This window comes from Candidatus Merdisoma sp. JLR.KK006, assembly GCF_036941035.1.
Classification (GTDB): domain Bacteria; phylum Bacillota; class Clostridia; order Lachnospirales; family Lachnospiraceae; genus Laedolimicola.
The window spans coordinates 1-57,671 of record NZ_JAYMNS010000003.1 but is presented as its reverse complement, the minus strand read 5'-3'; the positions used below and the strand labels follow the sequence as shown (position 1 = coordinate 57,671).

The following is a 57,671-nucleotide window of genomic DNA, read 5'->3' as shown; positions in this document are numbered from 1 at the left end:
AATCCTTGGACGGATTCACACCTATGAAGAATTTCTGGAGAGCTTTTCTCAGGCACGTAAGAAAGGATTTCACAATCTGAATGTGGATCTAATGTCTGCGCTTCCGGGCCAAACCAGAGAAAGCTGGCAGGAAACCCTGCATCAGGTCATTGCCCTTCATCCGGAGCATATATCGGCCTACAGTCTGATAATTGAAGAAAATACGCCTTTCTATGACCGCTACAGGCCGGGAGGGCGAGAGGAACATTTGCTGCCGGATGAGGATACGGAGCGGCAGATGTATTATGATACCAGGGATATTCTAAGAGCAGCCGGATATGAACGCTATGAGATATCCAACTATGCCAAAGCAGGTTTCGCCTGCCGCCATAATCTGGGTTATTGGGAGCGCAAGGATTATCTGGGGCTGGGCCTTGGAGCTTCCTCTTTGATAAAAGGAGTGCGCTGTCAAAATCAAAAGAAGCTTTCAGCATATTTGGCAGGGGATTATACTTATGAAGAGGTACAGAAGCTTACCAGACAGGAAGAGCAGGAAGAAACCATGTTTCTGGGGCTTCGAAAAGCAGAAGGAGTACCGCTGACAGAAGAACTTTTGGAGGTGTATGAAGGAACATTTCAAAGGCTGGAACAGCAAGGGCTTCTCTACCGGGAAGGCGGACGGGCACGTTTAACAGATCTGGGGATTGATGTGAGCAATTATGCCCTGGCAGAATTTTTACAGGATGAAAGGTAAAGTCGCAAAGGCACACGAGAGGAACTTTCATGAGTGCCCTTTCGAATGAAAGTTTCTCTCATTACAGGCGTGCCGAAGTGACTTTACCCTTTAGTACCGTTGCATAGCAACTTAAGATAGGGAGGATAAAGTATGATAAAGGAAGCAATTTTTGATATTGACGATACATTATACAACTATGAGAAGGGGCATGAAGAAGGAATGCGCCGGCTTTGTCTCTATGCGAAAGAGCATTTACAGGTGGAACCGGAGGAATTTCGTGAAGCCTATAAAAGAACACATCATGAGATTACGGAAAAGCTTGGCAGGGACAATGCGGCCATTCACAGCCGGAGTATTCGGATTCAGAACCTTCTGGAAAAATGGGGAAAGCCCCTCTTTCCCCATGTAAAGGCTATGTATCATGCTTATTGGGATACCCTTCTTAAGGAGAGCGGTCCGGAGCCGGGAGCCGTTGCCTGTATGCAGGAACTAAAGGATATGGGAATCACCATTGGAATCGGGACGGACATGACGGCCATGATGCAGTATGAGAAGCTGGAAGCCTTTGGCTTCGCTCCTTATGTCTCCCATATAGTGACCAGTCAGGAGGCTGGCGTGGAAAAGCCCCATCCGGATTTTATGGCTCTGTGCATTCAAAAGTCAGGAGTGCTTCCGGAGGAATGCGTTTTTGTGGGAGATAATTTTAAGAAGGATGCCTGCGGGGCGTCGGCGTATGGTATGCATGGGGTATGGTACAATTTCCGGGGAAAAGAGCTTCCAAAAGGGGCGGAGGAATTTGCGGGTAAATATAAAGAAATCCGGCATTTCGACGAGCTTGTGCCCTATATCCAGGCATTAAATAAAGGAGAGTAGTATCCCTTTATGCGTAAAAATCCATGTGCGAATTTAAGAAAGGAATGAATAGAACATGAAGGAACTGCAGTTTTTGGAGGAGCAGGGTGTGTCTCCCAAACTGATTCAAGAGGTGGAAAGCTTCAGGAAGGCACATACGGTTTCGGATGAGGTAAAAAATCGAATTGTAAAGCCCCCCATTCCCTTTTACGGGAAAGAGATTCTGGAGATGGCTATTGCCGCCTTGCTTCAGGGAGAAAATGTGTTATTAAGCGGCTCCAAAGCTACCGGGAAAAATATTCTGGCAGAAAATCTTGCCTGGATCTTTTGCCGCCCCTCCTATAATATTTCCTTTAATGTGAATACGGACAGCAGTACGCTCATCGGAACGGACACCTTTATAGACAATGAGGTTCGCCTGCGCAAAGGGCCGGTTTACCAGTGTGCCGTAAACGGAGGCTTCGGAATCTTTGATGAGATCAATATGGCAAAAAATGACGCCGTTTCCGTTCTTCATGCCACGCTGGATTACCGCCGCATCATAGATGTTCCCGGCTATGACAAGATTGAGCTGCACCCGGCTGCTCGGTTTATCGGAACTATGAATTATGGCTATGCAGGGACAAAGGAGTTAAATGAGGCATTGGTTTCCCGGTTTCTGGTGATTGATATGCCGCCCCTTACGGAGACTGTGCTGATGCGGATCTTAAAGGAGAACTTTCCCGATGCCAGGGAGGAGGGGCTTAAGCACTTTGCGGGTTTGTTTTTGGATCTGCAGCTAAAGGCCCAGAACAGCGAGATTTCTACAAAGCCCATGGATCTTCGGGGAATGATAGGGGCGCTTAAAACTGTACGGGCAGGGCTTACGCCCCGAACAGCCATTACGATGGGAATTACCAATAAGAGCTTTGATATCTTTGAAAAAGAGATTATCGGGGATATTGTAATGACCCGGATTCCGGAGGAGTGGACCAGGGATGAGGTGTTTTGAGACTTTGAGAAAGAAGTCCTGAGATAAGAAGTATGGAGTAATGAGGTTTTTGTACAGGCAGTTTGTATAAGCTTAGGAGTATTTCATGGAAGAAGTATTTGAAATCAACCAATTTGAAATCGAAAACAGGCTTCGAAATCTCTGCTGGACAGTCAGCGGAGATTACAGCCTGAATCTGAAGCTGGATACTATTTCTTATTCCAAGTCCATTTATGTGTCCCTCTATGATGCTATAAAGCAGGGAGCCTTTTCAAAATATTTTGACCGGGATGCTTTTGGCCTTTATCTTGTGAAAAAGCTCTATTATGGGGCGGAGGAACAGCCTTTGACCAGTCTGGCCCAGCTTTGTGTGGACAGTGCTGTTTACAAAAAAATCAGCAGGGAACGAATAGGAGTGCTGGAGATTCGGAAAAAGGCTTTCGAGGATTTGATGGAGTATGACTTTACCAGGCTTGCGGCCTCTTTTATCGGCCAGATTCGCCTGGCTGTTATGCAGGAGGCGGTCTTGGGACCCAGAACGATGCAGAGCCGTATCCGCAAAGCGGCGGATATGCTTAAGAGACTTTGGAACACTGAGGATACCATGGCAGTGATCCAAACGGTGGATGAGCTTTATAACTGGCTGGCAGATCCTCATTTTGAGGAACGACACGGCTCCCTGGACAGGGTGCTTTCCGTAACTATGGAAGAACTTAGGGAGTTTCAATGGAAGGATTATCTGGAGGAAGAGGCTTATACGGAGGACTTCGATCAATATCTGTCCCGGGTGACCAATGCGGCTTCACGGATGCAGGAGCAAGAGGCAGAAGCGGAGGAAAAGAAACGGATACGGGCTAAGCGGATTCTGGTGGATCAGGAAGCCCTGGATAAAATGTATTCCTATATAGAGCTCAACTACGGACGGTCCTATCTCACGAAGTCAGAGCAGGAACGAGTAAACCGAAGCTTATGCCGGGGGGCCCATGGAGATTGCAGTCTGTATTTTACGGATGGTATCCTTTCCAATATGGTAAAGAAAAATTATCAGTCGGAGTATGCCAGACGGGCCAGGTCAGAAAATCTAAAGACCTATGGCCATTACATGCGTGTATCCCGGAGAAATGTGGAGCAGCTTTCCGATACCCTTCGCCGGGCGCTTACGGCCCGCAGCGAGCGAGAGACCATGCGCTCCGAGTTTGGAGTGATTGTGCCGGCAAAGCTTTGGAAGGTGGGGCGCAGTCGTGACAGGAAGCTTTTTGAGCGGGAGCTTCGAAAGGACAGCTCTGACTTTGCGGTGCATGTGCTGATTGATGCAAGCGGCTCACAGAGAAGGAGACAGAGCCTGGTAGCTCTGCAGGGGTATATTATCAGCGAGGCGCTGAGTGTGGTGGATATCCCGCACCAGGTAATGGGCTTTTGCACCTTTTGGGATTATACGGTTATGCAGCGTTATCGGGATTATGATGATCCACGTGAGGCGAATCAGAGGATTTTTGAGTTCTACGCATCCTCCAATAATCGGGACGGACTGGCGGTTCGGGCGGCGGCAGACAGCCTGATTAAGCGTCCGGAGGAGCATAAAGTACTTATCGTTCTCAGCGATGGCCGACCCAATGATATTATTGTAAACCGCCCTAACAGCAGAAATCCCCTGCCTTATTCCGGAGATTATGCAGTTCGGGATACGGCGGCAGAGGTTCGGAAGGTTCGTGCTATGGGAATCTCCGTACTTGGAGTATTTGCCGGGGAAGAGCAGGACCTGCAGGCGGAGCGGCGAATATTTGGACGGGATTTTGCCTATATTCGGGATATTATGAATTTTTCCGGTGTGGTGGGGCGCTACTTGCGCCGGCAACTGGATGATGTGGATTGATTTTGCGGAACTTAAAACAGCAGAAACTTGTCGGCGCACAGAAGAATTTACAGACACAAGTTTTTAGTGGCTGGAAATTATTCTAGACAATGGTGAGGTGAAAAGTTTCTGCGGAACTTAAAACAGCAGAAACTTGTCGGCGCACAGAAGAATTTACAGACACAAGTTTTTAGTGGCTGGAAATTATTCTAGACAATGGTGAGGTGAAAAGTTTCTGCGGAACTTAAAATAGGAGATATGAAAATGAAAGAATATGAAGTCGTACATGAGATTTTTAATCAATGTTCCGGCAACCAGATGAGGGATGTATTTATTGAGGAGGTAGAGATTGCGGATCTGGAAACTTACGTGACCAGTCGTCATCAGGACAAAGACTTTACCTTTGAACGGGAGGATCTGGAAGACGGAACTGTGATCTACCATGTGAATACATCAGGAATCCTTCAGCGGTATACCTTTACGGAGCTGTAAAAGGGCCAGTAATTGAAAAAAATCGGAAAAACCTGTAATTGGCATAAAAATTGTGATTAATAATCATAAATATATGCTGAATTTTCAGAAAAAAATCTTGCTGTAATACTTTTGCAGGTGTAAAATATAAGCATGAAACCTTTAAAAAAAGCTGCGGTTGAATGGGCTTATCAAATTTTTAATCAGCGGAAATGTAAGATGATTCAAATGAATCCTACCAAAAACCGCAGCCGAATGTTTCCGGAATTTTACCAGGGAGGTAATGGGTATGAAGGCTTATGAGATGATGATCGAGAACTTGAACAAATGTCCGGGCAATCAGATGCGTGATACGGAGATTCGGGAGATTGAGACCGACGATCTGGATGCTTATGTACAAAACTTACATAAGGACAAGAAGGTAAATATTGAAAAAGAAGTTATGAATGACGGATCCGTTGTATTCCATCTGGATCTGTCAGGAACCTTGATTCGCTATACCTTTACGGAGATTTAGACAGTGAGCGGAAAGTCTGCTGTAAAAGGAAATTTTACTTGAGGCTTTGCATATAACTGAAAGGTATGGAAAAGTCAAGAATTCAGGAGTTAAAAGATGGGTTGGGAAGAACGCTTTTTGCTGTTTCTGCAAGAGAGTATCCGAAATCCGGTATTAGACAGGGTAATGCAATTTATTACATCCTTGGGCGATGCGGGCTTTTTGGCAATCTTAGTCTGCATTGTCCTTTTGTGCATCAAAAAATACCGAAGAGCCGGGGCTGCTGCGTCCCTGTCGCTGATACTGGACTTTGTTGCGGTAAACCTTGTATTAAAAAATCTGGTGGCCCGAACCAGGCCTTATGATATGTTGGAGAATCTGCTTTTGATTACCAAACGGCCCTCGGATTGGTCCTTCCCTTCCGGTCATGCAGGAGCCTGCTTTGCGGTGGCAAGTGTCTTATTCTTCTGTCTGCCAAGGCGGTTTGGGATTCCGGCCCTGGTGTTAGCCGCACTGATTTCCTTTTCACGACTGTATGTGGGGGCGCATTACCCTACGGATGTGCTGGGGGGAATGGTGATCGGGTGCATTACCGGATGGATAGCATACAGGCTCTTGTGGAAAAAACCCAAAGATAAAACGGAGTAGTTTCGGAAGAACGGAGGAGAACGATGTTGGAGATTTTACAGATCATTTTAACTTACTTTATTCCAATTATTTTAGTACTCGTTTTGATTATCATTTTGGCCATGGGCTATGTAAAGGCTCCGCCGGATCGGGCATTTATTATTTCCGGTCTAAAAAAGGAACCGAAGATTCTCATTGGCCGGGCCGGTATTCGGGTTCCGTTTCTGGAACGCCTGGATAAACTCTACCTGGGCCAGATGACAGTGGATATTAAGACTGAGCAGTCAGTACCAACTACAGATTTTATTAACGTAAATGTAGACGCAGTGGCAAAGGTACGTATTGACCCTACCACAGAGGGCATCCGCCTGGCGGCTAAGAACTTTCTGAACAAGAACTCCGAGCAGATTACCAGGGACCTGCAGGATTCCCTTCAGGGTAATATGAGAGAGATTATCGGAACCCTGACCTTAAAATCCATCAACACGGACCGGGATTCTTTTTCCGATCAGGTAATGGAGAAGGCTTCCAAGGATATGAAGAAGCTGGGAATCGAGGTAGTGTCCTGTAACATTCAGAATGTAACGGATGAAAATGGTCTCATTAAGGATCTGGGCGCTGACAACACGGCAAAGATCAAAAAGGACGCATCCATTGCAAGGGCGCAGGCAGAACGTGACGTAGCCATTGCCCAGGCAGAGGCCAATAAAGCATCCAACGATGCAAGGGTTTTGGCAGAGACAGAGATTGCGGAGAAGAACAATGAGCTGGCCATTAAAAAAGCCGAGCTGCAGCAGGTTTCCGATACCAAACAGGCTATGGCGGACGCAGCCTACAAGATTCAGGAGCAGGAACAGGAAAAGGTGATTCAGACAGCTACCGTAAATGCCCAGATTGCAAAGGCAGAGCGTGAGGCGGAGCTTAGAAAGCAGGAAGTTCTTGTAAAGCAGCAGGCTTTGGAGGCTGAGATTAATAAAAAGGCAGATGCGGATCGCTACGCCGTAGAGCAGGCGGCGGCAGCGGCCCTGGCAAAGCGCCAGAGAGACGCAGAGGCTAAGAAGTATGAGGCGGAACAGGAGGCTACCGCCCGGAAATATCAGGCAGAGCAGGATGCCGAGGCGAAAAAGGCCCAGGCGGAAGCCAAGAAATACGAAGCAGAGCAGGATGCGCAGGCAAAGAAAGCTCAGGCAGAGGCTAACAAGTTCTCCATGGAGCAGGAGGCAGCCGGTATCCAGGCCAGAGGATCGGCGGAGGCGGAAGCCATCCGTGCCAAAGGTATGGCAGAAGCCGAGGCTATGGAGAAGAAAGCGGAGGCTTATCAGAAATACAACAAGGCAGCTATGGCGGAGATGCTTATCGGCGTGCTCCCGGATATTGCCGGAAAGATTGCAGAGCCGCTGGCTCAGATTGACAAGATCACCATTATCGGAAGCGGAGAAGACAAGGGTGTTGGCGATGTGGCCGGAAATGTGCCGGCTGTTATGGCGAAGCTTTTTGAGACCATGAAGGAGACCGTGGGTATTGATCTCTCCGAGATCATCAAGGCTGATACCTATGACGCCAAGGTCACAAGAAATATCAACGTCTCCGGACTGCCTGACGGACGGGAGGAAAAGTCAGACATCCCGCCGCAATAAGGAACGGAATAAGTATGAAAAAGAAAAGATACCTATGGCTTATAGCAGGTATCATACTTCTGCTTGTACTGACAGTAATGATAAAGAAAGGCGTAGAAAGGAAACAGAAAGAGGAATGTGCCATCACTGCAATGTATGTACCCTTTGGAAAGGGTTCTCATGTATTCATAGAGATTGAGGATCGGCATAATGTTTTTAGTGTATATGTTCGGGATGGGGATTGCAAGGTATATGATATCAATGGCAAAAAAATCGAATTTCATCAGCTTGTAAAAGGAAATGTGGTGAAAATATACGGAGACGGAATGATGGGCGCAGCGGCCATATTAACCAGGGGCAGCTATACCTGGAATTATGTAGACGCAGACGGCATAAATAAGACAGCTAAGGCAGAGGGCCTCCACGTTCTTAAGTGGGGAGATGAGCTGAGGAATATACGGCTGACGGTACCAACCGATTTGACACCGGATATTTATGATAAGCCTCAACAGGTAGAAGTGATTCGTTATAGCCGTTCCTTACTTGGCACAGAGGATATTCCGAAGGGTGAAAAGGTAACGGTTGTCCAAAAGGATGAAAACTTTGTGATTGAGAATGCCTCAGGTGATTATGTATACAGCGTTACCGGCATATGGGAAAATGGCAGGGTGGAGTTTGGATTTATGACTTCATCGAAATAAGTATAAAAAGAAGAAAGCACCGCTTTTGAAGCAGATCCCTTTCGTTAGACTTAGTTTTGTCTGACAAAAGGGCTGTACCTGCAAAAGGCTTGGCGCTTTCTTTTTTATATGGTCATTGGCAGAGATTTTTATCTGAGTAAAGCCGTTAATTTCTCCCCATCCCCATCAATCACGATGGTATTCCCCGTAGCGGCTTCTCCGCCCAGAATAAGCTTCGCTGCCAGAGTTTCCACATGCTTCTGCATATACCGCTTTAAAGGCCGTGCACCATATACGGGATCGTAGCCGTGTTCCGTAATAAAGGCTTTGGCATTTTCCGTAAGGGTGAGGGACAACTCCCGGTCAGCCAGGCGATGGTTCAGCTCTGCCAGCAGGAGATTGATAATGGACGAAATATCACTCTTACTTAAGGGCTTAAAGAGAATGGTTTCATCCAGCCGGTTTAGGAACTCCGGACGGAAATGATTCCTTAAGTCATTCATTACCAGATTCTGGGCTTCCTTCCGGATATTTCCCTGGTCATCAATGCCATCCAGAAGATAGGAGGAACCGATATTGGAGGTCATAATCAGGATGGTATTCTTAAAGTCTACCGTGCGTCCCTGGGAATCGGTAATCCGTCCGTCGTCAAGTACCTGCAGAAGGACATTAAATACATCCGGATGGGCTTTCTCAATCTCATCAAATAGCACCACGGAATAAGGCTTCCGGCGAACGGCCTCCGTAAGCTGACCGCCCTCCTCGTATCCTACATATCCCGGAGGCGCTCCAATGAGGCGGGAGACGGAATATTTCTCCATATACTCGCTCATGTCGATGCGGACCATGTTTTGCTCATCATCAAAGAGGCTGGCGGCCAGAGCCTTGGCAAGCTCCGTCTTTCCAACGCCTGTAGGTCCCAGAAACAGGAAAGAGCCAATGGGCTTGCTGGGATCTTTGATCCCCGCCTTTGAACGGATAATGGCTTCGGATACCAGAGTTACCCCCTCATCCTGGCCAATGACACGTTTATGAAGCTCCTCGTCCAGATGGAGGGTTTTGTTTCGCTCGCTTTCTGTCAGCTTTGCCACAGGAATTCCCGTCCATCGGGAGATGATGCGGGCAATCTCGTCCTCAGTGACAGCCTCATGAACCAAAGATAAATCGGTTTTATTGATAGCTTCCTCATCCTGCTCCAGCTGCTTTTGAAGCTGGGGAAGCTTGCCGTATTGCAGCTCGGCGGCTTTATTCAGATCGTAATTCTGCTGAGCTGTCTGAATCTGTTTATTGATATCTTCAATTTCCTCTCGAAGCTTGGAAAGGCGTTCCACAGAGGTTTTCTCGTTGTCCCATTGGGCTTTCTTTCCGTTGAATTCATCCCGAAGCTCTGCAAGCTCTCGCTGAAGATTCTCCAAACGCTCCTGGCTTAATCGGTCAGTCTCCTTTTTTAAAGCCGCTTCCTCGATCTCTAATTGCATAATTTTCCGGCTTAGCTCATCCAGCTCGGCAGGCATGGAATCCAATTCGGTCTTGATCAATGCACAGGCTTCGTCCACCAGATCAATGGCCTTGTCCGGGAGGAAACGATCGGAGATATAGCGGTTGGACAGGGTGGCTGCGGATACCAGGGCCGCATCGGTAATCTTAACTCCGTGAAAGACCTCATAGCGCTCCTTTAATCCTCTTAAGATAGAAATGGTATCCTCCACCGTAGGTTCGTCCACCATAACCGGCTGGAACCGCCGTTCCAGAGCTGCATCCTTTTCAATATACTGGCGGTATTCGTCCAGGGTTGTGGCTCCGATACAGTGGAGCTCTCCTCTGGCAAGCATGGGCTTTAGCATATTGCCTGCATCCATGGCACCGTCGGTTTTTCCGGCCCCTACAATCAAATGAAGCTCGTCAATAAAGAGAATAATCTGTCCGTCGCTTTTACGGACCTCGTCAAGAACGGCTTTCAGACGTTCCTCAAATTCTCCCCGGTATTTGGCTCCGGCCACCAGAGCGCCCATATCCAGAGCAAAAAGCTTCTTATCCTTTAATCCCTCCGGTACATCTCCCCGAACAATCCGCTGGGCAAGTCCCTCAATGGCGGCAGTCTTACCCACGCCGGGTTCTCCGATAAGAACCGGATTGTTTTTCGTCTTTCTGGACAAAATACGGATAATATTACGGATCTCCGCATCCCGGCCAATGACCGGATCAAGCTTCTGCTCCCTGGCACGCTCCACCAAATCGGAGCCATATTTATTTAAAGTGTCATAGGTGGCCTCCGGGTTGTCACTGGTGACACGCTGATTGCCACGGACAGTAGACAGAGCCTGCAAAAAGCGGTCTCTGGTAATCCCGTATTCTTTGAAAATCTCTTTTATGGAAGGACTGGGATTGCCAAGCAGGGCAAGAAACAGATGCTCCACGGAAACATATTCGTCTCCCATCTGTTTTGCCTCGTCCTCGGCGCTTATGAGTACCTTATTTAAATGCTGCCCCACATAGGGCTGACCGCCGGACACCTTTACACGCTTGTTTAAAGCCTGTTCTACCCGATTTACAAAATACTCCGTCTGAATCTCCATCTTGGAAATCAGCTTTAAGATGAGACTGTCCTCCTGACGGAGCAGGCTCATAAGCAGGTGCTCCTGCTCTAATTCCTGATTGCCGTATTCATAGGCAGTCTTTTCCAGGTCATTCACAGCCTGTATGGATTTTTGTGTGAATTTGTTAATGTTCATAATCTGCCTCCTATTTAAAATCACTGCGTGATGGCACTAAAGGGTAAAGTCGCTTCGGTGCACCCATAATGAGAGGAACTTTCATTCGAAAGGGCACTCATGAAAGTTCCTCTCGTGCACCTTTGCGACTTTACCAGTACCGCTGCAATTAAAAAGCCCCATATCCCATGCTTATGCATGTGATACAGGGCCTTGTTCACTTGTTTACACCTAGTATATATCACTCCGCCGGGAAAAATGCAATAGTTTTTTTCTAAAAAAATTCTAAAGATCCTGGTGCAAAGGGGATTATTTCTAAAAAAATCATAAACCGACTTGACAAAAAGAAAGCATAGTGATATTTTTATGTTAGCACTCAAAAGGGCCGAGTGCTAATAGCAAGAAAAACAACCATAAAAGAGGTGAGGAAGTGGAACTGGATGAGAGAAAACTGAAAATCCTGCAGGCAATCATCCGCAATTATATGGAAACAGGAGAGCCCGTAGGCTCCAGAACCATTTCCAAGTATTCGGATTTGAACTTAAGCTCCGCAACCATCCGTAATGAAATGTCGGACTTAGAGGAGATGGGCTACATCCTGCAGCCTCATACTTCAGCCGGAAGGATTCCGTCGGACAAAGGCTATCGTCTCTATGTAGATCGCATGATGGAAGAAAAGGATCAGGAGGTCAATGAGCTGAAAGAGCTGATGATTGAACGGACCGATAAGATGGAACGGGTGCTTAAGCAGGTGGTGAAAGTTCTGGCGGCCAATACTAATTATGCAACCATGGTATCGGCACCTACTTATCATCAGAAGAAGCTGAAGTTCATCCAGCTTTCCAAGGTAAGCTCCACACAGATTCTTACTGTCATTATGATGGACGGGAATCTGGTGCGGAACAAGGTGATTCCCGTAACGGAGGAGCTTGACCAGGAGACGGTGCTCAAGCTGAATATCCTGTTAAACAGTGTTCTGAACGGGCTGGCCATTGAGGAAATTAATCTGGCCATGATTAAGAGCTTAAAGGAGCAGGCAGGAGCTCACAGTGAGCTGGTAGCTGATGTGATTGATGCGGTGGCTGAGGTGATTCATTCGGAAGAAGAGGTAGAGATTTATACCTCCGGAACCACCAACATTTTCCGTTATCCGGAGTTGTCCGAGAATGGAAAGGCCAGTGAGATTTTAAGCACCTTTGAGGAAAAGCAGGAGCTGACCGATCTGGTAAACCGGACCTTGGAGGGCGGTACGGGCCAGGGCATACAGGTGTATATCGGGCAGGAGCTTCCGGTGCAGGCCATGAAGGACTGCAGTGTGGTGACAGCCACCTACGAACTGGGAGACGGACTGCGGGGCACCATTGGTATCATAGGGCCGAAGCGAATGGACTATGAAAATGTGGTGAATACCTTAAAAACCCTCACGGAACAGTTGGATGAGATATATAACAGAAAGCAGGAATAAGGAAACGGAAAGGGGTAAAGACCCGTGGAAAAGGAAATGAATCAGGAAGAGATGACAAAGGAGGAAGAACTCCAAAAGGAAGCTGCCGGTGCTGAACAGGAGCAGGAATTGGAACAGCAGGAAGCAGGGGAACCAGAAGAACCGGCGGAAGAAAAAGAAACAGAAGCCGGTGAGGAAGCCTCTGAGGAGCCCAAGGAGAAAAAGGAAAAATCCTTTTTAGGAAAAAAGAAAAAGAAAAAGGACCCCAGGGACGAAAAGATAGATGAGCTAGAGGACCGGGTAAGGCGCCAGATGGCGGAGTTTGACAACTTCCGCAAGCGCACGGAGAAAGAGAAGTCTCATATGTACGAGGTTGGAGCCAGGGATGTGATTGAGAAGATTCTCCCGGTGGTCGATAACTTCGAGAGAGGCATAGCAGCCGTTCCGGAAGAAGAGCGAACCAATCCTGTGATTGAGGGAATGGATAAGATTTACAAGCAGCTTATGACAGTGCTGACAGATTTAGGTGTGGCGCCCATAGAAGCCGCCGGCCGGGAATTTGATCCCAATCTTCACAATGCGGTGATGCACATAGAGGACGAAGAGCTGGGAGAAAATATTGTAGCGGAAGAGTTTCAGAAAGGTTATACCTACAAAGAAAGCGTTATTCGTCACAGCATGGTGAAAGTAGCGAACTGATGCGCAAGGTGAATTGACCGTAGGTCAAGAGAAGGTCCCTTGGGGGAAAGCTCGCACATGAAGGAAAGCAAGGCTTTCCTAAGTTTCACTGCGAAATAAATATATTAACAACTAACTAACAATAAATGAGGAGGTCTCTATTATGAGCAAAATTATTGGAATCGACTTAGGAACAACAAATAGCTGTGTAGCAGTTATGGAGGGCGGAAAACCAGTGGTAATCGCCAATACAGAGGGAGCAAGAACCACACCGTCCGTAGTGGCATTCACAAAGACCGGAGAGCGTCTGGTAGGTGAGCCCGCAAAGCGTCAGGCAGTAACCAACTCCGAAAAAACCATTTCTTCTATTAAGAGAGATATGGGTACGGATCACAGAGTAACAATTGATGACAAAAAGTACTCTCCCCAGGAGATTTCCGCTATGATTCTTCAGAAGCTGAAAGCAGATGCGGAGAACTATCTGGGCGAGAAAGTAACCGAAGCCGTTATCACCGTTCCGGCCTACTTCAATGATGCTCAGAGACAGGCTACCAAAGATGCAGGTAAGATTGCCGGCCTGGATGTAAAGCGTATCATCAACGAGCCTACGGCCGCAGCACTGGCTTACGGTCTGGACAATGAAAAAGAGCAGAAAATCATGGTATACGACTTAGGCGGCGGTACTTTCGATGTGTCCATCATTGAGATTGGCGACGGCGTTATCGAGGTTTTGGCAACAGCCGGTGACAACCGTCTGGGCGGCGATGATTTCGACCAGAAGATTACTGACTATATGCTGGCAGAGTTCAAGCGCACCGAGGGTGTGGATCTCTCCGGTGACAAGATGGCGCTCCAGAGACTGAAAGAGGCGGCAGAGAAAGCGAAGAAAGAGCTTTCCAGCGCAACTACCACCAATATCAACCTGCCTTTCATCACAGCCACCTCCGAGGGACCCAAGCATTTTGACATGAACCTTACAAGAGCAAAATTCGACGAGCTGACCCATGACCTGGTTGAGCGCACCGCAAATCCTGTTCAGGCAGCTTTAAAGGATGCAGGCATTACGGCGTCTGAGCTTGGAAAGGTGCTGTTAGTAGGCGGTTCCACCCGTGTTCCGGCCGTACAGGATAAGGTAAAACAGCTGACAGGACATGAGCCCAGCAAATCACTGAATCCGGATGAGTGTGTGGCTCTCGGTGCTTCCATCCAGGGCGGCAAGCTGGCCGGCGATGCAGGCGCAGGCGATATCCTGCTTTTGGATGTAACCCCATTGTCTCTGTCCATCGAGACTCAGGGAGGTATTGCAACCCGTCTTATTGAGCGTAATACAACCATCCCCACCAAGAAAAGCCAGATCTTCTCCACAGCAGCAGATAATCAGACAGCCGTGGATATTAACGTAGTACAGGGCGAGCGCCAGTTTGCAAGAGACAACAAGTCCTTAGGACAGTTCCGTCTGGACGGAATTCCTCCTGCAAGACGTGGAATGCCCCAGATTGAGGTAACCTTTGACATTGACGCCAACGGTATCGTAAATGTTTCCGCAAAGGATCTGGGAACCGGCAAGGAACAGCACATTACTATCACTGCAGGCTCCAACATGTCCGACAGCGACATTGAGAAAGCCGTAAAGGAAGCGGCGGAATTTGAAGCACAGGATAAGAAGCGCAAAGAGGGCATTGATGCCAGAAATGACGCAGATGCCATGGTATTCCAGACCGAGAAGGCCCTGGAGGAAGTGGGAGAGCAGATTGATGTTGCTGACAAGTCCGCAGTAGAGGCAGAGCTTACTTCTCTGAAAGCGGTTCTGGAGAGAACCAAGGATCAGCAGGAGCTTTCCGATTCCGAGCTGGATGAGCTGAAATCCGGCAAGGAGAAGCTGATGAATGCGGCCCAGAAGGTATTCGAGAAAGTATACGCCCAGGCACAGGCAGCCCAGGGCCAGGCAGGACCAGGTCCGGAAATGGGCGCAGGTGCAGGACCGGCCGACGACGTGGTTGACGGAGATTATCGAGAGGTATAAAGTAAGAAAGCCGGACCGGTTTGGACTGGTAAAGCTAAATCGCTGCAGAAGGCTGTAAAACAGATTCCAAGGAAAGTGAACAAACGATCTGTCCGCTTTCCTTGGAATTTGGCTGTATTTATCTGATTGAACTATAATTGTCTTACAATGAAAGATCCTTTTCTGCGTAGCAGAAAGCTAAGTTCAGGGATGCACCATGCACCACTGCCGACTTTCATTTATGGTGGTGCGCCAATGGGATGCATGTGGGTTTATTATAATGGCTGACAGTTTAATGGCAGGAGAAATGAAGAAGTATTCAAAAAGGGGAAATAAAGATTTGGAAATAATTTTCCGAATCAACCTGGATGACGCAGCAGGTGCGTCAGATGGAGGAAAGAATGGCAGAACAGAAAAGAGACTATTATGAGGTCCTGGGCATAGACAAGAATGCGGATGATGCCGCAATTAAGAAAGCGTACCGCCAGCTGGCAAAAAAATATCATCCGGATATGAATCCCGGAGATCAGGAAGCGGAGAAAAAGTTCAAGGAGGCATCCGAGGCTTACGCAGTATTGAGCGATCCGGACAAACGCCGTCAGTACGATCAGTTTGGCCATGCGGCCTTTGAGGGCGGCGCCGGCGGAGGCGGCTTTGGCGGTTTTGATTTTACCGGCGCAGATATGGGAGATATCTTTGGGGATATTTTCGGCGATCTGTTTGGCGGCGGCCGCAGCCGGAGGGCTAACAATGGACCTATGCAGGGAGCGAACATAAGGGCACAGATTCGCGTCACCTTTGGGGAGGCCGTATTTGGCTGTGACAAGGAGATTGAACTTACGCTGAAAGACGAGTGCGATAAGTGTCATGGTACGGGAGCAAAGCCGGGCACCTCTCCCATTACCTGTTCCAAGTGCGGAGGAAAGGGCCAGGTAGTTTATACCCAGCAGTCTCTCTTTGGCATGGTACAGAATGTGCGCACTTGTCCCGATTGTAACGGAACGGGTAAGGTAATTAAGGAAAAATGTCCGGACTGCTATGGAACCGGCTATATCTCAAATAAGAAGAAGATTGCCGTGACCGTACCGGCAGGAATTGACAACGGACAGAGCATTCGTATCCGGGGCAAGGGAGAACCGGGCGTGAACGGCGGTCCCAGAGGAGATCTTCTGGTGGAGGTACTGGTAAGCAGACATCCCATTTTCCAGAGGCAGGATACAAATATCTATTCTACAGCGCCTATCAGCTTTGTAACGGCTGCTTTGGGAGGCACTGTGCGGATTAAGACTGTGGACGGCGAGGTAGAGTATGATGTAAAGGCCGGAACACAGACGGATACCCGTGTGCGCTTAAAGGGCAAGGGAGTGCCGTCCCTGCGGAATAAGAATGTGCGTGGGGATCATTATGTAACCTTGGTAGTTCAGGTTCCCACGGATTTAAGCAAGGATGCCAAGGAAGCTCTGCGTGCTTATGATGATGCCGTAAATGGCGTGTCCAATTCCGGAAAAAGCGGAAAAGGAAAGAAACGGTTTATGGACAAGGTGAAGGAAGCCTTGGATGAATGAAGTGTGATAAAGATTTCAAAGATAAATTTGGCGCTGCGGAAGTAAGAAATACATTATCCGCAGCGCCAAACTGTATCATGAAACTGTAATTCATGAACACCATTATATCCTATCAAATATGTAGCAGATTTTTTTACTAATATTATACATAAACAAGTAAAGTCTGCCCTTCCAAGTGACAGGTGTTAGGGTGTACCCGCAGGGTATGAAATGCCAGACTTAAGCGGTTGCAGTTCTTACCTCCAAAGCGGTAAGGCGTTTTTCAAAGTTATCCATAGCACGGAGCAGGATATTAATGGTTTCTGCTTCATTTTTTGTGATTCGATAGATATCTTTTAGCCCCTCGAGCTGATGCTCAATTTTGTCAAAACGTTTTTCATTCTTTTTATCGTAACGATCCATTTCATCAAATAGCATGGATTCTGATTTGTAAATCATTTTTTTCATTTGTTTAGTCATGCGGGTCTCAGACTCCTGAATAGACTTTTGAATCAGTCCGGTCGTGCGGGTCTCAGACTCCTGAACAGATTTTTGAATCAGTCCGGTCATGCGGGCCTCAGACTCCTGAATAGATTTTTGAATCAGTCCGGTCGTGCGGGTCTCAGACTCCTGAATAGATTTTTGAATCAGTCCGGTCGTGCGGGTCTCAGACTCCTGAACAGATTTTTGAATCAGCCCGGTCATACGGGTCTCAGACTCCTGGATCAGCCCGGTCATACGGGTCTCAGACTCCTGGATCAGTCCGGTCATGCGGGTTTCAGACTCCTGGATCAGCCCGGTCACGCAGGTTTCAGACTCCTGGATCAGCCCGGTCACGCAGGTTTCAGACTCCTGAATCAGCCCGGTCATGCGGGTTTCAGACTCCTGAATCAGCCCAGTCATGTGGGTCTCGGAACCCTGAATCAGCCCGGCCATACGGACCTCGGATTCCCGAATAGCATGTTCCACTATTTCGGCAATAGCCGAAAGATCATTTGAATCTAACAAGATTATCCTCCTTTCACTTCCAAAATGGAAAAGTATAATCGAAACAGCATCTTTTGAAAAGGTATTTTTAAGTATAATAGATCCCGCTTTAAAATACCAGTCCATTAAAAAAAACCTTTTACAATTGTCAAATTAATTTTACCAGTACCTTTTCCAAAAGAATGGTTTAGAAGAAAGATATCCCGCTACATGAAATAAACAGGAATGAATCGGTTGCGTTAAAGAAAATAGCAGAAGGAAAAGATATAAAAGGTATGTGATTTCTTACATACGGTTGATAAATTCTTCTACGGACCGCACTTGTCGGGCCAAAAGGAACCAGCGATCCAGCTGAAAAAAGCTTGTTTGGTGCAGAATCTGTTCCTGGATTCCGAGAGGAACCTTTCCATGATCGGACAATGTTTCCAGAATGCAGCCTGCTTTGCCCTTTGCCATACCCTGTTCCCAGAAAAAAATAGATTTTGGAGAAAAGGAAGGCTGTTTGTATAAATCGTGATTTGTTTCCAAAAAAATCTCCTTTCTGTCTGTAAAAGGGATATGCGGCGAATTGCCAGATAATAAGAAGCTGTTACAAAAGCAGTATAACAAATGAAAATTGTAAAATCAAGGATAATTAAGGAAATGTATTACTTTGTATAAAAATGTCGGCATAAAAGTATTGGCTTGTATAAGAATCAAATATTTTTCAAATGATATTAAAAGATTTAAACAGAGGAATGATAACTTCAAAATGAAAAAAATTGCGTAAACCAGGGTTACTGTTCAGACCCAGCCAATCACTCCGCTGATTGGCTGGGAGCCAGCACAGTTATGGGGCCAGAGGGACTGCCCCTCGCTGAAAGCGACTTAAAATGGGCAGTCCCTGTTACAATTCGCACCCCTATAAACTAAAAACTTTATAAAATCTGACATAGGGTGTGAATTGTAACAAACCAGGAGTTTTGTACAGCAAAAAATACAACATTGAAATGGACAATTTAAGGGGGATATGTTAGAATAATTTACATATGGAATGCTTTGGAAGTATCCCTAGCGCCCGCTTGGGAAAGTCTTACCAGGGCATAACAATTTAAGGAGGAAAAGACAAAATGGCGAGAAAAATGAAGACCATGGATGGTAATCATGCGGCGGCTCATGTATCCTATGCATATTCAGATGTTGCTGCAATCTATCCTATCACACCGTCATCCGTTATGGCTGAGGCTACGGATGAGTGGGCAACACAGGGAAGAACCAATATCTTTGGACAAACCGTACAGGTAACGGAGATGCAGTCTGAGGCAGGTGCGGCAGGTGCTGTACACGGTTCTCTGGCAGCAGGTGCTCTTACTACCACCTTTACTGCTTCCCAGGGTCTGCTGCTTATGATTCCCAACCTGTATAAGGTGGCCGGCGAGCAGCTTCCCGGTGTATTCAATGTTTCCGCACGTGCTCTTGCAAGCCATGCATTATCTATTTTTGGAGATCACTCTGATGTCTATGCATGTCGTCAGACCGGTGCGGCTATGCTCTGTGAGTCCAGCGTGCAGGAGGTTATGGACTTAACGCCTGTTGCTCACTGTGCAGGAATTAAGGGTAAGATTCCGTTCATTAACTTCTTTGACGGTTTCCGGACTTCTCATGAGATCCAGAAGATTGAGACATGGGATTATGAAGATCTGAAGGATATGGTTGATATGGATGCTATTGACGCATTCCGTAAAAATGCTCTGAATCCCAACCATCCCTGCCAGAGAGGTTCCGCTCAGAACCCGGATATTTTCTTCCAGGCAAGAGAGGCATGCAACCCCTACTACGATGCACTGCCTGCAATCGTTCAGGAGTACATGGACAAGGTAAATGCAAAGATTGGAACAGACTACAAGCTGTTTAATTACTATGGTGCAGCGGATGCGGAGCATGTGATCGTGGCTATGGGTTCCGTATGCGATACCATTGAAGAGACTATTGACTATCTGGTAGCAGCAGGCGAGAAAGTTGGCGTTGTAAAGGTACGTCTGTACCGTCCGTTCAGCGCAGAGGCACTGGTAGCTGCTATTCCGGACAGCGTTAAGAAGATTACGGTTCTTGACAGAACCAAGGAGCCCGGAGCTCTGGGTGAGCCCCTCTACCTGGATGTAGTTGCAGCTCTCAAGGGTACAAAGTTCAACGACACACCGATCTTTACCGGCCGTTACGGACTTGGATCCAAGGACACTACACCGGCTCAGATCGTAGCCGTATACAAGAATGCAGACAAGCAGAAGTTCACCATTGGTATCGTAGATGATGTAACCAATCTGTCCCTTGATCCGGGTGCGCCTCTGGTAACTACTCCGGAAGGAACCATCAACTGCAAGTTCTGGGGTCTTGGCGCTGACGGTACGGTTGGTGCAAATAAGAACTCCATCAAGATCATCGGTGACAACACAGACATGTATGCACAGGCTTACTTTGACTATGATTCCAAGAAGTCCGGCGGCGTAACCATGTCTCATCTGCGTTTTGGTAAGAGCCCCATTAAGTCTACCTACCTGATTCACAAGGCAAACTTTGTAGCCTGCCACAATCCTTCCTATGTACGCAAGTACAATATGGTACAGGAGCTGGTAGACGGAGGAACTTTCCTTTTGAACTGCCCCTGGGATATGGATGGCATTGAGAAGCATCTTCCCGGACAGGTAAAGAGCTTTATTGCAAATCACAATATTAAGTTCTATGTAATTGACGGTATTAAGATTGGTAAAGAGATCGGACTTGGCGGACGTATCAACACCGTGCTTCAGTCCGCATTCTTCAAGCTGGCTAACATCATTCCTGAGGAGCAGGCTATCGATCTGATGAAGGCTGCAGCAAAGGCAACCTACGGACGTAAGGGTGATGCTATCGTTCAGATGAACTATGACGCCATTGATGCAGGCGCAAAGCAGATCGTAGAGATTCAGGTTCCCGAGAGCTGGAAGAGCGCAGCAGACGAGGGACTGACTACTACCCATGCAGAGGGCGGAAGAGCGGACGTAGTAAGCTTTGTTAATGATATTCAGGCAAAGGTAAATGCTCAGGAGGGTAATTCCTTACCCGTATCCGCATTTAAGGATTATGTGGACGGCACCACTCCCAGCGGTTCCTCGGCTTATGAGAAGCGTGGCATTGCCGTAGATATTCCTGTATGGCAGCCGGAGAACTGTATCCAGTGTAACAGATGTTCCTATGTCTGCCCACATGCAGTTATCCGTCCTATCGCTATGACTGCAGAGGAAGCAGCAGCGGCACCGGAAGGAACCAAGATGCTGGATATGACCGGAATGCCGGAGTACAAGTTCGTAATGGCTATCTCCGCACTTGACTGTACAGGCTGCGGCTCCTGTGCAAATGTCTGCCCGGGCAAGAAGGGGGCAAAGGCACTTGTTATGGAGAACATGGAAGCCAACATCGAGTCCCAGAAGGTATTCGATTACGGCGTAACCCTGCCGGAGAAAGCAGATGTTATCGCTAAGTTTAAGGAAGCTACCGTAAAGGGCAGCCAGTTCAAGACACCGCTCCTTGAGTTCTCCGGAGCATGCGCAGGCTGTGGTGAGACACCTTACGCTAAGCTGATTACGCAGCTGTTCGGTGACAGAATGTATATTGCAAATGCAACAGGATGTTCCTCTATCTGGGGCAACTCCTCACCCTCCACACCTTACACTGTAAATCAGAAGGGTCAGGGTCCTGCATGGTCCAACTCCCTGTTTGAGGATGCGGCAGAGTTCGGTTATGGTATGAGTCTGGCTCAGCGTGCCGTAAGAGGCGGTCTGAAAGCAAAGGTTGAGGCTCTGATGGTCAAGGCTGGAGACGATGTAAAGGCAGCAGCACAGGAGTGGCTTGATACCTATAATGTAGGAGCAGCCAACGGAGCAGCTACCGATAAGCTGGTTGCGGCTTTAGAGGCATGCGGATGCGACGAGGGCAAAGAGATCCTTAAGGATAAGGATTTCCTGGCTAAGAAGTCTCAGTGGATCTTCGGCGGTGACGGCTGGGCATACGATATTGGTTTCGGCGGCGTTGACCATGTACTGGCAAGCGGACAGGATGTAAATGTAATGGTATTCGATACCGAGGTTTACTCCAATACAGGCGGACAGTCCTCCAAGGCTACTCCTACCGGTGCTATTGCACAGTTTGCAGCAGGCGGTAAGGATGTGAAGAAGAAGGATCTGGCTTCCATCGCTATGAGCTATGGTTATGTATACGTTGCACAGATTGCTATGGGTGCTGACTTTAATCAGTGTGTAAAGGCAATCGCAGAGGCAGAAGCATATCCGGGACCGTCCCTTATCATTGCTTACGCTCCCTGTATCAACCATGGTATTAAGAAGGGCATGAGCAAGGCTCAGACCGAGGAAGAATTGGCAGTTAAGGCTGGTTACTGGCACTGCTTCCGGTTCAATCCGGCTGCAGCGGCAGAGGGCAAGGATGCCTTTACTCTGGACAGCAAGGAGCCCACAGGAGACTACAAGGAGTTCCTGGACGGCGAGGTACGTTACAATGCTCTGAAGCGTGCAAATCCGGAAAGAGCTGCGGAGCTGTTTGACAAGGCGGAAGCAACTGCTAAGGCAAGATATGAGTATCTGAAGAAGCTTGGAGATTTATATAAGGCTGAGTAAGAGTATGAATCATAACGAATGATAGAATGAGAACAGGCAGGAAGAATATGCGCCTATATTTGGTGAATAATGAATGTCTGGAATCGCAGCGGCAGGGCTGCTTCACGGGGAAAATAAGAATTTTTCCCGTGAAGCAGCCCTGCTTTTCTTGACTTTGATTCCGGTAAACGGTATCCTAAAGATGAAATTATAGAAAGGAAACGGAGGCATAAGGATGGAAAAACGAATTGCAATACCAAATACGGATCTGTCCCTGTATCCCATCGGTCTGGGTACTGTGGACGCAGGTCTCAAATGGGATGGGGCAAAAGCGGATCGGATTATCGGCACCTATCTGGAGCAGGGCGGTAATGTAATTGACACGGCACATGTGTATTCTGACTGGGTACCTGGAGAGAAAGCACGTTCCGAGCGTGTGGTAGGCGACTGGCTGGCACGCAGCGGCAAGCGCAGCCAGATCGTGCTGATTACCAAAGGGGGACATCCGGATATGACAAGAACCACTCCGGATCTTCATGAGAGCCGGATGACTCGTGGGGATATGACGGAGGATCTGGACGGGTCACTGAAGCAGCTTCGTACAGATTATATTGATCTCTATTTTTACCACAGAGATAACAGGAGCCAGTCTGTGGAGGAAGAAATTGAGGTCATGGAGGAATTCGTGAAAGCCGGAAAAATCCGTTATTATGGCTGCTCCAACTGGGATGCGGATCGAATGAAAGCTACAGATGACTATTGTGCAAAAAAAGGATACCGCAGTTTCGTGGCAGACCAGAGCCTTTTGAACCTGGGAATGAAGTATATGAATCCTCTTGCTGATGATACATTGGGCTATATCAAAGGCGAGTCTTATCAGTATCATATGGACAATCCCGGAAACCTGGCAATGCCTTATATGGGAAACTGCAGCGGATTTTTCCACATTCTTGAGGCGAAAGGCGAGGAAGGAGTACAGGAAAATGCTTACTATACGCCGGGGAATATGAGGGTGGCCCATAGAATGAAAGAGCTTCAAAAGAGATATGAATGCTCTCTTACGCAGGTGATATTGGGATTTTTCTTTTGCCAGCCTTTTGCCTGCGTTCCTTTGTATGGCTCCTCCAGTCCGGAGCGTGTGATAGATGCCTGCAAAGCTTTGGAAATACCTTTTACAAAAGAGGATTACGTGAAACTGTTAGAAGAATAAAAAGATACTTATGAAAGACTGCTGTGATGTATGCATAAATTTTGTCATATTTAAGTGAATACATTGCGGTAGTCTTATTATTTCAGCGGCTTTTTGTTCATTTCATGTTATTGTTCACCCCCACGCCAATCACTCCGCTGATTGGTGTGGAGCCAATGCAGTTATGGAGCCAAAGGGACTGCCCTTCGCCAAAGGCGACTTTAAATGGGCAGTCCCCGTTGCAATTCACACCTTAATAAATAAAAACCCGGCAAAATCTGGCGTTGGTGTGAATTGTAACGATTTCGTAAAATTTTTACCAAAATGTCACCAAAAAAACCTATAAAAACAAAAAGAAATGTGTTAAACTGGACAAAGAGATAAAAATATTGGGAAACTATAAACAGCAGTATCTCCAACAGTGTCAAAACAATTTATGGAGGCAGCATTTAGCGGACAGAAATTGTTGTATATGGAGTATTAGAAGAGATGCTGCAATACTTGAAACGGGTGATAGTCATGCTGGCCATTGAACGGAAAAATGAGATTCTGGCGATTCTGCAAAAAGAGCAGAGGGTTTTAGTATCGGAGCTGAGTAAACGGTATGATGTGACGGATGAGACGATCCGCCGGGATTTGGAGAAGCTGGAGAGCGAGGGCTATGTAAAGAAGACCTATGGCGGCGCTGTCCTGAATAAAAATACGAAGGTGGATATGCCTCTGCGAATTCGAGAGAAGACGAACCGCAGTGAGAAGCAGATTATTGCCAGGCTGGTATCGGATCTCATAGAAGAAGGAGATCGGATCATGATGGATGCCTCATCTACCTCTCTGATGATTGCTAAGGAGCTGAAGAGCAAGAGTAAGCTGACTGTAATCACCAATTCTGTGGAGGTACTGATTGAACTGGCAGGCCATGAGGGGATTCAGGTGATATCTACCGGAGGAAATCTAAATGAAACCTCCCTGTCTCTGGTGGGAAATGCAGCTCAAAAGGTATTAAATGGCTACCATGTGGACAAAGCGGTTTTTTCCTGCAAGGGAATTGATATTCATAACGGCCTGACAGATTCCAATGAGCTTGACAGTGACATTAAGAATGTGATGTATTCCTGTGCGGATACGGCGGTTCTTGCGGTGGACAGCAGCAAGTTTGACAAGGTTTCTTTTGTAAAAACCATGCAGATGAAGCGGGGCGACATTCTGGTAACAGACCGGAATCTTGCAGAGGAATGGAAGGCATTTCTGGCGGAACGGGGAGTGCGTCTGGTTGTGCCGGAGGAATAAGTGAGGTAATAGGTGACGCAAGGGGTATTGCGGAACTAAAACAGCAATACCCTGACAGTGCCAGAACGATTTATGGACACATGTTTTTGTGGTCAGAAATCGTTCTAGACTAGTGGTGCTGGAAAGGGTATTGCGGAACTAATAATAGAAAGGAATTATTTACTATGGGAGAGGTTTTTTACAATCTGGCGTTTGACTTTGGAGCATCCAGCGGAAGAATGGTTCTTTGCAAGCTGGAGGATGGAAAGCTGGAGCTGGAAGAGCTGCATCGCTTTCCGAACAATGAGGTACGGATCGGAGGACATATTTACTGGGATCTGTTCCGTCTGTATCATGAAATGAAGCAGGGCCTTAAAAAGGCCGCAGCAAAAAAGGTTCCGATTCAAAGTCTGGCTGTGGATACCTGGGGTGTGGACTACGGATTATTTGACAAGGACGGCAATCTGATTGGCAATCCGGTTAATTATCGGGATCCCAGAACAGATGGCGTAATGGAAGAGATTGGGAAGATTATTCCTTTGGAAGAGCTTTACAATCGGACGGGAATTGAGTTTATGTATTTTAATTCCATTTTCCAGCTTTATGCGGAGAAAGGCATGCGTCCGGTGATCCTGGACAATGCCAAGAGACTGCTCTTCATGCCGGAACTGTTTGGGTATTTCCTCACGGGAATTATGTATACGGAGTATACCTTTGCCAGCACTTCTCAGCTTTTGGATGCCAGAAAGCGGGAGTGGGATTTTGATTTGATTGAGAAGCTGGGATTGAAAAAGGAGCTCTTTGGTGACATTGTAATGCCGGGAACTGTTATTGGGGATCTGCTTCCTGAGGTGGAGGAAGAAACAGGACTTTCCGGTGTGAAGCTGATTGCCGTGGGAAGCCATGATACGGCCTCTGCTGTGGCAGGTGCGCCGCTGGAGTCTCAGGATGCGGCATTTTTAAGCTGCGGAACCTGGTCTTTGCTGGGGATTGTTCTGGATGAACCTATTTTAAATGAGACTTCTTATAAGTACAATTACACCAACGAGGGTAGTATTGACGGCAAGATTCAGTTTATGAAGAATATTAATGGTCTTTGGATTATGCAGAACCTCAGAAAGAACTGGTGCGAATTTGAGGAGGAGGTATCTTTCCCGGATATTATCAAGGCAGCCAGAGCAGCCAAGCGTCAGGACTTTATCATCGATCCCAAGGATCCGAGATTTACGGCGCCTTTGAATATGATGAAAGAGATTGTGGCCTACTGCGAGGAAAAGGGCCAGGGCAGACCGAAGGGCTTAGGCGAGATGGCTATGGCTATTTACAATGGTCTGACGGAGGAATACCGGAAGTCTATTGAGGGTATGGAGGAGATTACCGGAAAAACCATTCCCTGTATTAATATGGTAGGCGGCGGCATTCAGGATGAATTGCTCTGCGAGCTGACGGCGAAAGCCACCAAAAAGCGAGTGGTGGCAGGTCCTACGGAGGGGTCCGTCCTTGGGAACAGCATTGTACAGTTTGTGGCCACGGGAGCCGTTAAGAGCATTGCCGAGGGACGTGAGATTATCAAGAATTCTTTTGAATTGAAATTTTATGAGCCGTAAGGGAAAAATCTGCAATTCTAAAAAGCACCTTTATCTTTAAGAGCAAGAACAAAAATTTGAAAAAGCAGAAAAAAATAAGTGTATTCTTGAAGCTGGCAATGGAGGCGGCAAGAGAATTTTGAGAATACATATTAAAGAAGAAAAGGAGGCAGGCTTTATGGAAACACGTATGTATAAGATTCCGGCACAGGCAGATCGGGAGGTGCTGCTTCGAGTTATTCCCGGCCATTTTGCTACCAATCATTCCCATATCAATTACTATATTGATCTGGCCATGCTGAAGACGAGACAGAAAGAGGCGCAGGCTGCGGCCAGGATTTTGGCGCAATACTGCAACTACACGGTGGTGGATACCATTGTCTGTGTGGAGGGGTGTGCCGTAATCGGGGCTTATCTGGCGGAGGAGCTGACCAATGCGGGAATTATGTCCATGAACCGGCACAAGACTATTTACATAGCGAGTCCCGAGCCCCATACGGACGGACAGATTATTTTCCGGGATAATATGCAGATGATGATTCGGGATAAGAATGTGCTGCTTCTTCTGGCTACGGCCACCACGGGAAAAACTCTGGAGCAGAACTTAAAATGCATTGAGTATTACGGCGGAAGAATCCAGGGAATCAATGCTATTTTCAGTGCGGTGAATAAGGCCCGTTCCATTGAAGTAAAGTCCATTTTTACTCAGAAAGATATTCCGGACTACCATACCTATGAATTTCATAACTGTCCTATGTGCAAGAATAATCAGAAAGTGGATGCCATTGTGAATACCTTTGGATACAGCAAGATTGAGTAAATAATAGTGCGGATAGCAGGATAAAGAAAAAGACCTTTCGGATAAAGCCAGAGAGCTGCCGGGAGGTCTTTTTCGCATCTTTTTTGCATCATTTTTCCCAGTTGTTTTTGCTTTATTGAATTTACTTGGGCAATGTGATAAATTATATTTTAGCGGAGGTCGTCCGCCTTAGAAGATACCGTTATGCAGGACTACAAAAGACAGTACAGCCAGGAGGAGATTCATGATGGTACGGGAGTATTTGGAGCAGAATGTGTATGAAGCGCTCAGAAAACGGCTGAAATTTATTTTTGAGGAATTTGACAATATATATGTTTCATTTTCAGGAGGGAAAGACAGCGGACTTCTGCTGAACCTGGTATTGGATTACCGAAAGGAGCATTTTCCAGAGAAACGGATAGGAGTATTTCACCAGGATTTTGAAGCACAGTATACGGTGACAACAGAATATGTAAAGCGAACCTTTGAGCGCCTGAAAAAGGAGCCGGGGGTGGAGCTTTACTGGGTATGCCTTCCCATGGCCACCCGGACGGCGGTGGGAAGCTATGAAATGTACTGGTATCCGTGGGACGATAAAAAACAGGAGCTCTGGGTTCGGGATCTTCCCAAAGGGAAATATGTGATACATATGGGAAATAACCCCGTCACAACTTACCGCTACCGGATGCATCAGGAGGATTTGGCCAAGCAGTTCGGCCGGTGGTATCGAATGTCCCATGAGAACAAAAAAACAGCCTGTCTTCTTGGAATACGGGCCAGTGAATCTCTCCAAAGATACAGCGGATTTTTAAACAAAAAATATGGGTATCACGGAGAATGCTGGATTAGCAGAACCTTTAAGGACGTATGGTGCGCTTCTCCTATGTATGACTGGTCCCTGGAGGATGTATGGCATGCCAATTGTATCTTTGAATATGACTACAACCACCTCTATGACCTTTACTATAAAGCAGGCTTAAAGGTGTCTCAGATGCGTGTGGCTTCACCCTTTAACGATTATTCGAAAGACTCACTGAATCTCTACCGGGTTATCGACCCGGAGATTTGGGTAAAGCTGGTAGGGCGTGTTCAGGGAGCCAATTTTGCCGCCGTTTATGGCAAGACCAAGGCTATGGGCTATCGGAATATAACCCTGCCGGAGGGACACACCTGGAAGTCCTACACGGAATTTCTTTTGGATACCCTGCCTGCCCGGCTTCGCAATAATTATGTAAAGAAGTTCAATACCTCTATTAAGTTCTGGCATGAGACGGGAGGAGGACTGGATGAGGAAACCATTCAGGAGCTTCTGGAGCATGGATATCGGATTCGCCGGAACGGGGTTTCTAATTATACTCTAAACCGGAAGTCCCGCATTGTATTCATAGGGAAGATACCGGATCACACAGATGATATCAAATCCACCAAAGACATTCCAAGCTGGAAGCGAATGTGCTACTGCATTTTAAAAAATGATCATACCTGCCGGTTTATGGGCTTTGGAATCAGCCGCCAGCAGCAAAAGCAGATTGATGCCATTCGGAGCAAATACAAAAGTTTAGAGGAAATGTAATTATGAAATTTAAAAGTCCTGTTTACCAGGTGATATCAGTACCAATCGGAAAGATTGAACCAAATACCTACAATCCCAATACGGTGGCGCCTCCGGAGATGAAGCTGCTCTATGAGAGCATTCGGGAAGACGGGTACACTATGCCCATTGTATGCTATTACGATAAGAGCAGGGATGTGTACATTATTGTGGATGGTTTTCACCGCTATCGGGTAATGCTGGATTACCCGGATATCTATGAGCGGGAGGATGGCCGGCTTCCGGTGTCCGTGATTGATAAGCCCCTTGACCGCCGGATGGCAAGCACCATCCGCCACAATCGGGCAAGGGGAAACCATGACGTGGATTTGATGAGCAATATTGTGAAAGAGCTGCATGATTTGGGACGTTCCGACGCCTGGATTTCCAGGCATCTGGGAATGGATCGGGATGAAATTCTGCGGCTGAAGCAGATTACAGGGCTTGCGGCCCTGTTTCAGGATGTAAAGTTTGGACAGGCATGGAGACCTGCTGAGGAGGAATGGGAAGAGCCATGAACCGGAGGTGGAAGAAAAGCGGAAGAAAAAAAGTAAAAAGGGGCCTGGAAAGTGGGGCCTTGTTCATTGGGCTGCTTTTCTTTCCGATTCTCACCGGAAAGGCAGCCGGAGAGGATGAGGGACTTTTAAGAGAGTATCAGGCTTACGAGGAACGGTTTGCTTCCATTGATCATATGGAGGACCTGGAAGAAAATCAGTATGAGGTCATGAACGATCAGATATTTCCGGTAACTTTGGAATCCATTCGTTCCGAAGAGCTGCTCCTTGTTCCGGCCATTGACCGCAGTCTGAACCGGCTGGCCCTCTTTTTTATGGATGAGGAGGGGCAGGTGGCGTACCGGTATAATCAGCTTGAGGCGAATTACCGGATTGCCGGAGAGCTCAGGCAGGCGGTAAAGGATGTGAGCGGCGTTGCATTTTCAGATGTAAATGGAGACGGCCTTAAGGATATTATCTTAATCAGCCGGTGTGAAAATCCCACAGGAAGCTATGCGGGGATTCCCTATAAGGTGGGAGATGTGATTTTTCAGGGAGAGGGCAGTCTCTACCGGGACTGGCGGATTTCCGATAAAATCAACCGGTTCAGCATGAACAAAAGCACCAATCAGATTCTCTTTTTTGTGAGAGACGGGGTATCCACGGAGTTTCTGTATACGGCAACTACCCTGGAAGAATTGAAAGAGCACGGATTTTCCATTTTTGAGGATCAGCAGTATACACGGGAATTTGAGCGGCTGGGGCGGCTGCAGGTGGTTCCGGGCGTGTTTCGGATGGCCTGGTATGATTTCTTTCTTATTTATCTGGTAAATGAACAGGGGGAGATTGTCTGGAGTTTTCAGCCTATGCTGGATTATGACGGCCTGTATTCTCTTAAGGGAATCAACGGAAGAGATGTGGACGGGGACGGCATGAAGGATCTGGTGGTGCTGGCACGTTACAGCAGAGAGGATGAATCCGGCGAGAAGGTGGTGGAAAATATATGCTCCATTTACTACCAGCGGACCAGCGGCTTTGAGGCGGATACAGGCTTTGAGAATTATTATCAATATACGGAAGAGGATACCATGGAGGACATAATACAAAAGATCCGGGAATACTGGGGATGGCAGGTAGAGACAGATGATTAAGATTTTGATTGTAGACGATGAAAAGCCTATTTGCGATTTGATAGATATTAACTTGTCAGCGGCAGGTTATCAGTGTAAAAGTGTACAGGATGGTCTGGCGGCCATTGACCTGATTGAACGGGAAACCTTTGATCTGATTCTTCTGGATATTATGCTTCCGGGCGCTGACGGCTTTGATATTATGGAATATATTCGCCCCCTGAAGGTTCCGGTTATTTTTATCACAGCCAGGGGAGAGGTAAAGAATAAGATTAAGGGCCTGAAACTGGGAGCGGAGGACTATTTGGTAAAACCCTTTGATGTGCTGGAGCTTATCGCCCGTGTGGAAGTGGTACTGCGCAGGTTCCATAAGACGGAGCAGATTCTTGCCGCAGGGGATGTGACCGTGGACTTAGAGGCCCGGAAAGTGACCAGAGCGGGCCGGCCGGTGGTGCTGACCAATAAGGAATACGGACTTTTAGTGCTGTTTATTCGAAATAAAAATGTGGCCCTTTTCAAAGAAACCCTCTACGAAAAGGTTTGGGGAGACGAGTACCTGGCGGACAGCCGGACCTTGGAGCTTCATGTACAGAGACTTCGCAGAAAAATGGGCTGGGAAAAGAATCTGGTGGCGGTTTATAAGGTAGGGTATCGATTGGAAATCTAACAGCGAAACTGGAATTGGAGGTCTGGCACGTGAAATTTTCGTATAAAATATTGCTGAGCTGTATCATTACCATGGCGGCGGCACTGGGAATCGGCGGATATTTCTTTGTAAATGATGTATTTGAGGCATCCATGGAGCGGGAAATGGAGCAGGCGGCAGACGACAGCAACATTCTCCAGTTTGCATTTGAGACAGCGGCTCTTAATATTCCGGCCAAGTACGATCTGCTTCAAAATTCCGCAGTAAAAGAGATCGGAGCCAATCTGGAAAAACGGGGCCAGGGCTCCACCCGTCTTCTTCGGCTGTCGGATGAAAATCGGGAGATTCTCTATTCCAGCGAGGGCTTTGTGGAGGATACGGAGCTGCTGGTCAATATTCAGGAGCAAATAAGGGTTTATCGTGTGATTCATCCGGATGAACACTATTATATTCAGACAGGAACAGAGATAACTGCTCTGGATCGGACTCTCTATCTGGAAACCATGCGGGACGTGACGGCAGTTTATGAGGAGCGGACCAGGGGCTTTTCCGTATACCGGAATATGATGCTGCTGATTCTGGTCGTAAGTTCTGTGGTTATGTTTTTTATTTCCACCTGGCTGACCAGACCCATACGGCTGCTGACCAAGGCCACAAGGAAAATGACAGACGGAGATTACAGCTATCGGGCGGAGCAGGTGAGCAGGGATGAGATGGGACAGCTGACACGGGACTTTAACCATATGGCAGGAGTGCTGGAGGAGAATATCCATGAGCTGGAGGCGGAGGTGCAGGCCAGAGAGGACTTTATTGCGGCTTTCTCCCATGAATTGAAGACGCCTCTTACGGCCGTGATTGGCTATGCGGATCTGCTGCGTTCCAGAAAATTAGATGATGAGAAGCATTTTCTTTCGGCAAATTATATTTATACGGAGGGAAAGCGCCTGGAAGCCATGTCCTTGCGTCTGCTGGACATTATCGTAACCAAACGGGAACGGCTCTCACCTCAGGATGTGGATGTGGAGATGCTTTTTGGATATCTGAGGGACATGTACAGAGAAAAAAAAGAACATCCTTTCCGGTTCCGGTATGAACCCGGGCATATATGCGGCGAGACGGATCTTCTGAAATCTGTACTCTTGAACCTGGCGGATAATGCCTGTAAAGCTTCTGAGGAGGGACAGCCTATTGAGGTGATTGGAGAAAGCAGGCAGGAAGGATATTTCTTTGCGGTTAAGGATTACGGAATGGGGATTTCAACGGAGGACTGCCAGAGGATCACAGAGGCATTTTACATGGTGGATAAATCCCGTTCCAGAAGTCACAACGGCGCCGGCCTGGGTCTGGCCCTCTGTGCGGAGATTTTGAAGCTTCACGGGAGCAGTCTTAAGATTACAAGTGCCCTGGGGGAGGGAAGCACCTTTGCTTTTTTAATACCTTATGAGCCGGCGGTCCCAAGCTTCGAGGAAAACAGTAGGGTAAAGAGTTCTTTTGGTACACCAAATGAGGAGATGGAAAAGAATGGAACAAAAGAAGGTCAAAAATCTGGCAGTGATAGCGATAACGGTATTGATTCTGCTGGCAGCAGTGCTGGGACCGGAGCAGATCGCCCGTTATAAGGATCACGGAATTATAAATCAAATCACTGAGGAAGAGACGGAGGGCCCGAACCAGGGCTACCGTTATACCTTAAGCAGCAATGAAAAGCTGTATCTGCTGTCAGAGTGCTTAAGCCGTCAGGTGCTTCCGGAAAGTGAATTAAGTGCGGTCACAAGGGCAAAGACGGATAATTCCGCCCAGGGCTATGAGGGGCTGATGGGGACCTATGCCTTTGTGACAAACCGCCAGGGACCCTCAGATAAGGAAATTGCAGACGAGGAAATATTTACTATCTGTAATCAGGAGCTGGAGACCTTGAAGAAGCTGGGCGTTCTGTCAGAGCAGGTAAAGGAAGTAGATCCCTTGGCCTACAGTGCCGTTCTTTATTCGGCTATTGATGTGTTAGAGCCCCAGAACAATATGGCAGTGTGGCATGTGAGCCTTTCTACCAGCCAGCAGAATGCGGACAAGGCCAACCGGCTGATTGATGCTTATATTGATGCGGATTCCGGGAAAATCTACAGCTTTTATGCCCGCACAGACAGCCTGTGGACACAGATGAAGCCGGACCAGATAATGGATGCCTGGGGAGAATATCTGGGGCTTACGGGCAGAGAGACTTATGATTCGGAGAATCCCCTTATGGAAACTACTTCGGATTTTGTGAAATATCGTTTTCCGGGAATGGAGGAAAGGAGCACGATTGTTACGATTGGATTTTACGAAGGGGTCAATGAGGTCTTTATAAAATTGACGTAAAATGTTGTGGAGATTGCAAATGACTGGACAGAGATGATTAGGCAGCAGCCTGCACGGAATAGCTCACCGCAACGAGCGAGAAAACCCCAAGAGCTGGCACTCTTGGGGTTTTCGCTTTGTCTGTGAAAATCAATCGCATTTTTTAGTGATTTCATTAACCAAATCCACCATATTCTATTTTCCCCAAAAAGTCAAGATTTAAATAAATCCAAAAAGCATCCTCAAAAGATGCAAAAATGATGCCAAAAATATGAAATTTTGATGTGCCTTCCGAATATGCTGTAGATAGAGAATAAAAGCTGGATAAGAAGGGGGAGGTACAAATGAGAAAATCCGGTCTGTACACATCGGACTTGTATATAGAATATGCTGGAGCATATAGTGATCCTATTGAGTGGAGGGAGAAATCAATAGGCAGGACAGGGAAAAATATTGCGATTTTTTTGCTGGCTGCCGTCATTGGAATTGTTTCGGTCAATCCTTTGGCAGGACGAATCAATCAAATAAAGGCTGCAATGAGTCAAACATCCAAGGCAGCAATGGCAGGAACTAATTCAACAAAGCTGACGCTGCTGCCTCAGAGCGAGCAGGAGTCAGTACCCGGCATTCCTTTGGGAACACTGGAAAAAGAACCGGGAGATATTCTGATAGTCCTGGATCCGGGACATGGAGGAGAGGATGAGGGCTGTGCTGGGGGCGGCGTGGAAGAAAAAGAGATCAACTTGGGAATCGCCCTTGAAATACAGAGAAAGCTTTTGGAAAAAGGATATCAGGTGCGGCTTACACGAAACGAGGACGTTGGGCTTACCCTGGAGGAGAGAGCAAAAGCAGCCAATGAGACAGGGGCTGATCTCTATATCAGCATTCATCAAAATTCCAGTGAGGAAGCAGATGCGGACGGAATTGAGGTCTGGTACAGCAGCCAGAACCAGGGAGAAGAAAGCGAACGCCTTTCTCGGATAATCCAAAAATACGCAGTTCAAAATACAGGCGCCAGGTCCCGGGAAATAGTAGAAAATGAGGAACCTTATGTGATTCGGGAATGCACAATGCCCTCCTGCCTGATTGAGACCGGATTTCTATCCAATAAGGCGGAGCGTGGAAAACTTGCGGCCCCGGAATATCAGGAACAGTTAGGAGAGGGAATAGCCGCAGGCATAGATGCCTATCTAAACCCCAAAACCATGTACCTGACCTTTGACGACGGTCCCTCTGAGGAGAATACTGCCAGAGTACTGGATATCTTAAAGGCCCGGAACATAAAAGCAACTTTCTTCCTGGTAGGAGAAAATGTAGAAAAGCATCCGGAAATGGCAAAGAGAATTGCAGACGAGGGCCATACCATAGGAATTCACTGCTACAGCCATGACTACAAGGCACTCTACGCCAGCGTAGAAAGCTACCTTGCCGACTTTGAAAAAGCACAGGAGGTTGTAAGAGAAGCAACAGGCATAGAAGTAAAGCTTTTCCGCTTCCCCGGCGGCAGCATCAATAGCTATAACAAACAAGTCTACCAGCAGATCGCCGAAGAAATGACACAGAGGGGATATATCTACTATGACTGGAACGCCAGCCTGGAGGACGCAGTAAAGAATCCAAAAGCAGAAACCTTAATCCAAAATGCAGTATCCAGCACCCTTGGAAGAAAAAAAGTAATCATGCTGGCTCACGATGTAGTAGGAGAAACAGGCCTGTGTCTGGAAGAACTCCTGGATCAATTCCCCGAATATCAGATGGAGTCTCTTACGGAGGAAGTAGAGCCCATCCAATTTTGACATAACATTTCAAAGGAAAGACTAAAGGCAAAGATTTGAAAGCAAAATCAGCCAGTGAACAGAAAAAACATATCCTGACAGGCGTGTCAGCCCAATGGCGGAGCATGGAAGGATATGTTTTTTCTGTTCACTGGCGTCCGTCTCCATAATCTCCATTCTAACTAATTTTGGAAAATATTGTCCCCATGCCCTTGACGCAAGTCCCCGTTTCAACTATAATAAAATCCAAATGAGCAGCGTACAGGAGAGAAACCACTATGGTAAAAAGCATGACGGGCTTCGGCCGCTGTGAGGTATCCGAGGGCGACCGGAAAATGACAGTAGAGATGAAATCCGTGAATCACCGGTATCTGGATGTAAACATCAAGATGCCGAAAAAGCTGAACTTTTTTGAATCAGCCGTCCGCAGCCTTTTAAAGACCTATCTCCAGAGAGGAAAAGTAGATCTGTTTATTACCTGTGAAGATCTTTCGGAAGCAAAAGGCTCTCTAAAATACAACCGGGAGCTTGCTACGGAATATCTGAAATATCTGAATCAGATGGCAGAGGAATTTGGTCTGGAAAATGATATAAAGGCCAGCGCCCTTTCCCGTTACCCGGAGGTTCTGGTGATGGAGGAAGGAGAGGACAATGAGGAAGAGCTTTGGAAGCTTTTAGAGCAAGCCTTGAAAGGAGCCTGCACACAGATGGTAGAGACTCGCTCCAAGGAGGGTGAGAATCTGAAGAGAGATTTGATTGATAAGCTGGATGAGATGCTTGGACATGTGGCATTCATCGAAGAACGCTCTCCCCGGATTGTGTCGGAGTACCGGAAAAAGCTGGAGGACAAGGTACATGAGTTGCTCGCCGACGCACAGATTGAAGAAAGCCGTCTGGCTGCAGAGGTTACCATCTTTGCAGATAAGATCTGTGTGGATGAAGAACTGGTACGCCTGCGAAGCCACATCCAGCACACAAAGGCAGTGCTTCAGGAGAAAGACAGTGTGGGGCGCAAGCTGGATTTCATTGCTCAGGAGATGAACCGGGAAGCCAATACAATTCTCTCCAAAGCAAATGATCTGGAAGTATCTAACCGGGCTATTGAGCTGAAAACAGGAATAGAGAAAGTACGGGAACAGATTCAGAATATCGAATAGAGGGGGCAGTATGGAAAAAAGAGGAATATTGCTGGTAGTATCCGGTTTTTCCGGAGCCGGAAAAGGAACTCTGATGAAAGAATTGCTCAGGCGGTATGAGAATTATGCCCTTTCCGTCTCCGCAACCACCAGAAAGCCCAGAGAGGGCGAGGAAGAAGGCAGAGAATACTTTTTCAAAACCAGAGAAGAGTTTGAGCGGATGATAGCGGACGGGGAGCTTATTGAGCATGCCTGCTATGTGGGGAATTACTACGGAACGCCCAAAGCCTATGTGGAGCAGAAGCTCTGTGAGGGTCAGGACGTGATCCTGGAGATTGAGATACAGGGGGCCAGGAAAGTAAAGGAGCAGTTTCCGGACACTGTGCTGCTCTTCGTATCGCCGCCTGGTGCGGATGAGCTAAAGCGTCGCCTGACAAAGCGGGGGACAGAGAGCCCGGAGGTAATTGCAAACCGCCTTAACAGGGCCGTGCAGGAAGCAGAAGGAATCGAGGATTACGATTACTTTGTGATTAATGATGATCTGGATGCCTGCGTGGAGTATGTGCACCGGATTGTGCAATGTGAACACAGCCGGACATCCCGATGCGGGGAGCAGATAGAGAATATTCGCAGAGAATTAACAGCATTTTCAAAATAAAATTATAAGCGGTGTTATATTAAGATGCGGCTTAAAAGGTATTCAGGATATGGCCGCATGAATAAAACCGTTTGGAAAGGACAAGGTGATTCAATGTTACATCCATCATACACAGATTTAATGAAAGTTGTAAACAGCGGCGTGGAGGAAGGAGAAACTCCCGTAGTGAACAGCCGGTATTCAATCGTATTGGCAACCTCCAAGCGTGCACGCCAGATCATAGCGGGCGAACAGCCCTTAGTGCCGGGGAATGGAAAGAAACCCCTTTCTATGGCAATTCAGGAGCTTGAGAGCGGCCAGGTAAAGATTGTTTCCGAAGAGGATGCGGAAGAATTACAGGAAGAGGTACAGGAGCAGATGGAAGTCTCCGAGGAGCCTGCTGTGGAGGAAGAAGCGGCAGCAGAGAGCCCGGAGAGTGAGGAATAGAAAACACATATACGAAGAAATCAGCAAATAGCAGCGGGACTGTCCGATGATAAAAAATCGGGCAGTTTTGTTTAATTGTAATCATATTTCTTCTGTGATAAGATAGTGTTGAAATGAAGGAAGCATGGGAAGCTTTGCGGCAGGGAAGCTATGGAGCAGATTTGGAAAAAGCGATATGAGCAGAGACTTTTCGATGAAGGGATGAAAACAGTCTATGCCTACGGAATTGCCTGCCATAAGAAACACTGTCAGGCAGCCTGCGAGCGGAAGACAGTAATTGATTGACAGTAATTGGGTATTTTGTTAAGATAAGAGCAATCAGGCAGTCTGCTTATAGCATTGTTGCACTGAAAAAGGGGCTGCAAAATGAGAATGGAGGAAAAATGATGAGAATTATTGAAGCAAAAGACTATCAGGACATGAGCAGAAAGGCGGCTCATATTCTGGCGGCGCAGGTAACCTTGAAGCCGGAGAGCGTATTGGGACTGGCTACAGGTTCCACACCCATCGGAACCTATGACTGTCTGGCAGAGTGGTGCAAGAGTGGAGATTTGGATTTCTCCAAGGCTGCTACCGTGAATCTGGATGAGTATCGGGGACTGGATCACGACAACGATCAGAGCTACTACTACTTTATGAACAAGCACCTGTACAGCAGAATCAATATTGATCCCTCACGAACCCATGTGCCTGACGGTACACAGCCGGATCCGGCAAAGGAAAGCCGGCGTTACGAAGAACTGATCCGTTCTTTAGGCGGCGTGGATATTCAGCTTTTGGGAATCGGACATGACGGACATATTGGCTTTAACGAGCCCAACAGCTTCTTTGACGGCGATACCCATTGCGTGGATCTGACAGAGATGACCATTGAAGCCAACAAGCGTTTCTTTGCGTCTGCGGATGAGGTGCCGCGTCAGGCTTATACCATGGGAATCGGAACCATTATGCGTGCCAGAAAGCTTCTGATGATTATCAGCGGCGAGGATAAGGCGGACATTACGGCCGCAGCCCTTTGCGGTGAGGTGACGCCACAGGTTCCGGCCTCTATCATTCAGTTCCATCCGGATGTAACTGTGATTGCGGATCCGGCAGCTTTGTCCAAGGTGAAGAGATAGCCTGCTGTCCTTTGGATGCCGAGCAAAACAGGCAGCTTCACAGATGTTCTGTTCTATAAATGTAAAAAAAAGGAGTTTTTTGCAAGGAGTTGTTTCGCAAAGGCTCCTTTTTAATTAATATATCAGATTTTGCTTTCATAATTTAAAGCGGGAGTGGTCATAAGTCCCAAATGCCATTGACTTTTGTGGTAAAAACTAGTATACTATTTACAATTCAAGTGTTGCCCTCAATATGCAGGAGAAGGTATATCTTTCTGTATGCTGAGGGCATGCCTTAGCGGGTGCAGCCCGCCCGCCCCGAAGGGGTATGTATTACGGGATACCGCAGGGTGTACCTTAGCGGGCGCAGCCCGCCTATCCCTATGGGGATGTAATGCAGCATATCCATTGGATATGCGAAAGGTAAACTTATTTACCGGAATTAATGAAACAGGGAGGTATGAATTCTATGGAAACACGTCAGGGCAAAAGCGTATTTGCCGGAGTGGCAATCGGAAAGGTGTTCGTGTACAAAAAGGCGACACAGGTAGTGGAAAAGAGAGCCATTGAGGATCCGCAGGCAGAGATTGCACGCTATATGGCAGCAAAAGAGAAAGCAGCAGGGCAGCTGGCAATGCTGAAGGAAAAGACCATGCGGGACGTGGGAGAGGCAGAGGCAGAGATATTTGAGGCCCATCAGATGCTGCTGGAGGATTTGGACTTCGTAGAAGGCATTACGGGCATGATCGAGCAGGATAAGGTCAATGCGGAGTATGCCGTATTTGTAACAGGCGAACAGTGTGCGGCTATTTTCTTAAGCATGGATGACGATTACATGCGGGGGCGTGCTGCGGATATCAATGACATTTCCGGCCGTTTGATTGCCATCTTAAGCGGTACACAGGTAAGTGCGGAGGCTATGCCGGAACCGGTGATTATTGTGGCCGAGGATCTGGCCCCCAGTGAGACGGTACAGTTTGAAAAGGATAAGATTCTGGCTCTGGTAACCCAGAAAGGTTCCGCCAATTCCCATACGGCTATTCTGGCACGTATGATGAACATTCCGTGTCTGGTAACTACGGATATTGAGCTTAACACGGAACTAAACGGAAAGATGGCTGTTGTGGACGGATTTACCGGAGAGATCCACATTGATCCGGATGAAGTAACATTGGCTGTTATGCAGGAGAAGAAAAAGCGTGAGGAAGAGCGCAAGTTGCTGCTTCAGAGCCTAAAGGGACTGCCCACTGTGACCAAGAGCGGCAAGGTAGTTCATTTGTACGCAAACATCGGCAGCGAGGAGGATGTGGATTCCGTTCTGGAGAATGACTCCGAGGGTATTGGTCTGTTCCGGAGCGAGTTTCTGTATCTGGGAAGAGACGATTATCCCACAGAGGAAGAGCAGTTCAATGTATATAAGAATGTAATCTCCAAGATGAACGGAAAGAAGGTTATTATCCGTACCCTGGATATCGGAGCCGATAAGCAGGCGGATTACTTTAATATTCCCAAGGAAGAGAATCCGGCTATGGGATTCCGTGCTATCCGTATCTGTCTGGAGCGGACAGAGGTATTTAAGACTCAGCTTAGAGCTATTTTCCGGGCAAGCGCTTACGGTACGGCTTCCATTATGTTCCCTATGATTATTTCTGTGGATGAGGTAAAGCGGATCAAGGCTATCGTGGAGGAAGTAAAGGCTGAGTTGACAAAAGCAGATATTCCTTTTGGCGATGTGGAGCTTGGTATCATGGTTGAGACGCCTGCGGCAGTTATGATTGCGGATAAGCTGGCGGCAGAGGTAGACTTCTTCAGCATCGGAACCAACGATCTGACTCAGTACACTTTGGCTATTGACCGTCAGAATCAGTCTTTGGATAATATTTACGATCCTCACCATGAGGCAGTGCTTCGGATGATTCAGAGAACTATCGAGTGCGCCCATGAGCATGGCGCATGGTGCGGAATCTGCGGTGAGCTGGGAGCGGATATGGAGCTGACACGCCGGTTCCTGCAGATGGGCATTGACGAGCTTTCCGTATCTCCCGTATTTACGCTGGAGCTGCGTAAGAAGATTCGGGATGCGGAGTAGCGTAAAAAGAGCTGCTCTTTGAAATCCTTTCAAAATAAACGGATTTCGTAAGCGAAAGTATTATTATAAGCTAATTTGTGAATAATTGTTTGGGACAGCTGCAAGCTTGCGGCAGTTGAATTGACTGCAGCAATTATGCGATAGCTGCCCGGACAGTTGCAAAAATGAATAAACATAAAGGAGAGACAGAAAAATGAAAGAGTTTAAGTATGTAGTACAGGATGAGTTAGGACTTCACGCAAGACCCGCAGGACTGCTGGTAAAGGAAGCTGCAAAGTTTAAGAGCGCAGTTACTCTGGACAGCGGTGCTAAGAAGGCAGACGCTAAGAGAATCATGGCTGTTATGTCCATGGGTGTTAAGAAGGGTGTTGAGCTTACCGTAACCATCGACGGTGAGGATGAAGATGCAGCGGCAGCAGCAATTGAGACATTCTTCAAGGAGAATTTATAAGAGATAACTTAGCCAGTTAGAATGAATACCGGAGAATCGTGGAATTATGATTTTCCGGTATTTTTTATGCCTGCTCTCATTTTTTTCTTTTAAACCGGAGAAAAAGGTGGTATACTATACCAGATATTATGCATTGCAAAAGCAGAATGGTTCGAAGCATAGAGTTGGAAGCGTAGGTTTCCTAAATTTATCTCCATAATACTTAAAGCATGCAAGAAAGAGGAAAACATGACAGTAGAACAGCTAAAAGCATATGAACTGATAGAGAAAAGAGAGATAGGAGAGCTTAACTCCACCGGTTACTATCTGAAGCACAGAAAGACCGGAGCAAAGGTCTGCCTGCTCTCCAACGAGGACAACAACAAGGTCTTTTATATCGGCTTTCGCACCCCGGCGCCGGATGATACGGGCGTGCCCCATATCTTGGAGCATTCCGTCCTCTGCGGTTCCAGAGAGTTTCCGGTAAAGGACCCCTTTGTGGAGCTGGCCAAGGGCTCCCTGAATACCTTCTTAAATGCTATGACCTATCCGGATAAGACAGTATATCCGGTGGCAAGCTGCAATGATCGGGATTTTCAAAATCTGATTCACGTATATATGGATGCGGTTTTTTATCCCAATATCTATGAGAAGGAAGAGATCTTCCGTCAGGAGGGGTGGCATTACGAATTGGAATCCGAGGACGGGCCATTGACCTTAAACGGCGTGGTGTACAATGAGATGAAGGGAGCATTTTCCTCCCCGGAGGGTGTGTTGGAACGGGAGATCCTGAATTCCCTGTATCCGGATACCACCTATGCCAACGAGTCCGGCGGAGATCCGGAAGCGATTCCCGATTTGAAATACAGTGAATTTCTGGACTTTCACAGCCGCTACTATCATCCCTCCAACAGCTACATTTTCCTCTATGGGGACTGCGATATGGCAGAGAAGCTTTGTTGGCTTGACGAAAATTATCTGAGCAAGTATGACTGCCTGCCGGTGGACTCCCAAGTGCGGACGCAAAAACCCTTTGAGAAAACCAGAGAAGTAGTGAGAGAGTACTCTGTTTCCGAGGAGGAGGGAACGGAGGATAAAACCTATCTTTCCTATAATAAATCCGTGGGAGATACCATGGATAAGAAGCTGTATTTAGGCTTCCAGGTATTGGAATACGTGCTTCTTTCCATGCCGGGAGCGCCTTTAAAGCAGGCTCTTCTGGATGCGGAAATCGGTAAGGATATTATGAGCTCCTATGATAATGGAGTGAAGCAGCCTATTTTCTCCATTATTGCAAAGGAGGCCAATGAGGATCAAAAGGAAGCCTTTGTAGAGGTGATTGAGACTACTCTTCAGAGACTTGTAAAGGAGGGCCTGGATGTGAAGGCTCTTCGGGCAGGAATCAACTATTTTGAATTCCGCTATCGGGAAGCGGATTTCGGCACCTATCCGGCAGGACTGATGTATGGACTGCAGGCATTTGACAGCTGGCTTTATGATGACAATTCGGTATTTCTTCATTTGGAGGCCCTGGATACCTTTGCTTTCTTAAAAGAGCAGGCGGATAAGGGATACTTTGAAGGATTGATACGGACGTATCTTCTTGAGAATCCGCATGCTTCTATTGTAATTATTCGACCTAAAAAAGGCTTGACGGCTGAACAGGAGGAGCTTCTTGGAAAGCGTCTTAAGGAGTATAAAGAAAGTCTTGGCAAAGAGCAGATTGCGGAGCTGATTGCCTTTACAAAGCATCTGAAAGAATATCAGAGTGAGCCTTCCAGCCAAGAAGATTTAGAGAAGATTCCACTTCTGGAGCGTGAGGACATTGGGAAGGAAGCCCTTCCTTTCCAAAATGAGGTGCATTTGGTGGAGGATGTTAAGGTAGTGCACCATGATCTCTTCACCAATGGAATCGGCTATATAAATCTCATGTTCCAGGCGGGCGAGATTCCAAAGAGACTTGTGCCCTATCTGGGACTTTTGAAGGCGGTTCTTGGCAATGTGGATACGGAGCATTACACTTATGGAGAATTTGCCACAGAGCTGAACTTGCATACAGGCGGGATCTTCTGCGGAGTTAATTCCTATGAAAGCTTAAAAGAGCCGGGAAGTTATCAGGCCATGTTTGAGGTGCGCTGCAAAGCTCTCTATGAGGAGCTTCCGAAAGCCTTTTCCATGATGGAAGAAATGCTGCTGACCTCAAAGCTGCGGGACAGAAAGCGGCTTACGGAGGTTTCCGCAGAGACACGTTCCAGGCTTCAGATGGTATTTATGACTTCCGGTCATTCTATGGCAGCCTTACGTGCCGTGTCCTATTTTTCAGAAAGCTCCTGCTTCTCGGATGAGACAGGCGGCGTGGCTTTCTATGAGTTTATGGAGAAGGTGGAGACGGAGCTTAAGGAGAACTGGGAGGAGATTGCAGAGAATCTGGAAGAGCTGACCAGGTGCCTGTTCCGCAGGGAGAATCTGACGATCAGCTACACGGCAGAAGAAAAGAGCCTTAAGGCTATGAAGGAGCAGGTGAAAGCGTTGATTCCGGCGCTTCACCAGGAGCCGGTGCCGAAAGAGAGCTGGACCCTTCATGCCCTGCAAAAGAATGAGGGCCTTAAAACCTCATCACAGATCCAGTATGTAGCCAGAGCCGGAAGCTTCCGTGCTGCGGGGCTGCCCTATACGGGAGCGCTGGCAGTGCTTCGGACTATTATGAGCTATGACTATCTCTGGAATAATGTCCGTGTGAAGGGCGGCGCTTACGGCTGTATGAACAATTATACCCGAAACGGCTCAGCCTATATGATGTCCTACCGGGATCCGAATCTGGAGAAAACGAACCGGGTATTTGAGGAAAGTGTGGGCTACACGGAAAGCTTTGAGGTATCGGATCGTGATATGACCAAGTATATCATCGGCACGATCAGCAATCTGGATACCCCCCTCAATCCCAATGCAAAGGGAGCCCGCTCTATGGGAGCGTGGTTAATGGGCCTCGACTATGAGATGGTGCAGAGGGAACGGGCTCAGGTGCTTTCCTGTGAGTGTGAGGATATTCGGGCGCTGGCGCCTTACCTTAGAGCTATGCTGTCTCAAAATAACCTCTGTGTTATCGGAAATGAAAAACGCCTGGAGGAACAAAAGGAGCTGTTTGAAACGGTGAGAAATCTGTTTCATTGAGCATAAATACGGGCTTTCAGGGTTTTGGTAAATGCAGATGTCAAAAATTTTGAAAGCGCTGAAATACAAAGGAGGGAGTTTGCAAATGGATATCTTACAACTGATTCTGTCAATTTTACCGCCGATTATCGCAATCGGGCTGGCGCTGATTACCAAAGAGGTGATTTCCTCTCTGCTGATTGGAATTCTTGCAGGAACCCTGATTTACAGCCAGGGCAATGTGGTCGGCATGGTAACCGCCACATTTGAACTGATGGGAAATAAGATTGGCGACAATGTGAACATTTTGATTTTCCTGGGACTTCTCGGTGCGCTGGTTGTGATTGTGACCCGTGCCGGCGGTTCCGCAGCCTATGGGGAGTGGGCTTCCAGAAAGCTTACCACCAGACGGGGAGCGGCTCTTGCTACCAGCGCTCTTGGCTGCCTGATTTTTATTGATGACTATTTCAACTGTCTGTCCGTGGGAACGGTTATGCGTCCGGTGACGGATAAGCACCGCATCTCCAGAGCGAAGCTGGCGTATCTTCTGGACGCTACCGCAGCGCCTATCTGCATTATTGCGCCGGTGTCAAGCTGGGGCGCTTCCGTGGCCTCCTATATGGCGGACGCTACCGGGCTAAACGGAATGACGACCTTCGTGAAGACTATTCCCTATAACTTTTACGCTATTTTAACCATTATTATGATTCTGGTTGTCTGCCTGACCAAGCTGAATTACGGTCCCATGGCAAAGTTTGAGAAAAATGCCATTGAGAAGGGCGACCTGTTTACCCATACGGAAAATGTGGTAACGGATGATTTCGGGGGCAACAATGGAGGAAAGGCATTAAAGGGAAAAGTGTATGATTTGGTAATTCCTATTCTGGCCCTGATTGTCTGTACGGTCATTGCCATGGTTTATACAGGCGGCGGCTTCTCCGGTACGCCTTTCCTGTCTTCCTTTGGCGAATGCGATTCTTCCTTTTCATTGGTTCTTGGAAGCTTTCTGGGGCTGGTAGTAACCTTTATTCTGTATATTCCAAGAAAGGTTCTGAGTTTTGTAGACTTTATGGGTGGTATTACGGAAGGCATTAAGTCCATGGTTCCGGCATTTACCATTCTGATTCTTGCCTGGACCATCGGCGGTGTGTGCAGTTCCGATTACCTGAATACGGGAGAGCTGGTAGGCAATGCGATTTCCAACTCCGCATTTCCGACGTTCCTGCTGCCGGCAGTGATTATGGTTGTGGCTGCTTTCCTTGGTTTCTCAACAGGAACCTCCTGGGGAACCATGGCAATCCTGATTCCCATTGGCGCAGCCATTGCAAGTGCGCCCCAGACACAGCATCTGCTTCTGCCTATTTTTGGGTGTACCTTAGGCGGAGCGGTTTACGGAGACCACGTATCTCCCATTTCCGATACAACCATTCTGTCCTCTACGGGAGCAGGCTGTAACCATCTGGATCATGTATCCTCTCAGATGTATTATGCATCTACCGTTTTGGTATGCTGTCTGGTTGGCCATGTGCTGATGGGGCTTATGGGCGGCAGTATGGTGGTGCCGCTGATTGTGTCGGTTGCTCTTCTTCTGGCAGCGCTGTTCGTGCTGAATCGTGTGCAGAGTAAGAAGGACAGTATTGATTATTCTCAGGTGAAGTTTTAATGGGAAAGCCTATGGGGAATCCATGAAAATTCCCTGGGCGTTAAATAAGATTACCGTATGAGAAGGATTACCGCTTACCGGTGTTTCGGTGGGCGGTAATTGTTCCATAGATGGTATCCTTTGGGAATTGTGTCAGAAGGAGGAAAGGATGAAGACAGACAATAAATCAGGCTTTGCCACGCTCATGGGCAGGCCGAATGTAGGAAAATCGACCCTGATGAATCAGCTGATTGGTCAGAAGATTGCCATTACCTCCCATAAGCCTCAGACAACTCGGAACCGGATCCAGACCGTGTACACCTGTGAGGCAGGGCAGATTGTCTTTGTTGATACGCCTGGTATTCATAAAGCGAAGAATAAGCTGGGAGAATATATGGTTCATGTGGCGGAGCGGACGCTTAAGGAGGTGGATGTGATCCTCTGGCTTGTGGAACCCTCGGATTTTATCGGGGCAGGGGATCGGCATATTGCGGATCAGCTTAAGAAAGTCACGACACCGGTCATTTTGGTTATTAACAAGATTGATAAAGTGAAGAAGGAAGAGCTGCTGCCCTTTATTGATGCTTACCGGAAGATTTATGATTTTCATGAAATTGTGCCGGTATCGGCCCTTAAGGGGGATAATACGGAGGTACTGATTGAGCAGATTTTTAAGTATTTGCCCTATGGTCCAAGCTTTTATGATGAGGATACCATAACGGATCAGCCCATGCGCCAGATTGTGGCGGAGCTGATTCGGGAAAAGGCCCTTCGCTGTCTGGATGAAGAGATACCTCATGGAATAGCGGTTTCTATTGAGAGTATGAAGACACGTTCTGGTGGTAAGGTGACGGATATTGAGGCTACTATTATCTGTGAAAAGGATTCTCACAAGGGGATTATCATCGGAAAGCAGGGAGCCATGCTGAAAAAGATTGGAAGCGCCGCCCGGTATGAGATTGAGGAGCAGTTGGAGGGCAAGGTGAATCTGCAGCTCTGGGTGAAGGTTAAGAAGGATTGGCGGGACAGCGATTTTCTGATAAAGAATTTTGGATATAATAAGAAAGAGCTGGAAGGCTAGTACAACGAATATTAAGTTATTGGCAGTTTGACTTGCCTATTTTCCTGATAGCACTACTCCCCAAGCCTCGCCGCAGCCACCGCTGCGATTGCGTTTGTGAAGCAGCACTCTCAGAAAAATATTCTGCGTCAAGCTATCCAAAACTTAATTTTCGTTGTACTAGCGAAAAAGGCATAAAATAAAGGTTTTTTAAATGCATACCAAGGGACAGATTTTGTCAAGGCATTTTTATAAAAAAGAACTGGTAGTTTTTTAACAGGATAAGAAAAGTTCTCATGGAGATTCTATTGATATACTCCTTCGGGGTGGGCGGACTTCGTCCGTTAAGATATATTAATTATAGATAGAACAGAGGCGATAAGAATGACATGGGAACAGTTTGAGGAGACAGGCGCAGTGAAGGATTATCTTTCCTACCGGGAGTCCGTAGGGAGAGTGCAGTCACGGCTGGACAGGAGAGGGCCGGAAGCGGCGCAGGCAAAAAAAGAGACAGAGTATGGGACAGACAATCACAGTGACAGGCATGATTCTGGCAGCATATCCGTACAATGATTACGATAAGCGGCTGGTTGTGCTGACAAAGGAACGGGGAAAAATTACAGTGTTTGCGAAGGGAGCCAGACGTCAGAACAGCTCTCTTCTTGCTGTATGCAATTCTTTTGTATTTGGAGAATTCTTTGTCTATGAGGGGCGCAGTTCCTTTAATCTCATGCAGGCCAAGGTGCTCAATTATTTTTCCGAGCTGAGTGCGGATGTGGAAGGGGCCTGCTATGGCTTCTATTTTTGCGAGGTGGCGGAGTATTATACAAGAGAAGCCAATGACGAGCTTCCCATGCTGAAGCTTTTGTACCAGTCTCTTCGTGCCCTTGGAAATGCCCATATTCCTGATGAGCTGGTTCGCTACATATATGAATTGAAAACCTTGGTGTTAAATGGGGAATGCCCGGTAGAATTTGATGAACTTGAGCTTAGCGATTCCGCCCGGTATACCCTGTCTTTTATTGTGGCTTCCCCGCCGGAGAAGCTGTATACCTTTACCGTATCGGAAGGAGTCTTGGGAGAACTTCGTTTTGTGCTCCATCGATGGAGGGACCTTTATATGGAAGGAAAATTCAAATCTCTGGATATTCTGGTGGAAATGAGTTGAAAAAAAAGGGAAAAGACGCTATACTATCATGGAATGAAGGTCACGGCAGAAGCCATAGGCGCAACATATACCTTATTAGATGAAATCTGCATATCCTAAAAGGAGCTGTATGAGGGATATATGCAAGGTATGGACAGCAGGATATGGGACTTTCATATGCGGGGAGGTAATTGTATGAAAAAGTTAATGAGTTTATGTCTTTTGATGCTCTGTCTCTTCCTGACAGGATGTTCCGAAGAGATACCGGAGGAGAATACCATTGCTGTAGATAAAAAGGGAGTGGTTACTTACACGGTAGTAGAGGAGTTCGGCAAGGAGTTTTATGATACGGAGGAGCTTCGGGAAGACATTGAAGAGGAGATTGGAAACTACAACCGGAATCAGGGCTCCGATGCGCTGACACTTAAAACACTGGAAGCGGAAGAGGGAACGATTGTGATGCAGCTGGAATTTGCGGAGGCCCGGCATTATGAAAAGTATTATGGGGATTACAGCAATGCGGTGCTGTTTGTGGGAACCATAGAAGAGGCTGGGGAGGCCGGCTATGATTTGGATGGAGAATTCTTAAGTGCGGACGGATCTTTGACAGATATCACCCAGCTATCCAATCCGGGCAGCCTGAAGGTTTTGATAACCAATGAAGCTATTTCAGTACAAGTCCCGGAGGATATTCTATGTGTAAGTCCGTCGGGAAGTGTTGTGATTCTGGAAAAGAAGAAGGCAGTTGTAAAGGAAGAAACAAAGCAGGCCTGTATTATTTATAAATAAGTGAAGAGGAGATAGAATAATGGAAAAGACAATGGACAAGATTGCGGCTCTGGCAAAGGCTAGGGGATTTATTTATCCCGGCTCCGAGATCTACGGCGGTCTCGCCAATACCTGGGATTACGGTAATCTGGGTGTGGAGCTTAAGAACAATGTAAAGCGTGCCTGGTGGCAGAAGTTTGTACAGGAGAATCCCTACAATGTAGGTGTGGACTGTGCGATTCTTATGAACCCCCAGACTTGGGTGGCTTCCGGACACCTGGGAAGCTTTTCGGATCCTCTGATGGATTGCAAGAGCTGTAAGGCCCGTTTCCGTGCGGATCAGCTGATTGAAGATTATATGAAGGAAAATGAGATTACGGCGGAGGGTTCTGTGGATGCCTGGTCCCAGGAGGAGATGAAGGCTTATATTGACGAGCATGCCATTGCCTGCCCTTCCTGTGGAAAGCATGATTTTACGGATATCCGTCAGTTTAACCTGATGTTCAAGACTTTCCAGGGCGTAACCGAGGATGCGAAGAATACCGTTTATTTAAGACCTGAGACAGCGCAGGGAATTTTCGTAAACTTTAAGAATGTTCAGAGAACTTCCAGAAAGAAGGTTCCTTTTGGAATCGCTCAGATCGGAAAGTCCTTCCGGAATGAGATTACACCGGGGAACTTTACCTTCCGTACCAGGGAGTTTGAGCAGATGGAGCTGGAATTTTTCTGTAAGCCGGATACGGATCTTGAGTGGTTTGCTTACTGGAAGCAGTATTGCATTGACTGGCTGAAGTCTCTTGGCATGAAGGATGATGAGCTTCGGGCAAGAGATCATGAAAAGGAAGAGCTGAGCTTTTACAGCAAGGCTACCACAGACTTGGAATTCCTCTTCCCCTTTGGCTGGGGTGAGCTGTGGGGCATTGCGGATCGGACCGATTATGACCTGACTCAGCATCAGAATGTATCGAAGGCAGATCTGTCTTACTTTGATGATGAGACCAAGGAGAAATACATTCCTTATGTTATTGAGCCGTCATTGGGTGCGGACCGTGTGGTTCTGGCTTTCCTGTGTGCGGCTTACGATGAGGAGGAGCTGGAGGGCGGTGATATGCGTACGGTTATGCATTTCCATCCGGCGCTGGCACCTGTGAAGATTGGTGTGCTTCCCCTGTCCAAGAAGCTGAATGAGGGTGCGGAGGCTATCTATCAGAAGCTTTGTAAGACCTATAATTGCGAGTTTGATGACAGAGGCAACATTGGTAAGCGTTATCGCCGTCAGGACGAGATTGGAACTCCCTTCTGCGTAACCTATGACTTTGAGTCTGAGGAGGATGGGGCAGTAACCGTGCGTGATCGGGATACCATGGCTCAGGTGCGTGTGAAGATTGATGAGCTGGATGCTTATTTTGCGGATAAGTTTCAGTTTTGAGCTATGAGCCGAAGGTTGACGAAATTGCCAAATAGTGATAGTTTAAAATAAGAGTATTTAAAGCTCTGTAAAAAATAACAAAGGAGTATGATTATGAATCTTTCACCACTTCAGAAAGCAAGATATGAGTATGTTCCGAAGCTTCCGGCAATGCTCAGAAATGGCATCACCGAGATAGCCGTTAAAGAGGGAAGCGCTACCACCAGCGCAGCGGATCAGGAGAAAATTAAAGCACTGTTCCCGAACACTTACGGAAAGCCTGAGGTTACTTTTGAGAAGGGACAAAATACTTCTGCCGCTAAGAAGCAGGTAGTCGGCGTGATCCTTTCCGGCGGACAGGCACCTGGCGGACATAATGTCGTGTGCGGTCTGTACGATGCGCTGAAGGCGACCAACAAAGAGAATATCCTGATCGGTTTCAAGGGAGGTCCCAGCGGACTGATTGAGGATAATTATATTGTGTTTGAGGATGCTTATATTGATCAGTACAGAAATACCGGCGGATTTGATATCATCGGTTCCGGAAGAACCAAGCTGGAGACCGAAGAGCAGTTTGAGATTGCAACAGAGGTTTGCAAGAAGCACGGCATTACTGCTATTGTTATCATCGGCGGCGACGACTCTAACACCAATGCATGCGTGCTTGCAGAGTACATGGCGGCGCACAACACGGGTGTACAGGTCATCGGGTGCCCGAAGACCATTGACGGCGACTTAAAGAACGAGGATATTGAGATTTCCTTTGGTTTTGATACGGCAACCAAGACTTATAGTGAATTGATTGGAAACATTGAGAGAGACTGCAACTCTGCTAAGAAATACTGGCATTTCATCAAGGTTATGGGGCGGAGCGCTTCTCATGTTGCGCTGGAGTGCGCATTGGAGTGCCAGCCGAATATCTGTCTGATCTCCGAGGAGGTTAAGGAAAAGAAGCAGTCCCTGTCCGAGATCGCAGATTATATTGCGGATTCCGTAGAGAAAAGAGCGGCGAAGGGCCTTAACTTTGGCGTTGTGGTGATTCCGGAGGGCGTGGTAGAGTTCGTTCCGGAGTTCTCTGCCCTGATCGGCGAGATCAACGAACTTCTGGCAGGCAGCAAGGCAGATGCGTTTAATGTACTTCCCAATTGGAGCGAGAAGTATGCCTTTATCGAGAAAGGACTTTCGGGGGAGGCTATGGAAGTATTTGCGATTCTTCCGCAGGCGATTCAGCAGCAGCTTTTCCTTGAGAGAGATCCTCATGGCAATGTACAGGTTTCCCTGATTGAGTCCGAGAAACTGTTTGCGGCTCTCGTAGGCGACAAGCTGAAAGCTAGAAAAGAGGCAGGAACTTATGGGGGCAAGTATGCAGTCCAGACGCATTTCTTTGGCTATGAGGGAAGATGTGCATTCCCGTCCAATTTTGATGCCGACTATTGCTACTCTCTTGGTTACAATGCGTTCATGCTGATCCAGTATGGCTACAATGGCTACCTTTCCAAGGTTTCCAACCTGTCCAAGCCGGCGGAAGAGTGGGTTGCGGGCGGTATGCCGATTACCAAGATGATGAACATTGAGAGAAGACACGGTTCGGACAAGCCGGTTATCAAGAAGGCACTTGTGGAACTGGATGGAAAGCCCTTCAAATACTTTGCGGCACACAGAGATGAGTGGGCGGTGGAGACTGCTTACGTATTCCCGGGAGCTATTCAGTATTATGGCCCCACAGAGGTGTGCGATCTTACTACCAGAACCCTTGCACTGGAGAAAGCATAAGTTGGAATAAATGTTACTGTGAATACCATGGTGTGGACAGCAACGGAATAAATGTTAAAAAATAAACAAAATCGGGTGCTTCGGCACCCGATTTTGTTGTTAAAATATGCTAAAAATGGCTTGACAAATTTTACATATATGTTACACTAAGTATGTGCGCAGGGTTGGGTCGTTGACCACATATTCGGCGCACATTTTGCGTGTAGGCAATGAGCCGTGCGGTTGGTTAAAAGGACAAGCCCTCGTGTACATTTCCTACGCAGAATGTGCACCAATGAAATTATTATTCAGGAGGAAACAGCAACATGGCAAAATGGGTTTATTTATTTAAAGAAGGCAACGCAGAGATGCGTAATCTTCTGGGCGGAAAAGGTGCGAACCTAGCAGAGATGACAGGCTTAGGGCTTCCGATTCCCCAGGGCTTTACCGTTACCACAGAGGCATGTACTGACTATTACAACAACGGAAAGCAGATTTCTGATGAGATCAAGGAGCAGATCTTTACAGCACTTGCAGAGCTGGAAAAGCTTCAGGGCAAGACTTTTGGTGATACGGAAGATCCCCTTCTGGTTTCCGTACGTTCCGGTGCAAGGGCTTCCATGCCTGGTATGATGGATACGATTCTGAACCTTGGCCTTAATGATGAGGCGGTGGAGGGTTTTGCAAAGAAGACAGGCAATCCCAGATTCGCTTACGATTCCTATCGCAGATTTATCCAGATGTTCTCCGACGTTGTTATGGAGATGAGCAAGACTTTCTTTGAGGGAATCTTGGACGAGGTCAAAGAAGCAAAGGGTGCGAAGTTTGACACCGACCTGACAGCAGATGATTTGAAAGAGGTTATTGCAAAATACAAAGCCATTTATCAGGAGAAGATGGGCGAGGAATTCCCACAGGATCCCAAGATTCAGCTGATGGAGGCCGTAAAGGCCGTATTCCGTTCCTGGGATAACGAGCGTGCCATTGTATACCGCCGTATGAATGATATCCCTGGTGATTGGGGAACCGCAGTTAACGTGCAGGCAATGGTATTCGGAAACATGGGAGATACTTCCGGAACCGGCGTTGCATTTACCAGAAATCCGGCTACCGGCGAGAAGGGCATCTTTGGTGAGTATCTGATTAATGCTCAGGGCGAGGATGTTGTAGCAGGTATCCGTACACCTCAGCCGATTACAAAGCTGGAGGAGGATCTTCCGGAGTGCTTTAAGCAGTTTATGGAGATTGCGGGTCGTCTGGAAGACCATTATCGTGATATGCAGGATATGGAGTTCACCATTCAGGAGGGCAAGCTTTACTTCCTGCAGACAAGGAATGGAAAAAGAACGGCACCTGCAGCGATTCAGATCGCATGTGATCTGGTAGATGAAGGAAAGATTACACCGGAGGAAGCTGTACTTCGTATTGAGGCCAAGTCTCTGGATCAGCTTCTGCATCCCACCTTTGATCCGGAGGCATTGAAGGCTGGAGAGGTGATTGGAGAGGCCTTACCCGCATCTCCGGGAGCAGCAGCAGGCAAGGTATACTTTACCGCAGAGGATGCAAAGCATGCACGGAAGAAGGGCGAACGTGTTATCATGGTACGTTTGGAGACTTCTCCGGAGGATATCGAGGGAATGCATGCGGCAGAGGGTATTCTGACTGTACGGGGCGGTATGACAAGCCATGCGGCAGTAGTAGCCCGTGGTATGGGAACTGCCTGTGTATCCGGCTGTGGAGAGATCAAGATTGATGAAGAAGCAAAGTTCTTTGATCTGGGCGGACACCACATTGTAGAGGGTGATTATATTTCTCTGGATGGTTCTACCGGTAAGATTTATCTTGGGGATATTAAGACTGTTGAAGCGTCCGTAAGCGGTAACTTTGGCCGTATTATGGCTTGGGCGGATGAGTTCCGCACTCTGGGTGTGCGCACCAATGCAGATACTCCTGCAGATACGAAGAATGCCATCAAGCTTGGGGCAGAGGGAATCGGCCTTTGCCGTACAGAGCATATGTTCTTTGAGCCGGAGCGTATTCCGAAGATTCGGAAGATGATTCTCTCTGAGACCGAGGAGATGAGAGAGGAAGCTCTCTGGGAGCTGATTCCTTATCAGAAGAGCGATTTTAAGGCCATGTATGAAGCTCTGGAAGGAAAGCCCATGACAGTTCGTTACCTGGATCCGCCTCTTCATGAGTTTGTACCTACCGATCCGGAGGATATTAAGGCCTTGTCAAAGGATATGCATATGACACCGGAAGAGGTTGAGGCAAGATGTGATGAGCTTCGGGAGTTCAACCCCATGATGGGCCATCGTGGATGCCGTCTGGCTGTTACCTATCCGGAGATTGCAAGAATGCAGACCCGTGCGGTTATGGAAGCGGCTATTGAAGTAAAGGAAGAGAAGGGCTATGATATCGTTCCGGAGATTATGATTCCTCTGATTGGAGATAAGAAAGAGCTGAAGTTCGTAAAAGAGATGGTTGTTAAGATTGCAGAGCGGGTGAAGAAAGAGAAGAATTCGGATATTCAGTATCATATCGGAACCATGATCGAGATTCCCCGTGCGGCACTGCTGGCAGGTGAGATTGCCGAGGAGGCTGAGTTCTTCTCCTTTGGTACCAATGACCTGACTCAGATGACATTCGGTTTCTCCCGTGATGATGCAGGTAAGTTCCTGGATTCCTACTATAAGTCTAAGATTTACGAGTCTGATCCGTTTGCAAGATTGGATCAGAATGGCGTTGGTAAGCTGGTGAAGATGGCAGTTGAGGAAGGACGAGCCACCAGACCGGATATCAAGCTTGGTATCTGCGGAGAGCACGGCGGAGATCCCTCATCTATCGAATTCTGCCATAAGGCGGGGCTGAGCTATGTGAGCTGTTCACCCTTCCGTGTGCCGATTGCTCGGCTGGCGGCGGCCCAGGCGGCGATAAACAATGTAGGAAAGTAGATTACAAATATATGTACTTTACGGAGTATCTGATAACCAGAGCTGATGTGAATGATTTCATGGCACATCGTCCGGAGTACACAAAGGCGAACCGCTTTGAGGATTTCGTTTGTAAAATCTATCTTTAACGATTAGGGGAAAATTCATTTGAGAGTTTTCCCCTTTTTTCGTGGTTTTTTCAAAGGATTCTATCCCAAACAAAGGATAGAGTCCTTTTTATATACACAAACAAAATAATCAAAGGAGGTTCACACATGAACAACACAGCGTTAAGAGCAGGGGCGCAGAGCGCCAACAACACACACATGGTTTTTGCAAACGAGGAACATGAGAAGTTTTATTTTGAGAAACTGGAACAGGCGAGGTATCAGGACTGCTACCACAAGGCGTTGATTTACATTCTCGGCATATCTGAGGACACAAGGAATCATTTCAGACAGATTTATGATATCAAGTCCGGGTACATCAAAACAGAGTGTCTGCATCAGGGCTGGCAGACAAGCGGCAGTGTCCGGGTGGTAAGGCTTGCCTTTAACCTTTACACGGACGGAACGCCAAGTGTTGATGATTATAAGCGCAAGGATGAGCAGATAGGTGTAGAACTTGAAAAAGAGATAAAGAATAAATCTGTTCTCAGGGAGAAACAGCAGGCAGAGGAAACATATCTTGCAGAAAAAGCAAAGCTGGATAAAGCACTGGCAATGGAACTTATGTCACAGTCCGAATATGAGGTGAAGCTTGCCATAGCGAAAAAGAAATATGATAATTTTGAGGAAATCCGCAAAGTACAGCAACTGGCAGATATGAACCTTATCACAAAGGAAGAGAAAGAGGCTAAAATCAAGGAATTGACAGAGTAAAGTACATATAGCAGTATGGTGAGAGAACTGTTCCGTTGGGGCAGTTCTTTTTTCGTAATTTTTTATTGCAGGATATAATTTCTGATGTTATGATTAATATATAAAGGACAGGTGAAAATATGGGTAGAAAACTGAAAGTGTATTTAGATACATCTGTTATCAGTCATCTGATGCAGGAAGATGTGCCTGAAAAAATGGCAGATACAATATGAAAGTTATGATATTACAAAAGATGTATTAGATGTGGCGCACCAGCTTATTGCTATGGGAGTGCTTACAAATAAGAGTTTTGATGATTGTCAGCATATTGGAGCCGCTGTGGTGAATAACTGTGACTGCATCATATCATGGAATTTTAAGCATATTGTAAATATCAAGACGATTCGTGGAGTAAGGGCGATTACAAATCTGGAAGGATACAAGCCGATAGAGATATGGAGTCCGTCTGTATTATTGGAAAGTGAGGGATGATTATGGAAAAACCTGTTTTGAGTCCAAATTTTACTATTGAAGATATTCACAAATTACGAGAATATAATTATGAAATGACAAAGCATATGACGGACGAGGAACGAATGGATTACTACAATAAAGCAGGAAGAGCATTTCAGCGTGAAATTGAAGCGGCAAGACTTCAGGAGGCACGCTAAATGAGATAAAATAGCGCAATAGAGAATGGTTCTCATATTGTAGAATAAATGAGTGGTATACAGTGTCTTACTGACCGCCATATACCGCCCAGGCGGCGATCACCGCAGGTAAGCGAACAAGTGTTCAGTAACTTGAAAGTGTAGAAAGACTGTTGAAAATGGCCCATTCAGAGGTTTTGTGTCCCTGGATGGGCTGTTTTTAGGAGTATTTGGGGTATAAGGCCGGAATTCTGGGGTAAAAGTGCGAATGCTTTGCTGGATAGATGTACAATAGGATGTTATGATCTGATTAAGAAAGGCGGGTGAAAATATGTCAGTAACTGGATATTATGACGGAACGGCGGTTCGCATAGATACCCCTCTAAAGATAAATCAAAAGGTAATTGTGATTCCAATTGAGACGGAAGAAGATATGGAAGAAACTGCGGCGGGAGGACTTCATAGGAGGTGGTCAATATGACAAAACAAGATGCACGAGATTTATTAAATAGTATGCTGATACCTTTCGGTGAGCATACAGAGAGCATTAAGGCAAATGGTACTTTAACCAGTGCTGAAGAGGATAAGTTATTACAAAGCGTAATAGACTTTGAAACTCTGAGTGGGGCGTACAACTTACATGGAGCTTTGGCTTACGTTGCCAGTGTTATGAAAAGGTATGTAAAACAGGCACAAATTTCGGGGGGGGACAAGATCCCACTTAACCAGATAGTTTACTTTTTCTGATTAAGCAGGTATTATTTTTTATAATGGTTTCTTGTATAGTATATAAGTTGTCATATACTCAAAAAGACATCTTAGGGATATTAGAAAATCAACATGGTATAAATATATTTATTTTCTATGTAAAAGGTGAATATTTTCTTTGAGTTATCTGGTAAAGTTTTGATATTTTGAGTTTCTGTTTTAAAGTCTGTTCATCTACGATTTTTCTGCGACTCTGCTTGTTTTTTCTGCTCCTATTAAAAATTATAGTGGCATTCTGAAGGATTTTTTCGCTCCTGTCGGGGATTGTTCTGTATTTCTGAATGTTTATACTGCACCTGTTTATAATTGTACTGCCCCTCTGATATGTCAAACTGCACCTAACCTTGTTAAGATGACGAGTTTGGAGCTGATATGGATTACTACAAGTAGAATTTTAGTAAAGGCAGGTGTTTGATATGGCGGAGAGATATTTTGTCTACAGAGAGTTTGCCAGGATAGCTGGTATTTCCCCTCAGAGGTTATCAGAGCTGATTAATCAGGGCATTGTTCGTACCAATGAGGGCGGTAAGGTTTTGGAGAGTGAGATTGGCTGCTTTATACGGGAGAGGCTGGGGAAGAAGCTTGCAAGTTCCGGCCATTCGTATCTTTATCTT

50 protein-coding genes and 1 pseudogene (1 of these 51 running past the window's edge) are annotated in these 57,671 nt (G+C 47.0%); 48 read left to right on the top strand and 3 right to left on the bottom strand.

The features are described from left to right. From hemW to VSQ61_RS03405, 9 genes are all read left to right on the top strand, one after another. Positions 1-733: the 3' portion of a radical SAM family heme chaperone HemW gene (gene hemW / locus VSQ61_RS03445; RefSeq protein ID WP_334343038.1), read on the top strand. The gene continues 410 nt to the left of window position 1, outside the view; only the last 733 of its 1,143 coding nucleotides appear in the window; the start codon falls outside the window, past its left edge; its stop codon occupies positions 731-733. 132 nt (positions 734-865) lie between these two features. Beyond that, positions 866-1,588: an HAD family hydrolase gene (locus VSQ61_RS03440; RefSeq protein ID WP_334343037.1), complete on the top strand. Its 723-nt coding sequence runs from the start codon at positions 866-868 to the stop codon at positions 1,586-1,588. Between the two features lie 55 nt (positions 1,589-1,643). Beyond that, positions 1,644-2,558 carry an AAA family ATPase gene (locus VSQ61_RS03435; RefSeq protein ID WP_334343036.1) on the top strand — a complete coding sequence of 305 codons (915 nt, stop codon included), beginning with the start codon at positions 1,644-1,646 and terminating at the stop codon, positions 2,556-2,558. 85 nt (positions 2,559-2,643) lie between these two features. Continuing rightward, positions 2,644-4,410 carry a cobaltochelatase CobT-related protein gene (locus tag VSQ61_RS03430; protein ID WP_334343035.1) on the top strand — a complete coding sequence of 589 codons (1,767 nt, stop codon included), beginning with the start codon at positions 2,644-2,646 and terminating at the stop codon, positions 4,408-4,410. A 243-nt stretch (positions 4,411-4,653) separates the two neighbouring features. Next, complete coding sequence (locus VSQ61_RS03425) at positions 4,654-4,881, top strand: hypothetical protein (protein ID WP_334343034.1); 228 nt, start codon at positions 4,654-4,656, stop codon at positions 4,879-4,881. 268 nt (positions 4,882-5,149) lie between these two features. After that, complete coding sequence (locus VSQ61_RS03420; protein ID WP_334343033.1) at positions 5,150-5,377, top strand: hypothetical protein; 228 nt, start codon at positions 5,150-5,152, stop codon at positions 5,375-5,377. A gap of 96 nt (positions 5,378-5,473) precedes the next feature. Beyond that, positions 5,474-6,004 carry a phosphatase PAP2 family protein gene (locus tag VSQ61_RS03415; protein ID WP_334343032.1) on the top strand — a complete coding sequence of 177 codons (531 nt, stop codon included), beginning with the start codon at positions 5,474-5,476 and terminating at the stop codon, positions 6,002-6,004. A 23-nt stretch (positions 6,005-6,027) separates the two neighbouring features. Further along, positions 6,028-7,620 carry a flotillin family protein gene (locus VSQ61_RS03410; RefSeq protein WP_334343031.1) on the top strand — a complete coding sequence of 531 codons (1,593 nt, stop codon included), beginning with the start codon at positions 6,028-6,030 and terminating at the stop codon, positions 7,618-7,620. A 14-nt stretch (positions 7,621-7,634) separates the two neighbouring features. Next, positions 7,635-8,300 carry a hypothetical protein gene (locus VSQ61_RS03405; protein ID WP_334343030.1) on the top strand — a complete coding sequence of 222 codons (666 nt, stop codon included), beginning with the start codon at positions 7,635-7,637 and terminating at the stop codon, positions 8,298-8,300. A gap of 128 nt (positions 8,301-8,428) precedes the next feature. Here the strand turns inward: VSQ61_RS03405 and clpB are convergent, their stop codons facing one another. After that, positions 8,429-11,011 carry an ATP-dependent chaperone ClpB gene (gene clpB / locus VSQ61_RS03400; protein ID WP_334343029.1) on the bottom strand — a complete coding sequence of 861 codons (2,583 nt, stop codon included), beginning with the start codon at positions 11,009-11,011 and terminating at the stop codon, positions 8,429-8,431. Between the two features lie 409 nt (positions 11,012-11,420). On the opposite strand from clpB, the gene hrcA reads away from it, so the two are divergent. The 5 genes from hrcA (at position 11,421) to dnaJ (ending at position 16,679) form a co-directional block, all read left to right on the top strand. After that, entirely contained in the window at positions 11,421-12,455 is a 1,035-nt protein-coding gene (hrcA, locus tag VSQ61_RS03395) for a heat-inducible transcriptional repressor HrcA (RefSeq protein WP_334343028.1), read from the top strand. Positions 12,456-12,491: 36 nt separating this feature from the next. Further along, positions 12,492-13,133: a nucleotide exchange factor GrpE gene (gene grpE / locus VSQ61_RS03390; protein WP_334343240.1), complete on the top strand. Its 642-nt coding sequence runs from the start codon at positions 12,492-12,494 to the stop codon at positions 13,131-13,133. 142 nt (positions 13,134-13,275) lie between these two features. Then, a complete protein-coding gene (gene dnaK, locus VSQ61_RS03385; protein WP_334343027.1) occupies positions 13,276-15,135 on the top strand; it encodes a molecular chaperone DnaK in 1,860 nt (619 codons plus the stop codon). Between the two features lie 286 nt (positions 15,136-15,421). After that, on the top strand, positions 15,422-15,544 hold the full coding sequence (locus VSQ61_RS03380) for a hypothetical protein (protein WP_334343026.1): 123 nt from the start codon (positions 15,422-15,424) through the stop codon (positions 15,542-15,544). Further along, positions 15,516-16,679 (top strand): molecular chaperone DnaJ, encoded by a 1,164-nt coding sequence (gene dnaJ, locus VSQ61_RS03375; protein WP_334343025.1) that lies wholly within the window; start codon positions 15,516-15,518, stop codon positions 16,677-16,679. The genes VSQ61_RS03380 and dnaJ overlap by 29 nt, the downstream gene beginning before the upstream one ends. A gap of 219 nt (positions 16,680-16,898) precedes the next feature. Here dnaJ and VSQ61_RS03370 read toward each other — a convergent pair whose 3' ends face one another. Beyond that, positions 16,899-17,666: a hypothetical protein gene (locus tag VSQ61_RS03370; protein ID WP_334343024.1), complete on the bottom strand. Its 768-nt coding sequence runs from the start codon at positions 17,664-17,666 to the stop codon at positions 16,899-16,901. 264 nt (positions 17,667-17,930) lie between these two features. Further along, positions 17,931-18,101 carry a hypothetical protein gene (locus VSQ61_RS03365; RefSeq protein WP_334343023.1) on the bottom strand — a complete coding sequence of 57 codons (171 nt, stop codon included), beginning with the start codon at positions 18,099-18,101 and terminating at the stop codon, positions 17,931-17,933. A 653-nt stretch (positions 18,102-18,754) separates the two neighbouring features. Between VSQ61_RS03365 and nifJ the strand changes: the two genes are divergently transcribed. From nifJ to VSQ61_RS03195, 34 genes and pseudogenes are all read left to right on the top strand, one after another. Further along, positions 18,755-22,291, top strand: a complete 3,537-nt coding sequence (gene nifJ / locus VSQ61_RS03360; RefSeq protein WP_334343022.1) for a pyruvate:ferredoxin (flavodoxin) oxidoreductase — start codon at positions 18,755-18,757, stop codon at positions 22,289-22,291. Positions 22,292-22,505: 214 nt separating this feature from the next. Continuing rightward, complete coding sequence (locus VSQ61_RS03355; RefSeq protein WP_334343021.1) at positions 22,506-23,480, top strand: aldo/keto reductase; 975 nt, start codon at positions 22,506-22,508, stop codon at positions 23,478-23,480. A 468-nt stretch (positions 23,481-23,948) separates the two neighbouring features. Beyond that, positions 23,949-24,746, top strand: a complete 798-nt coding sequence (locus VSQ61_RS03350) for a DeoR/GlpR family DNA-binding transcription regulator (RefSeq protein WP_334343020.1) — start codon at positions 23,949-23,951, stop codon at positions 24,744-24,746. Between the two features lie 164 nt (positions 24,747-24,910). Next, positions 24,911-26,332: a rhamnulokinase gene (locus VSQ61_RS03345; RefSeq protein WP_334343019.1), complete on the top strand. Its 1,422-nt coding sequence runs from the start codon at positions 24,911-24,913 to the stop codon at positions 26,330-26,332. Positions 26,333-26,489: 157 nt separating this feature from the next. Continuing rightward, positions 26,490-27,131, top strand: coding sequence for a type I phosphoribosyltransferase (locus tag VSQ61_RS03340; RefSeq protein ID WP_334343018.1), 642 nt, complete (start codon positions 26,490-26,492; stop codon positions 27,129-27,131). Between the two features lie 226 nt (positions 27,132-27,357). Beyond that, a complete protein-coding gene (locus VSQ61_RS03335; protein ID WP_334343239.1) occupies positions 27,358-28,683 on the top strand; it encodes a phosphoadenosine phosphosulfate reductase in 1,326 nt (441 codons plus the stop codon). Between the two features lie 2 nt (positions 28,684-28,685). Beyond that, positions 28,686-29,219, top strand: coding sequence for an IbrB-like domain-containing protein (locus VSQ61_RS03330; protein ID WP_334343017.1), 534 nt, complete (start codon positions 28,686-28,688; stop codon positions 29,217-29,219). Continuing rightward, positions 29,216-30,346: a VCBS repeat-containing protein gene (locus VSQ61_RS03325; protein WP_334343016.1), complete on the top strand. Its 1,131-nt coding sequence runs from the start codon at positions 29,216-29,218 to the stop codon at positions 30,344-30,346. Before VSQ61_RS03330 ends, VSQ61_RS03325 begins: the two co-directional genes overlap by 4 nt. Further along, positions 30,339-30,992: a response regulator transcription factor gene (locus tag VSQ61_RS03320; RefSeq protein ID WP_334343015.1), complete on the top strand. Its 654-nt coding sequence runs from the start codon at positions 30,339-30,341 to the stop codon at positions 30,990-30,992. The genes VSQ61_RS03325 and VSQ61_RS03320 overlap by 8 nt, the downstream gene beginning before the upstream one ends. Before the next feature lie 29 nt (positions 30,993-31,021). Next, positions 31,022-32,590, top strand: coding sequence for a sensor histidine kinase (locus VSQ61_RS03315; protein WP_334343014.1), 1,569 nt, complete (start codon positions 31,022-31,024; stop codon positions 32,588-32,590). After that, complete coding sequence (locus VSQ61_RS03310) at positions 32,493-33,329, top strand: hypothetical protein (RefSeq protein ID WP_334343013.1); 837 nt, start codon at positions 32,493-32,495, stop codon at positions 33,327-33,329. The genes VSQ61_RS03315 and VSQ61_RS03310 overlap by 98 nt, the downstream gene beginning before the upstream one ends. A gap of 323 nt (positions 33,330-33,652) precedes the next feature. Further along, on the top strand, positions 33,653-35,104 hold the full coding sequence (locus VSQ61_RS03305; protein WP_334343012.1) for an N-acetylmuramoyl-L-alanine amidase: 1,452 nt from the start codon (positions 33,653-33,655) through the stop codon (positions 35,102-35,104). A 257-nt stretch (positions 35,105-35,361) separates the two neighbouring features. After that, complete coding sequence (locus tag VSQ61_RS03300; protein ID WP_334343011.1) at positions 35,362-36,240, top strand: YicC/YloC family endoribonuclease; 879 nt, start codon at positions 35,362-35,364, stop codon at positions 36,238-36,240. Positions 36,241-36,250: 10 nt separating this feature from the next. Next, positions 36,251-36,877 carry a guanylate kinase gene (gene gmk, locus VSQ61_RS03295; RefSeq protein ID WP_334343010.1) on the top strand — a complete coding sequence of 209 codons (627 nt, stop codon included), beginning with the start codon at positions 36,251-36,253 and terminating at the stop codon, positions 36,875-36,877. 93 nt (positions 36,878-36,970) lie between these two features. Next, positions 36,971-37,303 carry a DNA-directed RNA polymerase subunit omega gene (gene rpoZ / locus VSQ61_RS03290; protein ID WP_334343009.1) on the top strand — a complete coding sequence of 111 codons (333 nt, stop codon included), beginning with the start codon at positions 36,971-36,973 and terminating at the stop codon, positions 37,301-37,303. Between the two features lie 150 nt (positions 37,304-37,453). Then, positions 37,454-37,588, top strand: a complete 135-nt coding sequence (locus VSQ61_RS03285) for a hypothetical protein (RefSeq protein ID WP_334343008.1) — start codon at positions 37,454-37,456, stop codon at positions 37,586-37,588. A 101-nt stretch (positions 37,589-37,689) separates the two neighbouring features. Next, positions 37,690-38,421 (top strand): glucosamine-6-phosphate deaminase, encoded by a 732-nt coding sequence (gene nagB, locus VSQ61_RS03280; RefSeq protein WP_334343238.1) that lies wholly within the window; start codon positions 37,690-37,692, stop codon positions 38,419-38,421. Positions 38,422-38,869: 448 nt separating this feature from the next. Next, a complete protein-coding gene (gene ptsP / locus VSQ61_RS03275; protein WP_334343007.1) occupies positions 38,870-40,489 on the top strand; it encodes a phosphoenolpyruvate--protein phosphotransferase in 1,620 nt (539 codons plus the stop codon). Between the two features lie 193 nt (positions 40,490-40,682). Next, complete coding sequence (locus VSQ61_RS03270; protein ID WP_334343006.1) at positions 40,683-40,940, top strand: HPr family phosphocarrier protein; 258 nt, start codon at positions 40,683-40,685, stop codon at positions 40,938-40,940. A gap of 228 nt (positions 40,941-41,168) precedes the next feature. Then, entirely contained in the window at positions 41,169-44,090 is a 2,922-nt protein-coding gene (locus VSQ61_RS03265; protein ID WP_334343005.1) for an insulinase family protein, read from the top strand. Between the two features lie 85 nt (positions 44,091-44,175). After that, positions 44,176-45,732: a Na+/H+ antiporter NhaC family protein gene (locus VSQ61_RS03260; protein ID WP_334343004.1), complete on the top strand. Its 1,557-nt coding sequence runs from the start codon at positions 44,176-44,178 to the stop codon at positions 45,730-45,732. 148 nt (positions 45,733-45,880) lie between these two features. Then, positions 45,881-46,792, top strand: a complete 912-nt coding sequence (gene era, locus VSQ61_RS03255) for a GTPase Era (RefSeq protein ID WP_334343003.1) — start codon at positions 45,881-45,883, stop codon at positions 46,790-46,792. A gap of 363 nt (positions 46,793-47,155) precedes the next feature. After that, positions 47,156-47,344, top strand: a complete 189-nt coding sequence (locus VSQ61_RS03250) for a hypothetical protein (RefSeq protein ID WP_334343002.1) — start codon at positions 47,156-47,158, stop codon at positions 47,342-47,344. Next, positions 47,289-47,939, top strand: a complete 651-nt coding sequence (gene recO / locus VSQ61_RS03245) for a DNA repair protein RecO (RefSeq protein WP_334343001.1) — start codon at positions 47,289-47,291, stop codon at positions 47,937-47,939. The genes VSQ61_RS03250 and recO overlap by 56 nt, the downstream gene beginning before the upstream one ends. A 174-nt stretch (positions 47,940-48,113) precedes the next feature. Next, a complete protein-coding gene (locus VSQ61_RS03240) occupies positions 48,114-48,707 on the top strand; it encodes a hypothetical protein (RefSeq protein WP_334343000.1) in 594 nt (197 codons plus the stop codon). A 19-nt stretch (positions 48,708-48,726) separates the two neighbouring features. Further along, positions 48,727-50,115 (top strand): glycine--tRNA ligase, encoded by a 1,389-nt coding sequence (locus VSQ61_RS03235; protein WP_334342999.1) that lies wholly within the window; start codon positions 48,727-48,729, stop codon positions 50,113-50,115. A 93-nt stretch (positions 50,116-50,208) separates the two neighbouring features. Beyond that, on the top strand, positions 50,209-51,867 hold the full coding sequence (locus tag VSQ61_RS03230; protein ID WP_334342998.1) for a diphosphate--fructose-6-phosphate 1-phosphotransferase: 1,659 nt from the start codon (positions 50,209-50,211) through the stop codon (positions 51,865-51,867). Positions 51,868-52,172: 305 nt separating this feature from the next. After that, positions 52,173-54,800, top strand: coding sequence for a pyruvate, phosphate dikinase (gene ppdK / locus VSQ61_RS03225; protein WP_334342997.1), 2,628 nt, complete (start codon positions 52,173-52,175; stop codon positions 54,798-54,800). Between the two features lie 254 nt (positions 54,801-55,054). Beyond that, positions 55,055-55,393 (top strand): annotated as a pseudogene (locus VSQ61_RS03220) (DUF6075 family protein); the annotation flags it as partial. A 447-nt stretch (positions 55,394-55,840) separates the two neighbouring features. Then, positions 55,841-56,131 carry a PIN domain-containing protein gene (locus VSQ61_RS03215; RefSeq protein WP_334342996.1) on the top strand — a complete coding sequence of 97 codons (291 nt, stop codon included), beginning with the start codon at positions 55,841-55,843 and terminating at the stop codon, positions 56,129-56,131. Continuing rightward, entirely contained in the window at positions 56,128-56,310 is a 183-nt protein-coding gene (locus tag VSQ61_RS03210; protein ID WP_334342995.1) for a hypothetical protein, read from the top strand. Before VSQ61_RS03215 ends, VSQ61_RS03210 begins: the two co-directional genes overlap by 4 nt. Before the next feature lie 310 nt (positions 56,311-56,620). Beyond that, on the top strand, positions 56,621-56,770 hold the full coding sequence (locus VSQ61_RS03205) for a hypothetical protein (protein WP_334342994.1): 150 nt from the start codon (positions 56,621-56,623) through the stop codon (positions 56,768-56,770). Beyond that, entirely contained in the window at positions 56,767-57,036 is a 270-nt protein-coding gene (locus tag VSQ61_RS03200; protein ID WP_334342993.1) for a hypothetical protein, read from the top strand. Before VSQ61_RS03205 ends, VSQ61_RS03200 begins: the two co-directional genes overlap by 4 nt. 437 nt (positions 57,037-57,473) lie before the next feature. Beyond that, positions 57,474-57,671: hypothetical protein (locus tag VSQ61_RS03195; RefSeq protein WP_334342992.1), on the top strand; the 198-nt coding region annotated here is incomplete at its 3' end.

Coding starts and splice junctions, on each gene's coding strand:
- VSQ61_RS03415 (WP_334343032.1), top strand. CDS start 5,474: ATGGGTTGGGAAGAACGCTTTTTGCTGTTTCTGCAAGAGAGTATCCGA.
- VSQ61_RS03270 (WP_334343006.1), top strand. CDS start 40,683: ATGAAAGAGTTTAAGTATGTAGTACAGGATGAGTTAGGACTTCACGCA.
- VSQ61_RS03240 (WP_334343000.1), top strand. CDS start 48,114: ATGAAAAAGTTAATGAGTTTATGTCTTTTGATGCTCTGTCTCTTCCTG.
- nagB (WP_334343238.1), top strand. CDS start 37,690: ATGAGAATTATTGAAGCAAAAGACTATCAGGACATGAGCAGAAAGGCG.
- dnaJ (WP_334343025.1), top strand. CDS start 15,516: ATGGCAGAACAGAAAAGAGACTATTATGAGGTCCTGGGCATAGACAAG.
- VSQ61_RS03260 (WP_334343004.1), top strand. CDS start 44,176: ATGGATATCTTACAACTGATTCTGTCAATTTTACCGCCGATTATCGCA.
- VSQ61_RS03235 (WP_334342999.1), top strand. CDS start 48,727: ATGGAAAAGACAATGGACAAGATTGCGGCTCTGGCAAAGGCTAGGGGA.
- VSQ61_RS03365 (WP_334343023.1), bottom strand. CDS start 18,101: ATGGCAAAGGGCAAAGCAGGCTGCATTCTGGAAACATTGTCCGATCAT.
- nifJ (WP_334343022.1), top strand. CDS start 18,755: ATGGCGAGAAAAATGAAGACCATGGATGGTAATCATGCGGCGGCTCAT.
- VSQ61_RS03230 (WP_334342998.1), top strand. CDS start 50,209: ATGAATCTTTCACCACTTCAGAAAGCAAGATATGAGTATGTTCCGAAG.
- VSQ61_RS03430 (WP_334343035.1), top strand. CDS start 2,644: ATGGAAGAAGTATTTGAAATCAACCAATTTGAAATCGAAAACAGGCTT.
- VSQ61_RS03200 (WP_334342993.1), top strand. CDS start 56,767: ATGACAAAACAAGATGCACGAGATTTATTAAATAGTATGCTGATACCT.
- VSQ61_RS03320 (WP_334343015.1), top strand. CDS start 30,339: ATGATTAAGATTTTGATTGTAGACGATGAAAAGCCTATTTGCGATTTG.
- VSQ61_RS03425 (WP_334343034.1), top strand. CDS start 4,654: ATGAAAGAATATGAAGTCGTACATGAGATTTTTAATCAATGTTCCGGC.
- recO (WP_334343001.1), top strand. CDS start 47,289: ATGGGACAGACAATCACAGTGACAGGCATGATTCTGGCAGCATATCCG.
- VSQ61_RS03325 (WP_334343016.1), top strand. CDS start 29,216: ATGAACCGGAGGTGGAAGAAAAGCGGAAGAAAAAAAGTAAAAAGGGGC.
- rpoZ (WP_334343009.1), top strand. CDS start 36,971: ATGTTACATCCATCATACACAGATTTAATGAAAGTTGTAAACAGCGGC.
- VSQ61_RS03355 (WP_334343021.1), top strand. CDS start 22,506: ATGGAAAAACGAATTGCAATACCAAATACGGATCTGTCCCTGTATCCC.
- VSQ61_RS03335 (WP_334343239.1), top strand. CDS start 27,358: ATGGTACGGGAGTATTTGGAGCAGAATGTGTATGAAGCGCTCAGAAAA.
- VSQ61_RS03250 (WP_334343002.1), top strand. CDS start 47,156: ATGACATGGGAACAGTTTGAGGAGACAGGCGCAGTGAAGGATTATCTT.
- VSQ61_RS03300 (WP_334343011.1), top strand. CDS start 35,362: ATGGTAAAAAGCATGACGGGCTTCGGCCGCTGTGAGGTATCCGAGGGC.
- VSQ61_RS03285 (WP_334343008.1), top strand. CDS start 37,454: ATGGAGCAGATTTGGAAAAAGCGATATGAGCAGAGACTTTTCGATGAA.
- VSQ61_RS03440 (WP_334343037.1), top strand. CDS start 866: ATGATAAAGGAAGCAATTTTTGATATTGACGATACATTATACAACTAT.
- VSQ61_RS03350 (WP_334343020.1), top strand. CDS start 23,949: ATGCTGCAATACTTGAAACGGGTGATAGTCATGCTGGCCATTGAACGG.
- VSQ61_RS03305 (WP_334343012.1), top strand. CDS start 33,653: ATGAGAAAATCCGGTCTGTACACATCGGACTTGTATATAGAATATGCT.
- clpB (WP_334343029.1), bottom strand. CDS start 11,011: ATGAACATTAACAAATTCACACAAAAATCCATACAGGCTGTGAATGAC.
- VSQ61_RS03210 (WP_334342995.1), top strand. CDS start 56,128: ATGATTATGGAAAAACCTGTTTTGAGTCCAAATTTTACTATTGAAGAT.
- VSQ61_RS03215 (WP_334342996.1), top strand. CDS start 55,841: ATGTGCCTGAAAAAATGGCAGATACAATATGAAAGTTATGATATTACA.
- VSQ61_RS03265 (WP_334343005.1), top strand. CDS start 41,169: ATGACAGTAGAACAGCTAAAAGCATATGAACTGATAGAGAAAAGAGAG.
- ptsP (WP_334343007.1), top strand. CDS start 38,870: ATGGAAACACGTCAGGGCAAAAGCGTATTTGCCGGAGTGGCAATCGGA.
- VSQ61_RS03435 (WP_334343036.1), top strand. CDS start 1,644: ATGAAGGAACTGCAGTTTTTGGAGGAGCAGGGTGTGTCTCCCAAACTG.
- era (WP_334343003.1), top strand. CDS start 45,881: ATGAAGACAGACAATAAATCAGGCTTTGCCACGCTCATGGGCAGGCCG.
- VSQ61_RS03380 (WP_334343026.1), top strand. CDS start 15,422: ATGAAGAAGTATTCAAAAAGGGGAAATAAAGATTTGGAAATAATTTTC.
- VSQ61_RS03330 (WP_334343017.1), top strand. CDS start 28,686: ATGAAATTTAAAAGTCCTGTTTACCAGGTGATATCAGTACCAATCGGA.
- VSQ61_RS03420 (WP_334343033.1), top strand. CDS start 5,150: ATGAAGGCTTATGAGATGATGATCGAGAACTTGAACAAATGTCCGGGC.
- grpE (WP_334343240.1), top strand. CDS start 12,492: ATGAATCAGGAAGAGATGACAAAGGAGGAAGAACTCCAAAAGGAAGCT.
- ppdK (WP_334342997.1), top strand. CDS start 52,173: ATGGCAAAATGGGTTTATTTATTTAAAGAAGGCAACGCAGAGATGCGT.
- dnaK (WP_334343027.1), top strand. CDS start 13,276: ATGAGCAAAATTATTGGAATCGACTTAGGAACAACAAATAGCTGTGTA.
- VSQ61_RS03345 (WP_334343019.1), top strand. CDS start 24,911: ATGGGAGAGGTTTTTTACAATCTGGCGTTTGACTTTGGAGCATCCAGC.
- VSQ61_RS03310 (WP_334343013.1), top strand. CDS start 32,493: ATGGAACAAAAGAAGGTCAAAAATCTGGCAGTGATAGCGATAACGGTA.
- VSQ61_RS03405 (WP_334343030.1), top strand. CDS start 7,635: ATGAAAAAGAAAAGATACCTATGGCTTATAGCAGGTATCATACTTCTG.
- VSQ61_RS03205 (WP_334342994.1), top strand. CDS start 56,621: ATGTCAGTAACTGGATATTATGACGGAACGGCGGTTCGCATAGATACC.
- VSQ61_RS03340 (WP_334343018.1), top strand. CDS start 26,490: ATGGAAACACGTATGTATAAGATTCCGGCACAGGCAGATCGGGAGGTG.
- VSQ61_RS03410 (WP_334343031.1), top strand. CDS start 6,028: ATGTTGGAGATTTTACAGATCATTTTAACTTACTTTATTCCAATTATT.
- gmk (WP_334343010.1), top strand. CDS start 36,251: ATGGAAAAAAGAGGAATATTGCTGGTAGTATCCGGTTTTTCCGGAGCC.